The sequence below is a fragment of the Campylobacter concisus genome (assembly GCF_003049705.1).
GTDB lineage: Bacteria > Campylobacterota > Campylobacteria > Campylobacterales > Campylobacteraceae > Campylobacter_A > Campylobacter_A concisus_AR.
Genome location: NZ_PIRF01000004.1, coordinates 173,015 through 230,685, shown reverse-complemented (window position 1 = coordinate 230,685; position 57,671 = coordinate 173,015). Strand labels below are relative to the sequence as shown.

The following is a 57,671-nucleotide window of genomic DNA, read 5'->3' as shown; positions in this document are numbered from 1 at the left end:
ATCTCCGGCTGCGACGTAGACCGTGCCAACTAGCTTGCTGGCTGTGCCACCACCTGGTCCAGCGATACCGCTAATCGCAAGCACAAAGTCCGCATTTGTCGTGCTTAGCGTGCCTTTTACCATCGCTTTTACGCAAGGCTCGCTCACAGCTCCGTAAGTATCTAAAATTTCATCCTCGATGCCCAGCCACTCGTGCTTTATGTAATTTGCATAAGTTACTAACGAGCCATCAAAGCTAGCTGAGATGCCGCCATATCTTGCAAATTTAGCCGCTGCAAGCCCAGCCGTGCAAGACTCAGCAAATGAAATTTTAAGACCCTTTTGCATGAGCTTTTTTGCTACAAATTTGATCACATCTTTTTGCGGGATAAATTTTTGCGAAAATAGCGTTTTCACCCCTTGTAAAAAGCTCTCGATCTGGCCAAATTTATTGCTTTTTGCCCTTACTAGTATCAAATTTGGCAGGATCTGCGCAAGGGTTATATCGACCTCGTAAGTTTTAGCAAGTGGCAGCATAAGGATCTTCGCGCTATCTGCGTCGATGTCTATTAGATGAAAGTAACTAAAATCAGGCTCATAGTCGGTTAGAAACTCGCCTAGCTCTTCATTTGGATTAGCTTTTATGAGATTTATCTGGGCGTTATTTAGGCTGGCTAAAAAGCTATTTTTTGAGTAGTCTAAGCTATCTTTAAGCGCAAGTGTCGTGCTATCTTTTAGCTCAAGTGAGCCCCCAGTTAGCGTCGCTACGATCTTTGCGGCGATGGCAAAATTTTCATCCGAGCCAAAAATGCTTACAAAGTCGTAATCTTTTGATAAATTTTCGATGATAAAAGGCAGCTCTTTGCTATTTTTTGGAGCAAAACTGACCACTCCAAGCTCGCCAAAATGATCCTCGTAACTTTGAAAAATGTAGTTTAGAAATTCTCTATTTATCTCAAGATCTTCGCCTATTATCAAGATACTTTGTCTCATTTTTAAGCTCCTTTTTTTGCCTCATTATACTATTTTTCAGTGTGATTTAACCAGCACAGGTGTAAAATTAGCAAATTTTTAAAATCAAGGTAAAAAATGGACTACAAAGAGACACTTTTACTCCCAGAGACAAATTTCCCGATGCGCGGAAATCTCCCACAAAATGAACCACAAAGACTAAAATCATGGTACGAAGAGCGCAAGGTTTATGAAAAAATGAAGAAAAATCGCCAAAAAGCGGTTAAAAACTTCAACATCCACGACGGCCCTCCGTATGCAAACGGCCACCTACACATCGGCCACGCGTTAAATAAAATTTTAAAAGATATCATTACAAAAACGCACTATTTTTATGGCGAAAACGTCCGCTATGTGCCAGGCTGGGACTGTCATGGCTTGCCTATCGAGCAGCAAGTCGAAGTAAAGCTTGGCGATAAGAAAAAAGAGCTTAGCAAGGTCGAGATTAGGGAGCTTTGCAGGCAGCACGCGAGAGAATTTATAGACATTCAAAGAAATGAATTTAAAAGCCTTGGCATCATCGGCGACTTTGAAAATCCATATATGACGATGAAATTTGAGTTTGAGGCTGACATCTACAAAGCGCTTTGCGAGATCGCTAAAAAGGGGCTTTTGGTTGAAAGAAGTAAGCCAGTTTATTGGAGTTGGGCGGCTAGATCGGCGCTAGCTGAAGCCGAGGTCGAGTACGAGGAGAAAGAGGACTACTCTATTTACGTAGCCTTTGACCTTGACGGCGATGCGCTAGAAAAGCTTGGCGTAAAAGAGGCAAGCGCTGTCATCTGGACGACCACGCCTTGGACACTTCCAGCAAACCAAGCTATAAGTCTAAATCCAGATGAAATTTACGTGCTAACAGCTGAAAATTTGATCTTTGCAAAGCCACTACTTGAAAGCGTTATACAAAACGGCCTAAGCAAGGGCGAGATCAAAAAAGAGTTTAAATCAAACCTGCTTGAAAACACTCACGCTATAAATCCGCTAAATGGCAGAAAGTCGCTATTTTTACTAGGCGATCACGTTATGATGGATGGGGGTACAGGACTTGTTCATACAGCTCCAGGACACGGCGAGGACGACTACTACGTCTGTTTGAAGTATGGCTTTAGCGAAATTTTGATGCCAGTTGATGATGGTGGCTGCTACGATGAGAGCCTAAAGCATCACGGACTATTTAGAAGCGACGTGGTAGACGAGTTTGTCGGCATGCATATCTTTAAAGCAAATGAGAAAATTTTAGAGCTACTTGGCAAAAGCTTGCTTAGCGTCTCTAAATTTAGACACTCTTATCCATTTTGCTGGAGAACGCATAAGCCTGTTATTTATAGAGCCACAAAGCAGTGGTTTATAGCTATGGATGAGGCAAAACTAGGCGGAAAAACGCTTAGACAAACAGCGCTAAAAGAGCTTGAAAAGGTTAAATTCTACCCAAGTGTGGGCATAAAAAGAATAGGCTCTATGATAGAAAATCGCCCAGACTGGTGTATCTCTCGTCAGCGTGACTGGGGCGTGCCGATCGCGTTTTTCAGAGATAAAGCGACAAAAGAAGTTATATTTGATAGTGAAATTTTAGACCACATCGTGGCTATCTTTAAAGAAAAAGGCGCTGATGCGTGGTGGGCGCTAAGTATAGACGAGCTTTTACCAAAAGGCTCAAAATACAAAGCTGAAAATTTAGAAAAGGTGATGGACATCCTTGATGTTTGGTTTGATAGTGGCTCGACGTGGCATGCGGTCTTGCAAAGTGACAACTACGACGCTGGCAAATACCCTGCAAGCATGTATCTAGAGGGCTCAGACCAGCACCGCGGCTGGTTTCAAAGCTCGCTTCTAGTAAGCACAGCTATAAATTCTCACGCACCTTACGAGAGTATCCTAACTCACGGCTTTACAGTCGATGCTAAGGGCGAGAAGATGAGTAAGAGCAAGGGCAACGTCATCGCTCCACAAGACGTAGCCAAAACTCACGGCGTAGAAATTTTACGCCTTTGGGTTGGCATGAGTGATTACTCAAGTGACCTAAAAATAAGCGAAGATATATTAAAGCAAATAAGCGAGCAATACCGCAAAATTCGTAACACGATCCGCTTTTTACTAGCAAACGTAAATGATCTTGAGAGCCTAAATACAGAGTTTAATATCCTTGATAAGTGGATCTTAGCACGTGCTAAAAAGGTCTTTGACGATGCGAGCGCTTGCTTTAAAAATTACGACTTTTCAAAGGGCTTTAACATCCTTTTAAATTTCCTATCAGCCGATCTTAGTGGCGTATATCTTGACGTTTGCAAAGATAGACTTTACTGCGACGCAAAAGACGCCCCAAGAAGAAGATCAGCTCAAAGCGCGATGGCGATCATTACAAAGGCACTTTTACCACTCATTGCTCCAACGCTTACTTACACCGTCGATGAGGTGATGGATTATGCTCCAAAGATCATCAAAGGCGACGCAAAAGACGCGTTTGACTTAGTCTATGAGCCAATCATTTTTGATCTTAGCTTTGAAGATGAGCTACTTTTTGCCAGTAGGGAGAAATTTAACGAGATCGTGGACGTTCTTAAGAAGGACAAAAAGATAAAATCAACCCTAGAGCTAAGTCTAGAGACCACAAACCACAACACCACAAGCTACGACGAGCGCGAAGTGGCCGATCTTTACATGGTAAGCTCGGTTAGAGCTTATGATGATAGCGAGCCACTAGCCGAGTTTGAGCTTGAGGGTGATAAATTTAAGATCATAGCAAGCAACCTTCACAAATGCCCAAGATGCTGGAAATTTAACGCTAGCAAAGAAGATGCGCTATGCCCAAGATGTGAAGAGGTCATAAGTGCTAAGTGAGCCAGTAAGCGCAACTATCATAGTCACAACGATCGCTGCGGTGGTCGTTGTTAGCTTGTTTGGCATATTTTTGGTTAATAAATTTAAAGGATAAAAATAGTGGTAATTTTAAAAGAAGCTTTGAAATTTTCAGCTGAGGAGATAAAAAATTTAAGAGCCGAGCTTGAGGCAAAGATCATAAAAGAAAAAGAGCTTGGCGCTTATGTCGAGCAGCTAGCAAATTTAGAGATCGCAAAACTAGGCGAGGGCGTGCCCATCGCTATAAAAGACAACATCCAGGTAAAAGGCTGGAATGTAACAAGTGCCTCAAAAATTTTACAAGGCTACGTAGCACCATATAACGCAACTGTCATTGAGAAGCTACTTAGCAAAAATTTAGCTCCATTTGGCCGCACAAATATGGACGAATTTGCGATGGGAAGCACGACTGAGAGCTCATTTTACGGCAAAACACTAAACCCACTAAATCACGCTCACGTCCCAGGTGGCAGTAGCGGTGGCTCGGCAGCAGCAGTTGCAGCTGGCCTTGCAGTAGCCGCACTTGGTAGCGACACTGGTGGCTCGATCCGCCAGCCAGCGGCATTTTGCGGATGTGTGGGACTTAAGCCAACTTATGGCAGAGTGAGCAGATATGGCCTTGGCGCCTACTCAAGCAGCCTTGATCAGATAGGACCTATCGCTCAAAACGTAGAAGACGCTGCCATTTTATATGACGCTATCGCTGGACACGATCCAAAAGATAGCACGAGCGCAGATGTGCCATTTGTGAGCGTTAGCGACAAGATAGATGGCAATAAAAAGCTAAAAATTTGCGTCATCAAAAACTACGTCGAAAACGCAAGCGAGCAGACAAAAGCTGCTTTAAATTTAGCCATCGAGAAGCTAAAATCACACGGACACAGCGTAACTTACACAAATTTTGAAGACTCAAAATATGACGTCGCTGCCTACTACATCATCGCAACCGCAGAAGCAAGCGCAAATTTAAGCCGCTACGATGGCGTGAGATACGGCAGACGCGCAGATGCTAAAAATTTAAAAGAGCTATATGTAAATTCACGCTCAGAGGGCTTTGGCGAAGAGGTAAAAAGAAGAATCTTACTTGGTACATTTGTGCTAAGTAGCGGATACTACGATGCTTATTACATCAAAGCTCAAAAAGCAAGAGCGCATATAAAAGCTCAGTACGAGAGAATTTTAGAAGAAAACGACCTTATTTTTATGCCAGTTGCTCCAAGTACAGCTTATAAATTTGGAGCACACAGCGATCCGCTTCAAGCCTATCTAAGCGATATCTACACGATCAGCGTAAATTTAGCAGGCCTACCAGCTATCTCTGTGCCAGTTGGCAAAGATGATCAAAATTTAAACGTGAGCGCCCAGCTCATCGCAAAAGCGTGGGACGAACAGACCTTGATAAATGGTGCTAAGAGCCTAGAAAATTTAATAAAAGGATAAAAATATGAAGATAGTAAAGAGAGCTTTAACATTTGAGGATGTGCTTCTTGTGCCGCAATACTCTGAAATTTTGCCAAAGCAAGTTGATGTAAAAACCAGGATCAGCAAAAACGTCACGCTAAATATCCCGATCGTCTCTGCTGCGATGGATACGGTGACTGAGCATAGAACTGCTATCATGATGGCAAGGCTCGGCGGTATCGGCGTCATCCACAAAAATATGGATGTCGAAAGCCAAGCAAAAGAGGTCAAACGCGTCAAAAAAAGCGAAAGTGGCGTCATCATCGATCCTATATTTATAAATCCAGAAGCGACCGTGGCTGAAGCTCTAAGCCTTATGTCAGATCTTCATATTTCAGGCGTTCCAGTCATCGACAAAGACCGCAAACTAATAGGAATTTTAACAAACCGCGACTTGAGATTTGAGACAAATATGAGCACTTTGGTAAAAGACCGCATGACAAAAGCACCGCTTATCACTGCACCAAAGGGCTGCACGCTTGATGATGCGGAGAAAATTTTCTCTCAAAATAGGGTTGAAAAGCTACCTATCGTCGATAAAGACGGCAGACTTGACGGCCTTATCACCATAAAAGATCTAAAAAAACGCAAAGAGTATCCAAATGCAAATAAAGACAGCTACGGCAGACTTCGCGTGGCTGCGGCTATTGGCGTGGGTCAGATAGAGCGTGCCAAGGCACTAGTTGATGCTGGCGTAGATGTCATCGTCATCGACTCAGCTCACGGCCACTCAAAGGGCATCATCGACACTTTAAAAGAGGTAAAAGCAAATTTCAAAGTCGATGTCGTAGCTGGCAATATCGCAAACCCAGCAGCTGTAAAAGACCTAGCAGAAGCAGGAGCTGACGGCATAAAAGTAGGCATCGGACCAGGATCTATTTGTACCACAAGGATCGTTGCTGGCGTTGGCGTGCCTCAAATTTCAGCTATCGATGACTGCGCAAGCGAAGCAGCGAAATACGGTATCCCAGTTATCGCAGATGGTGGTTTAAAATACTCAGGCGACGTGGCAAAAGCTCTTGCTGCAGGTGCAGCTTGCGTTATGGCTGGTAGCTTGCTTGCAGGTTGCGAGGAGAGCCCAGGCGAGCTTATAACATTCCAAGGTCGTCAGTATAAAGTATATCGCGGCATGGGATCGATCGGTGCTATGACAAAGGGTAGTTCTGACCGCTACTTCCAAGAGGGCACCGCTCAAGACAAGCTTGTGCCTGAAGGCATCGAAGGCCGTGTGCCATTTGCTGGCAGCATAAAAGATGTGATACATCAGCTAATAGGCGGCCTAAGAAGCGCTATGGGTTATGTCGGCGCAAAAGATATCCCAACTCTTCAAGAAAGAGCTGAATTTGTCGAGATAACAAGCGCTGGACTAAAAGAGAGCCACGTCCACGACGTAGTTATCACTCACGAGGCACCAAACTACAAAGTTAATTAGTGTTAGACCTGCAAACTAGAACTATTAAATTTAACGAGCCACTCTATCTTGAGAGTGGCCGTATGCTATCAAATTTCAAGCTTATTTACGAGACTTACGGCACGCTAAATGCTGATAAAAGCAACGTTATCGTAATCTGTCACGCTCTAACTGGCTCACACCACGCTGCTGGCACCTACGCAGGCGATGAGAAAGCTGGCTGGTGGGACGGGCTAATAGGCAGCAAAAAGGCGGTCGATACGGATAAATTTTACGTCATCTGCGTAAATATCTTAGGCTCGTGCTTTGGCTCGACCTCGCCGCTAAGTGTTGATAGAAGTAGCGGCAAAGAGTATAGGCTAAATTTCCCAGTCCTTGCCATAAGCGACGTGGTAAAGGCGCAGATGAGGCTATTTAGCGAGCTTGGCATCACAAATGCAAGAGCCGTGATAGGCGGCAGTCTTGGCGGTATGCAAGCACTTTGCTACGCTATCGAGTTTCCAGAGTTTGCGCAAGATATCATAATGCTAGCAAGCACCTATCAGACGAAGCCTTGGGCGATAGCGTTTAATAAAATCGCCATCGAAGCCATTTTAAACGATGAAAATTTCAAAAACGGCGAATACGACGCAGAATTTATAAGAAAAAATGGTCTAAAAGGCATGGCTTACGGCAGGATGGCAGGTCATATCAGCTTTTTAAGCCCTGATAGCATGGATGAGAAATTCGGGCGAAACTATGTTGAGACAGACGGCCTTTATGAGCTTTCTGGGCGCTTTCAGGTGGATCGCTACATGGAGTACAACGGCTACAACTTTCCAAAGAGGTTTGATCCGCTAAGCTACCTATATATCGTAAAAATGATGAATATCTTTGACTGTACAAGGCACTATGACAATCTAAAAGACGCCCTTGCGCCGATAAAAGCAAACTTACATCTAATCGCTTTCAAAGGCGATCTACTCTTTCCGCCGTGCTGTATGAGAGAAATTTATGACACACTTTGCGAGATGGGGCGAGGAGAGAATACAAATTTCGTAGAGATAGATAGCAACTACGGCCACGACGCATTTTTGGTCGAAATAGAAAAATTTGATGGATATATAAAAAATATATTAAAAGGATAGAAAATGGAGCAAAAAGAGCAAAGCTTTGAAGAAAAATTAGCCCTAGCAGATAAAATTTTAAACGATCTAAACAAAGATGATGTGAGCTTAGAAAATAGCATAAAGCTGCACGAACAAGGCAAAAAGCTCTTAAATGAAGCAAGAGAAATTTTAGAAAATGCAAAACTTAGCATAAAGCAGGTGGACGATGAGTAGAATTTGTGCTCTTCAGCTACCAACTCAGCCTTTAAGTGAGGCAAGGCTTGATTATTATCTAAAAATTTGTGCGGACGAAAATGCAAGGCTGGTTGTGCTTGGCGAATATGTGCTAAATAGTTTTTTTAAAGAGCTCATTAGCATGCCAAAAAGCCTTATAAAAGAGCAAAGCGAGCGCAAAAAAGAGGCTCTTTTTGCAATGGCAAAAAAGTATGATCTAAATATCGTTGCACCCATTGTAAATCTAAAAGGTAAGGAAATTTTTAAAAGTCTAGCCAAATTTACCCCAACACAAGTAAAGCTATATGATCAGCAAATTCTCATGCCTTACGCTCACTGGAATGAGGCTAAATTCTTTAATAACACAAGCGATGAGCTAAATTTACCTATCTTTACATATGATAAATTTAAAGTAGGCGTTATGTTTGGCTATGAGGCACATTTTGACATTTGCTGGGCTTATATGAGCGCTAAAAAGGTAGATATTGTTCTAGTGCCAACGGCTTGCACATTTTTTTCTCAGGCGCGCTGGGAGGAGCTTTTAAAGGTTAGAGCCTTTACAAACAACGTCTATGTTCTCCGCGTAAACCGCGTAGGAAGCCACAAGAGCGATGATGCGCAGTGGAGTTTTTACGGCGATTCGATGCTTATTAATCCATTTGGTGAAGTTAAAAATAGGCTTGGTAAAAATGAAGAGATGATGATAGATGAGCTTAGCAAAAAGGAGCTTAGCGAGGCTAGAAGCACTTGGGGCTTTATGCAGATAGAGGCGAAATTTAAAAGATGAAGTGCTGTGCCTAGGTAGAAAAGAGCAAATTTAGCAAAAGTTATCACGATTGTGAGTTGAGTAATGTGCCATCACAACTATGATAATGATCGCTCTTTAAAGGAATTTTGGAGTGAAATTTGAAACGAAGTGACGTTGAGGGATATATAAAAGAGAAATTTGACGTTTTAGGTGAGCAAATTTTCCCAAAATATCCAAAATTTAGTGCCTTTCGTCACAAGAAAAATGAGAAGTGGTTTGCACTGCTTATGGAGATAAACGCTAGCAAGCTTGGGTTTAAAAGTGACGAGATTATAGAGGTTTTAAATCTAAAATGCAGCCCAGATCTAGCGATGATACTAGTTGATGAGCAGCAAATTTTTAAGGCATATCACATGAATAAAAAGAACTGGATAAGTGTAAATTTAAACTCCAAAATCTCACAAAAAACCGTTTTTGACCTGATAGATGAAAGCTTTGAGCTAAGCAAATAAAAGCCATTTTTCAGCCTTAAATTTAGTAGTTTTTGTTAAAATCACGAAAAACTTAAGGATAAAATTTGCAAGAGCTAAACAACGAGATCAAAAAAGTCCATTTCATAGGCATCGGCGGCATCGGTATCTCAGCCATCGCTAGATTTTTACACGAAAAAGGCCACAAGATAAGCGGCAGCGACATCAAAGAGAGTAAGACGACGCTAGAGCTAAAAGATGAAGGCATCGAAGTCATCACGCCGCACTGCAAAGAGGCGATAAAAGACCAAGACTTTGTGGTCTACTCGGCCGCGATAAAAGAGGATAACATCGAGCTAGTGGAGGCCAGGAGAAAGGGCATAAAGTGCTTTTCTAGAAAAGAAATTTTGCCTTATGTGCTTGAGGATAAGTGCGTCTTTGCAGTAGCTGGCGCGCACGGTAAGAGCACGACTTCAGCGATGCTAGCAAGCCTAATCGAGGGCTCAGTGATCATTGGCGCCATATCAAAGCAGTTTGGTTCAAATATGCGCTACGCCAAAAGCGATAACGTCGTATTTGAGGCTGATGAGAGCGATTCGAGCTTTCTAAACTCAAACCCATATCTAGCCATCGTCACAAACGCAGAGCCAGAGCACATGGAGCACTACGATTATGATCTAGCTAAATTTTACGCAGCCTACAAGGGTTTTTTGGAGCGTGCGAAAGTTAGGGTGATAAATGCTGAGGATGAGTTTTTAAGCACGCTTAAGCTTGATGCGATCAGGCTTTACCCAAGCACCGACATCACGGAGCTTACAATGGTTGTAAGAGACTATCAGCCATACACCAGCTTTAATCTTAAAAATTTAGGCAAATTTGAAGCCTTTGGCATGGGTGAGCACATCGCCATAGACGCATCTTTAGCCATCCTTGCTGCGATGCATGAGACACCGCTTAAAGACATCAGAGAAAATTTACTAAATTTTAAAGGCATCAAAAAGCGTTTTGACATACTTAGCGCAAACAAAAATTTCGTCCTAATCGACGACTACGCGCACCATCCAACCGAGATAAAAGCAACGCTAAAATCAGTCTTTGAATACGCCAAAATTTTAGGTATAAACAGCGTCACAGCGATATTTCAGCCACACCGCTACACAAGACTTAGCACAAATTTACCTGGCTTTAAAGAGTGCTTTAAAGGCGTTGATGAGCTTGTCATTTTGCCAGTTTATGCAGCTGGAGAAAATCCGATTGAAGTTGATATGAAGAGTGAGTTTAGCGAGTATAACCCGATCTTTACAGACAAGGTCGAGAGGGTTGAAGAGGGCATAGAATTTACAGATGAATTTGGCGTGAAAAACCGCCTAAGTGATGGCATCGTAGTTGGCTTTGGAGCGGGCGATATCAGCGTGCAGCTAAGGGGCGGATATTAATGGATCTAAGCACTTTCAAGCTTCAAGATGAAAATGAAATTTTAAAAGAGATAAAAGAAAAAGAGCTTAGTGAAGAAGAAATTTCAAGCCTTATAAATTTAGGTAAAAAAGATATCTTGATCGCGCTTGCAAGGGAGCAAAAGCTAAGTAGCACTCAGATAAAAGAGATGCTGCCAAATGCCCCGTATATGGCTGTTTGCTTGCTGGTTGAAAAGCAAGATATCAGCGAGGTTAGGGCTGAAATTTTAGAAAAGATCAAGCCTCATGCTGAGCTTTACAAAGAGCTCATCGCAAAGTATAAAGGCGTGAAATGGTAAGAAATTTGATAATAATCGCCGGCGTGATGCTGCTTTTTGGAGCGATCTGGGCGATAAAAGATGAAAAGATCAGCAAAGGCGTAAAAGCGCTTGTTAGCGCGGTGCTTGTAGCGATCCTTGTTTGCGTCTATTTTTACGAGCAAAATTTATCAAAAAATGAGGACGCCATCTCAAAGCTAGTTAGCGATTTTAAACAGGGCAAAGTGCTAAAATGCGGCGAATACAACGTTAGCGCTGAGAAATTTAACTATGAATTTGGCACGGCTTCATTTTTAGCTAAAAGAGAATTTAGCGATCTTTCAGGCGTCATCGTGCCTATAAAAAGTTGTGAGCAATGACTGAAGAGATATTTTTAAAGCTAGATCTTGGCGAGTATCTGGATAAATTTAACTCCTTTTTAGCAAGGCAAAAACCGCTATTTTTACAAGGCGACAGCAAAATCCACTTTGAAAACATTAGCGAGCTTTCAAAGTATGATTTCAAGGCACCTGACGAGATAAAAGAGCTTGATGACGCGCTTATGAGACTTAGCAAGCAAGCAGTGCTTCACATCAGCGAAATTTACGAGTTTGCAAAGATCATTAAGTATTTTTCATATCTAAAAAAGCAAAAATTTGAAGGTAGGCTTGGCGAGTGGATCGCTAAAGTTGAAATCCCTGAAGCGATGAGCCATATGGCAAACAGCTTTGATGAAAATGGCGAGTTTAGCGACAGCGTTGATGAGAGATTTGCTGCGATAAAGCAGGCATTTAGCGAGAAAAAGCGCCAGATCGACGCTGAGCTTAAAAAGCTCATCTACTCAAAACACATCACGCCCTATCTAGTCGATACCCAGACGCACTACATCAACTCGCAAGAGGCACTTTTAGTGCGTGGTGGTTTTAATCACGCCCTAAAAGGCACCGTGATCGCTAGAAGCTCAGGCGGCTACTTCTACGTCGCACCTGCAAGCACTGAGCGCCTAAAAAAGGAGCAAAGCGAGCTGCTTGATAGAAAAGAGGAGATCATTTTTGAGCACTGCAAGAAATTTAGCTTGCAGATGAGCAAGAGCCTGCTTTTTTTGAAATTTATAAATAACGCTTTTGATCAGTTTGACGCATATCAGGCTCGTGTAAATTTGGCTAGGTCACGTGACTATGAGTTTGTTTTGCCAAATAGCTCGCATGTTATCAAGCTTGAGAAATTTGCCCATCCAGCGCTAAAAAACCCAAAGAGCGTGAGTGTGGATTTTAGTAAAAAAGTGCTTTTAATAACCGGCGTAAATGCTGGTGGTAAGTCGATGCTTTTAAAATCGATCATCTCAGCCACGCTTCTTGCAAAGTATCTGCTGCCTATGCGTATCGACGCAAACCGCTCAAGTATCGGCTCTTTTAAAGAATTTGACGCGATCATAGAAGATCCGCAAAGCGTGAAAAACGACATCTCGACCTTTGCTGGCAGGATGGTGCATTTTGCAAGGCTTTTTACTAAAAAATCTATCATCATAGGCATCGACGAGATCGAGCTTGGCACCGACTTTGAGGAGGCTGCGAGCTTGTATGGCGTCATGATAGAGCGCCTCATCACTCAAGATATCAAAATGATCATCACGACCCACCACAAGCGCCTTGCGATGTTGCTAGCTAAGAATCCAGAGGTTGAGCTAGTGGCGGCACTTTACGACGGGGTGGCTCAAAGGCCTAAATTTGAGTTTTTAAAAGGCACGATCGGCAAGTCTTACGCCTTTGAAACAGCGGCAAGATACGGCATATCTCAAAATCTAGTGGCTCAGGCAAAGAAAATTTACGGCGAAGATAAAGAGAATTTAAACGAGATCATCACAAAGACGCTAAATTTACAAACTAAGCTTAATGAGGGCATAAAAGAGGTCACGGCAAAAGAGGAGCGGCTGGAGCGCTTGCTTGAGGAGCAAAAAGAGCTAAAAGAGAAAAATGAGATTAAGCTAAATGCGACTATTTCGCGCCTAGAAAAAGAGTATTATGAAGCAATAAATGCGGCAAAAGCTGTTATAAATTTCAAAGACATTAAAGACAAGCAAAGAGCGCTAAACGTGGCAAATGAGAAAAAAGCTGCCATCGTTAAGCCTAAGAAAACTGAGCGCGAGAGCCTAAAAGTAGGCGATAGAGTGAAGTATGAAAATATAAAAGGCACGGTTTTAAGCATCTCTAAAAATGACGCTATGATCGAGTCAAATGGCATAAATTTACGTGTGCCACTTGAGCTTTTAAGAAAAAATGGCAACGAGGTAGTCTTACCTAAAAAAGGCGGCGTAAATTTAAGTGTCGATAAGCCAAAAACAGCCTCGCTCTCGCTTGATCTGCACGGCATGAGAGCTGACGAGGCGATAGCTAAGCTTGATAAATTTATCTCAGATAGTCTTGTTATGGGATTTGACGAGGTTAGCGTATTTCACGGTATCGGCACTGGCAAGCTTGCCTTTGCTGTCAAAAATTTCTTAAAAGAGCATCCAAGCGTGAAAGAATTTCACGATGCACCGGCAAATCAAGGCGGATATGGAGCTAAAATAGTCAGGCTTTAACTTCTTCCTAAAAGTTAAAATTTATTTTAAGGTTGATATAATCAGGGCAAGTACACAAAATAAGGGAAGTAACTTTTGAGTAACAAGGATGAGCAAACGGGCAAAAATCTACACATCACTAAAACGATTATAGGTTTAGTGTTTGTTTTGGGAAGTATTTTTTTAGTCGAAAACCTGGCAGTTTTTTATTTTAAATTTAATAATGCTTCTGCTGAAAATGGTTTTAATCTTCGAAAGAAAGTTGATTATTTGACATATCAATATGTTGATTATTTCAAAAATGTCAGCAAATATGATGTCGCAAATTTTCAATCTTACATTAACGATAGTGCTATGGGCGATGTCCTTTTATTAAAGGATGATAATAAAAATGGATACAAGGTCGTAGCGTCTTCAGATAAAAGAATAATAAATCAAGAATTTAACGACAAAAGCTGTGGAAATATCTTTGCTCATAATTTCCAAAAAGATTATTTTTGGGCAAAAATTTTGCCAGAAAATGCCGCTCAAGTTTGTATGTTTGTGCCAGTTGGAGAGTATATATTAGGCTTTAAAGGAAAGGTCGATCAACGTATTACTGGTACGCATGATGAGTACTTTTTTGAGTGGCTTTTAAATAATATGACTTTAACATTCATCTTAAGCCTCATTGGTGCAATAGTTGCTTTGTCTACTTGTATATGGTATGCGGTTAAATATATAAAAGAAAAAAATAACTATAACGCATTAAAAACAGATGCTAAAAAACAGATAGAAGAGCTTGGAGAAAAGCTTTATATCGATCCGATGACTGGACTTTTAAATAAAACAGCATTGGTGCGTGATATTAATAGCTATGAAAATCCTAAAGTAGTGCTTATAGATATTGATGATTTTGGTAAGATGAATGACTTTTACGGTAAATTTGCATGTGATCAGATTTTGGTAAAGATGGCTGATTTGATCAGTGAATTTGCCAAAAATGAGAATATGAAAGCTTACTGCATAGAAGCAGATAGGTTTGCTCTGGTAGAAGATAGTGATAGCTTTATCGATAGATATGAAGATATGGTTGAAGATTTGATAGAAATTTTTAAAGGTCGTATGCTAAGTATAGTCGATGAAGATGGTAGAGAGATAGAAGGTATCGAGATACATAGTACAATAGGCTTTGCTCTTGATAGTGACCAAACACTAAGAAAAGCAACAATAGCATTAAAAACAGCAAAAGAGCAAGATAAAGACTATGTTTGTTATTTCAAAGGGCTAAATCAAAAAGAGGAATATGCAACTCAAATAGAACGCTCTAAACTGATACAATACGCCACTATAAATAACAATATTGTTCCTTATTTTCAGCCGATAGTTAATGATCAAAAGGTACCTGTAAAATATGAATGTTTGATAAGACTTTTAGATAGAGGCGACGTTATATCACCAAATGTCTTTTTAGATATCTCAAAGCGCATTAAGCGTTATGCTGATCTTGAGAAACAACTCATTAAAAAGTGTTTTAAGCAGCTTGTAGAGGATAAGAATTTAGTACTTTCTATAAATTTAAGCAGTAGAGATATGATTGATGGTGATGTTAGCTCACTTGTTTTAAATTTATTGAACAAGCACAATGTTGCTGGTAGAGTAGTATTTGAGATCGTTGAAGATGAAGAGCTTAAAAATTTAGAGAGAGTTTCAAATTTTATCGAGCGTGTAAAAAGCATGGGCGCAAAGATCGCTATCGATGATTTTGGCTCAGGATATTCAAATTTTTCTTACATCATAAAGATCAAGCCTGACTACGTGAAGATCGATGGCTCTATTATAAAAGATATAGACATAAATAAAGATTCACACTCTATCGCAAGTGCGATTGTGGCATTTGCAAAAGACCTTGGTATAAAAACTATTGCTGAATATGTGCATTCAAAAGAGATATTTGAAATCTGTAAAGAGATCGGCGTAGATGAGTTCCAGGGCTTTTATTTTGGTGCACCAGAGCGTGCTGGCTCATAAGGTACTTAGTGGTAATTAGCTTTTTAAAAGAGCTTTTAAGTTTTCGCTCTATCACGCCTAATGATGCTGGAAGCTTAGAATTTATCGCTAGATTTTTGCCTGATTTTGAGGCTAAATTTATAGAAAAAAATGGCACAAAAAATCTCATACTTTCTAAAATTTATGGAGACGGTGAGCATCTAGCTTTTGCTGGACACGTTGATGTCGTGCCTCCAGGTGAGGGCTGGGATAGCGAGCCATTTACACCATATGAAAAAGATGACTACATCTACGCAAGAGGCGCACAGGATATGAAAAGTGGCGTGGCTGCTTTTGTTTGCGCTGCTAAAGATGCGAAATTTGATGGCAAACTAAGCCTTATTTTAACAAGCGACGAAGAGGGTGATGGCACATATGGCACGCCTTTAGCACTTGAATATTTACGCGAGATAAATAATTTGCCAAAATTTTGCGTAGTGGCTGAGCCAACTTGTGATAAAGAATTTGGTGATAGCATAAAAGTTGGCAGGCGCGGCTCGATAAATGGCAAGATCGTGATAAAGGGCGTTCAAGGGCACGTGGCGTATCCTGAAAAGTGCATAAATCCGGTAAATTTAATAGCTCCACTTCTAAATAAAATAGCTGATCACGATATGGACGCTGGGAGCGAGTTTTTTAGTCCAAGCAAGATTGTGATAACTGATATTAGAGGCGGCATGCAAGTTTGTAACGTCACGCCAAGCGAGCTTAGCATAATGTTTAATGTGAGAAACTCAAATTTAACTGACGTAAATGATGTTGAGAGCTATCTTAGAGAGGTTTTAAAAGGGCTTGATTACGAGCTTAGTATAAAGCAAAGCTCAAAGAGATTTTTAACAAATAAAGATAGCAAAATCGTAAAAAATTTAATAGCTTCTGTCACAAAGATCACCGGAGTCACACCAGTTCTAAATACAAAGGGCGGCACGAGCGATGCAAGGCACTTTGCCGAATTTGGTGTAGATGCGATAGAATTTGGTGTCATAAACGACCGCATACACGCCAAAAACGAGCGAGTTAGCGCCCACGAAGTAAATAAACTTTATGAAATTTTTAAAGATTTGATAGAAAATTTCAAAGAATAATATTCGCAAATTTCACTACTTCAAAACAAAAATGCATATCTTTTTATAAGATGACTTTTTAGCCGGTTATGTTAAATTTCTATTGGAATTTTTTAAAAATAAAATCTGTAAAGGTTTGCTATGAATAACTCAAAAGTAGATATTGAAAAAAGACTAGAAGAAATACTAAAACGTAAAGTTGGCACATGCATTGTTTTAGACGGTGAATGGGGCGTAGGGAAAACAACTTTTTGGAAAAATTTTTCTGATTCAAAATTTAATAAAAAATCTGTTTATGTCTCCTTGTTTGGCAAGGAAAGTATTCAAGAAATAAAGCAAGAGATAAGTTTAAAATTTTATAGAAAGAATAAAGTTGTATCAAAGATATCAGAAAAATTTATTCCTACAGGTATTTTTAGTTTCTTTACAAAAAGATTCGCAGATAATAAAATTGCAGAATTTGGTTTAATTATGCTGGACTCCTTGTATACGGATAAGTACAAAGATGCAATAATCTGCTTTGATGACTTTGAAAGAATCTCTGATAAATTAAATTTAAAAGATATTCTAGGGCTGATTTCCGAATATAAAGAGCAGCAAAATTGTCATATAGTTATGATTTTAAATCGCTCAAAGATGACGGATTATGCTAAAGAAATACAAAAAGAAGATGAGGAAAATTTAAAAGATAAAGAGCTTAAAAATGATAGCCAAATAAAAGAGGATAAAACAGAACCAGAAAAAATTTTATCGGAATACAAAGATAAAATTATGGACTACGAATTTTATTATAATCCGACTCCGCAGGAATCTTTTAGCATTATTTCAGGTGAGTTAGTTGGAGATTATCAAGAAGTGGCACGACAATATTTTAAAAAACATGAGATAAGTAATATTAGGGTAATTAGACGAGCTATAAATGCTTTAAATGATTATCATAAATATTTAGAGAATGTAGAAGAAAATCATAAAAAAACAAGGGATTGTATTTTGAAGTTTATATTAGGAATATCTGTTATAAACTCTATGAATTCCCTAAGTAAAGTTGAACAATTTTTTGGTGTAAGAAATTTTTATGGCAAATTGCAGGATATATATGGTTTGTTTAAAAATATGAGTAATGTAGACGCACTAATATTTTCTAGAGATGTAGATTATCATCAATTAAGTTTAAATATATTTTCTTATGTAAAAAGATCGATTATAGATGTTGATGAATTTAAGAAGATAGTTGGGAGGCTAATAGAGAGGGAGCAATTTGAAGAAGCGAAAAATAGCATTATAAATGAATACTTTAATGGTATATATGATTTGCAATACAAAAATTCTGACTTTACAAATAAACTTTTTGGTTATTTAGAAGAAAATAAGGAAAGAATATTAGAGATAGTAGAATTTGATTCTTTTTTATTATATATAGAAAAACTAGGAGAATTTGACGAAAAGCATAAAGAAAAATATCGTAAATTTGCCATCGAAGTATTGTTAAAACATTTAAAATCTATATTTGATAATAAACAATATGAATATTTTGATACAGAGATTATCAATAAAATGAATGGTTTTGATGACCAAATTAAAGATTTATACAATAAGCTTATGCATGAAAAAGAGTTTTTTAAAATATCTACTGCAGAAGGTATAATAGAAAATATTTTCATGAGTAAGAGCCCAATACCAGAAGTATTGTCATCTGAAATAAAGAGTGAAGACTTAGAAAAATATTGCTATGCAAATAAAGATTTTGTATATAGTGCAGTGAAATTTTTACACACTGATAGAAATCCTAAAGCCGATGAGCTTAAAGATAAAATACTAGGTGTATTTAAAGACATATCGAAAAATGGCAATGAAAGCCAAAAACTACAAATGACTTTATTACTTGAGTTCTTAGAAAAAGAAAAGGGTAATCCAAGCATGGAGTTATTTTAGCTCGCCCCAGTTTTTGGCGATATTTAGCGATGTTTTAAGTGGCACATTTAAGGTGTAAATTTCCTCCATCGTCTTTTGCGTTGCCTTGCCAAATTCCTGCGCAAATTCGTCTTTTACTTCAAAGATCAGCTCGTCGTGGATTTGAAGCAACATTTTTGCATTTTCATCTAAATTTGCTCTAACTTTTACCATCGCCATCTTGACTAGATCTGCCGCAGAGCCTTGAAAGACCGTATTTACCGCCTCGCGCTCAAACATAGCTATTTGCATAGGTGTAGCGCTTTTAAAGTCAAAGTAGCGCCTTCTGCCAAGTAGTGTCTGCACAAAGCCGTCGTTTTTAGCTGAAATTTTTATCCCCTCTAAAAAGTCTTTAATCGTCGCAAATGCCTTAAAATAGCGCTCTATATACTCTTTCGCCTCGGCTCTTGTGATATTTACTTGATTTGCCAGCTTGCTTGAGCCCATGCCGTAAATAAGGCCAAAATTTATACTCTTTGCTACGGCTCTATTTTGCCCATCGCTGCTACCAAATATGCTAATAGCCGTCCTTGCGTGGATATCCTCGTCATTTTTAAACGCCGTAAGCAGCGCAGGATCACGGCTAAAGTGAGCTAGCAGCCTAAGCTCGATCTGGCTGTAGTCAAGCCCCACAAAGCTATATCCCTCGCGCGCCTCGAAACACTCTCTAACATCCTTTGCGAGGCTGCCACGAGCTGGGATATTTTGTAAATTTGGATTTTTGCTTGAAAGCCTGCCGGTGCTCGTGCCAGTTTGCAAAAAGCTCGTGTAAATTCGCGAGCCCTCATCCTTTTTCGCAAGCGCTAAAAGTGGCTCGCAGTAAGTGCTTTGTAGTTTATATAGCTCGCGATAAGCTAAAATTTTTTCTATCACTGGATGAGCGTCTATGAGCTCAGCTAACACGCTCTCATCGGTGCTATAGCCAGTTTTTGTCTTCTTTTTCGTTGGAAGCTTTAAATGCTCAAAAAGTATTACGCCAAGCTGTTTTACTGAGTTTATGTTGAAATTTTCGCCGCTTAGCTCGTAGATTTCACTTGTTAGTGCCTTTAGCTTGGTGTCATTTTCAAGGATGAGCTTTTGCATTTTGGCTTCATTTATCTTGATGCCGTTTTGCTCCATTTCAAAGAGCGTTAGGATAAAAGGAAACTCGTGCGTATCGGCAAGGGCTAGTAAATTTTTATCAAGCGTGTTTAAAAAAGTTTTATAAAATTTAAGCGTTATCCAAGCATCCTCGCTCGCGTATTTAGCGGCATTTTCTAGTGGCACATCGCCAAAAGTCTGCCCTTTTTTGACCACATCTTCAAATTTTATCGTATCGTAGTCATATAGCCTCTTTGCCAGTGCGTCCATGCCGACACTCGAGTTTGGATCGCTAAGCCACGCAAGTATCATCGTGTCTTTAAAATTTGCTGGGGGATTAAGGCCAAGGTTGTTTTTCACGATCTCAAAGTCATATTTTAAATTTTGTCCGATCACGCAGCCTTTATAAATTTGCCCTATCGCCCAAGTGGCAAATTTTAGGCTGATTTGCTGCGGCACACCAAGGTAGTTGTGAGCTACCGGCACGTAGTAGGCGTCCTCATCGTTAAAGCAAAAGCTAAATCCAACGATCTTTGCGCTCCTGCTATCAACGCCCGTGGTCTCAGTGTCAAAGGCGACGATGGTTTCTGGCGTGACGTTAGAGAGTAGCTTTTCAATGCTAGCCTCATCAAGGAGTAAATTTGCTCTAAAGCCAAGTTTAAATTCAGCATTTTCCTCTTTTTGCAAGCTCTTAAGAAGTCTGTTTAGATCGTACTCTTTTAAAATTTCTGAGATATTTATCAGAGGATTTTGCTCTGGAAATTTAGAATGCTCAAGATCAAACGAACTAACTGCGTCATCAAATAAAGTGGCTAGCTTTTTGCTCAAAAATGCTTCGTCTTTTGCAGCTGCTAGCATATTTTTAGTGCGTTCGTTTCTAAGAAGGGCTAAATTTTCATAAATCCCCTCTAAGCTGCCATACTCAGCCAAAAGCTTTTTAGCTCCCACTGCGCCAATACCTTTGACGCCTGGAATGTTGTCTGAACTATCGCCTGCGATCGCTAGAAAGTCCCTTACCTGAGCTGGATAGACGCCATATTTTTCAAAGCAGCTTGCGCTATCATGATCGATCTTGCTTTGCGGGCTGTAGATGCTCACTTTGCCGTCCTCTATGAGTTGGTAAAGGTCTTTATCGTGGGTGACTATTCGCACAAATATATCTTTATCCTTGCAAAATTTAACCGCACTTGCGATGATATCATCGGCCTCGTAGCCCTCGCGGCTAAGGCTGTAAAGTCCCATTTTTTCTATCATATCTATGCAAACTGGAAGTTGCTCTTTTAGCTGAGCCGGTGGCTCGTTTCTGTTTGCTTTGTAATCACCTAAAATTTCGTGACGTAAGGTCTTGCCTTTGCTATCAAGTGCGAAGATGAGATAGTCGCTTTGGTATTCATCTTTGAGGCTTGCTATAAAATTTGCAAAGCCACTAATCATACCGCTTGGCTTGCCCTCGCGGTTTTTAAGTCCGCTCATGGCGTAGTAGAGCCTAAAAAAGAAACCAAAAGTGTCAATAATTGTAAGTGTTTTCATTTTTATCCTTTGTGTAATTTTATGAAATTTAGGCAAAAAATAGGCTGATTTATAAAAATTTTTGATATTATGGCGGACATTACAAATAAAAAATCACAAAAACAAAAAGCTTTGAGGTCATGAAAAAAATAGTTTTTTTACGTATCAATCCAAATGCAGTCGGTGGTGCCGAACGCTATTTAAGAAGGCTTGCCAAAGCCCTAAAAGACGTAGGTATAGACACATCTATACGCTCATATCTAGGAGAGACTAGGATCTCGTCATGGAAAAAGGCTTTGAGATTTAACGCACAGGTAAAGCGCCAGAAACAAAGTGATGAGGTATATTTTAGCTTGGAGCGAGTGAGTTGTGCAGATATTTATAGAGCAGGGGACGGTGTGCATAAAATTTATCGTGCTACAAAGCCATTTTGGTGGGTTAATCCTCTAAATTTTGTCTATCCATATCTAGAAAAGCGTTGCTTTAAAAATTCTGAAAAGATAATCGCAAATTCAAACTACATAAAAGAGCAAATCATCTCAGCTTACGGTATTGATGAGTCAAAAATCGTTACCATTTACAACGGTATAAATTTGCCACAAAAGGTAGAAAAAGGAGAAGCAAAACTTAGCGTATGTGAAGAATTTGGACTTGATTACAATTTACCAATTGTGCTTTTTGTCGGAAATGGCTTTAAAAGAAAAGGAGCAAAGGACTTTTTGCTTCTTGTCTCAAAGCTAAAAACGCCAGTAAATGCACTAATAGTAGGCAAAGATAAAAATTTAAATTCATATAAGAAGCTAGCAAAAAAGCTAAAGATAAAGGCATTTTTTATAGGTGAGCAAAAAATGACTGCAAAATTTTATGAAGCAAGCGATATTTTTATATTTCCAACACACTATGAGCCATTTTCAAATGTCGTTCTAGAGGCACTTAGCTTTAAAAACATTGTCTTTACAACGGCTCAAAATGGGGCAGCTGAAATTTTAGAAAATCGTTTTATCATGCGTGAACCAAATGATGAAAGTATACTGGAGCTAGTGGAGCAGGTGCTTAATGATAATGACATGATGAGAGAGCTGCAAGAGAAGTCATTTTTACTTTCACAAAAATTTAGTATAGAAGAAAATGCAAGCAAAACTCTTAAAATCATAAACGAAGTGCTAAATTTGGAGCAAAAGTGAGAGTATTTATAGAGCTTCCAACTTGGCTTGGAGATGCTGTGATGGCGAGTGCGGCGATAGAAAATCTAAGTAAAAATGCTAAAAATATTGTATTTTTTGGCTCTTATGTGGCCTGTGAGCTTTATAAATCACATCCAAAGTGCGAAAAAGTAGTAATTGATGATAGTAAAAAGCAAAGCTCAAGATATCTAAGCCTTATAAAAACAGCTAGAAAGCTTGGAAAATTTGATATCGCTATTAGTTTTAGAAGCTCGTTTGCTAGTAAATTTTTGCTATTTTTTCTAAAAGCAACGCAAAAATTTTGCTTTAAAAAGAGTAGCGAGAGCTTGCATCAGGTGCAAAAATATCTAAATTTCATAAAGCAAGGCCTAAATTTAAAAGAAATTTCAAACGAACTAAAAATTTATTATGAAGCCAAAAAAAGCGAGCAAAAACTCCTCGTGCTAAATCCAGGTGCTAGCTACGGAAGTGCCAAGAGATGGTATCCGCACTATTTTGCGGAGGTTGCACTTCATTTTAAAGATGAATTTGATGTAAAGATCACTGGCTCAAAAGCTGAGCTTGAAATTTGCAATGAAATCGAGCAAATACTCTTACAAAATGGTATGAAATGTGAAAATTTGGCTGGAAAAACGAGTATAAAAGAGCTTTGTGAACTAATAGGCTCTATAAAAAATGGTATCTTTTTGACAAATGATAGTGGTCCTATGCATATCGCAGCTGCCTATAAAGTGCCACTTGTGGCTCTTTTTGGACCGACTAAATTTAAAGAGACTAGCCCATGGCAAGATGAAAGCGCAAAGATAGTGCATTTAAATTTAGAGTGTATGCCATGCATGAAGCGAGTGTGTCCCATAAAAACACATGCCTGTATGAAGGAGCTCATGCCAAAAATAGTTATCACTGAAATAGAGCTATTAAGAAAGAAATTAAATTTTTGAAATTCTAAAAATATTAAATATATACATACAAAATTAAAAATTTTAGTTTTTATTTGACTACATTTTTACTAAATATTTGACATTGGTTATCAATATAGCTATAATCACGCAAAAATTTTTACTAAGAAGGTATTATGGAGCTAATTAAACATCACATTGATCATGTAATTATTGCGATTTTAGGCATTATGAGTTTTTTTGTGCTTTGGTATACGATTGAGCGTATTATTTTTTATTCACGCGTTGATATAAAAGGCTACAAAAGTATCGAATCGCTTGAAGAGGCACTAACCAAAAATTTAACCACACTTTACATTATCTACTCAAATGCACCATATATAGGACTTCTTGGTACAGTTGCTGGAATTATGATCACATTTTATGATATGGGTATAGCAGGCGGAATCGATACTAAAAGCATAATGGTCGGACTCTCTCTTGCGCTAAAAGCAACTGCTTTTGGACTACTTGTGGCGATACCAACTTTGATGATTTACAATGGTTTTGTCAGAAAAGTAGATGTAATGCTAAATAGATACAAGGCTGAAAATGCGTCTAAATAAAAAAGATGGGTTAAATATTGTCCCATTTATTGATATTATGCTTGTTTTGCTTGCTATCGTGCTTAGCATTTCGACTTTTATTGCTCAAGGCAAGATAGCTATTGATCTTCCAAGTGCAAACAGTGCTGAGCAAAGTAAAGAGGACGATAAAAAGGTAAACGTAGTAATTGATAAGGATAATAAATTTTTTATAGATGATGTAGAAATTTCTGAGAAAGAACTTAAAGATAAGTTAAATGCAGTTGATATAAAGACATTGATCGAACTAAAAAGCGATAAAAATTCGAAATTTGATAGCTTTGTCAAAGTAATTGATATATTAAAAGAGAAGGGCCACGAAAATTTTGCAATCCAAACAATCTCTGAATAAAATTTCAAATTACAGCGGCTTAGCTGTTTCGCTTATAGTGCATGGAGCAGCAGTATATTTTTTGCTTTCACATAATTTTGATGAGATAAAAATAGGAGAGCAAAAACCGATAAAAATAGCTCTTAATTCATTTACTCCAGTGCCACAAGTCTCAGCACCTCAAATAGCGGAGCAAATGCTTATCCCAGAGCCAACTCCACCAGCTCCACCGCCACCACCAGAGCCACCAAAACCTGAGCCAAAGCCAGAACCAAAACCTGAACCTAAAAAGGTGGAAAAACCAAAGCGTGAAATAAAAAAGGTAGAGCCTAAAAAAGAGAAAAAAATAGAGCCCAAGCCTGAACCGGTAATTGCTCAGCCAGTGCAGCCTATTGTACCGCCAGCCAGTGTAAATACAAATTTGCCAGCCAATAACAAGTCTATCGCTGCAGCTCCAGTTCAAAATATAACACCTGAGCTAAATTTATCAAATTCACAAGGCGATGAAGATTTTACGAAAGTTATAATCGCAGTTAAGAGGCATAAAAGTTACCCAAATAACGCTAGGCGTATGAAGCATCAAGGCGTTGTAGAAGTTAGGTTTTTACTTAAGCAAGACGGTAGTATAGATGAACTTAAAGTTAGTAAAAGCTCTGGTTTTGAGTCGCTTGATAATGGTGCTTTAGAAAATATTCAAAGAGCAAGTTCTGAGTTTCCAAAGCCTAAGCAAGATCGTTACCTTCGTTTCCCTATTTCGTATACACTAAAATAAATTACAAGCTTATTTAAGCTCGTAATTTATTAGAATTTCTTTTTATATTTTAAATCAAAATAGAAAAACATAACTTATTTTATTTAAAAAGCATGTATTTTAAACTTGCTTTAAATATTAAACATGTATAATCTGACTTTCTTTAACGGGTGGTTGGATAGCTCAGTCGGTAGAGCAGCAGACTGAAAATCTGCGTGTCGGCAGTTCGATTCTGCCTCTAACCACCATTAACCTTTCCTTAAACATCAATCATTTTTCTCTTGGTTCTATTAAATTTCGTATTTACAAGACTTCTAGGTTATTTATAAAATTTAAATAAATTTTTGTTATTAATAAATTTAAAATATAACAATGCTATTTTCATTTTATATATTCTAAGACAAATAAAATCTTCAAGATCAAATAAAAAATTTGTAAGAGATAATCTTATAAATTTTATCCTAAATAAGCCTTATTAATCAAAATGTTATATTTGTATCAAATTATCCTTAAAATATAAGTTTAATCTAAATCCATAAGAGATATAATCTTGATTAAATTTATATTAACTTAGGAGGTTTCATGGATTTTCTCATGAATTTAAGTGAAGGCATGCAGTTTGCTATACAGCTTCTCATCGTCCTTATCTGTTTGTTCTACGGAGCTAAAAAAGGCGGTATCGCACTTGGTATGCTAGGCGGTATCGGTCTTATAGTTCTTGTTTTTGGATTTAACATCGAGCCTGGTAAGCCAGCTATTGATGTTATGCTAACTATCCTTGCTGTTGTTGTGGCAAGTGCTACGCTTCAAGCCAGTGGTGGCCTTGATGTTATGCTTCAAATAGCAGAAACTATACTTAGAAAAAATCCAAAATATGTAAGTATCTTGGCTCCTTTTGTAACATGTACGCTTACTATTTTATGCGGCACTGGACACGTTGTTTATACCGTGCTTCCTATCGTTTATGATATTGCTATCAAAAATGGTATCCGCCCAGAGCGACCAATGGCAGCAAGCTCGATAGCTTCACAAATGGGTATCATCGCTAGCCCAGTTTCAGTTGCTGTTGTAACTCTTACAAGCTTTCTTATTAATGCTAAAACTCACCTAGCTGGCTTTGATGGGTATTTAGATCTTTTAAAGATTACAATTCCATCAACATTTTGTGGCGTTTTGGTGGTAGGAATTTTTAGCTGGTTTAGAGGCAAAGATCTTGATAAAGACGAAGTATTTCAAGCAAAGCTTCAAGATCCTGAGTTTAAAAAATATGTTTATGGCGATAGTGCGACACTTTTAGGCAAAAAGCTTCCTGGCTATCAATGGGCTGCGATGTGGATATTTTTAGGCTCTATCCTTGTAGTTGCGCTTCTTGGATATTTTAAAGATCTTCGTCCAAGCTGGACTACTTACAAAGACGCAACGGTCGTTCAAGTAATAGCTAACCTCCCAACTGAGCAAAAAGTCTTAAAAACCTTAAAAATAAAAGATGCTAGCATCCAAACAGAGGCGGCTGAGTTAAAAGTAGCAAACGATAAGCTAAATGCTAACCAAAAAGCTCAATCGGTCAAAATCATCGGCAAAGATGCAAATCAAACTCTTACTCGCACAGCTGATGGTGCAGTAACATATATAAATGAAAAAGGCGCAAAAGAAGAATTTCAAGGTGCTTACATCAATATAAGTAACAAACAAGCATCTTCAAAGAGCTTAAGCATGGTTCATGTCATCCAAATTTTCATGCTTTTAACTGGCGCTATCATTTTAATCTTTACACCAACAGATGCTAGCAAGATCGGTAAAAACGAGATATTTAGATCAGGCATGATCGCTCTTGTTGCAGTATTTGGTATCTCTTGGATGGCTGAGACTATGTTTGCAGTGCATACTCCGATGATGAAAGAGGCGCTAGGAAGCATCGTAAAAGAGCACCCTTGGACTTATGCGGTTATGCTCTTGATTATCTCAAAATTTGTAAATTCTCAAGCTGCAGCCTTGGTTGCATTTGTGCCATTAGCATTAAATATTGATGTTAATCCTGCTATCATTCTAGCCTTTGCGCCAGCTTGCTACGGATACTACATCCTACCAACATATCCAAGCGACCTTGCGGCTATTCAGTTTGATAGAAGCGGTACGACACATATAGGTAAATTCGTTATCAATCACAGCTTTATCATTCCGGGTCTTATTGGCGTTATATCCTCTTGTATATTTGGCTATATTTTTGCAACTGCTTTTGGATATCTATAATAGATAAATTCTCTTGCTGCTAGTAACTTCTAGCAGCAAGAGTAGAATTTATCAAAGCTTATCTTTAAATTTTTGTTTATTGCTCATATAAACGAAGCTTAGCACCTCGGCTACGGCTCTAAAAAGATGTGCTGGTATCGTATCATCGACTTCACAAATTTTATAAAGCTCTCTTGCGAGTGGCGGGTTTTCATAAATTTGCACACCATTTTCAACGGCTATTTTTTTGATTTGTAGCGCTAAAAAATCAACACCTTTGGCAAGTATTATCGGTGCTTCGTCGCGACTTTTATCATATCTTATCGCCACGGCGTAGTGAGTAGGGTTTGTGATGACTACGTCAGCTTGTGGGATATTTTGCATCATTCTACGCTTGGCTGCACGCATTTGTGCTTGACGAATTCTGCCTTTTACCTGCGGATCTCCTTCCATTTGCTTATACTCATCTTTTATCTCTTGCTTGCTCATACGAAGGTCTTTAAAGTATTGAAAACGCACAATGAGAAGGTCGATAAGTCCGATCACGAAAAGTATAAAAAGCATAACGCTAACTAGGATAATGAGCTTTTCTTTTAGCCAAGCAAGCTGATCAAACATAGAAAAAAAGAGCGTGTGTGGCAACTCCTTTATAAACTGCAAGAAAAAATAAAATCCAACTCCAAAGACGATGCTAACTTTTAGCACGATTTTAATGCTATCTATCACTTTTTTCATCGAAAATAAATTTTTTAGCCCTTTTAGCGGGTTTATCTTGCCAAAATTTGGCATTATAGGTTTTGTGGTAAAGATAAATCCAAACTGCATTACATTTGCGATGACACCAGCGATCGCCACACAGGTACAAACCGGAAGTATCATAAGAAGCGACCTTGCAAAGGTATTTACGACGATCATTTTTACAGTTGGCAAGGTAAGTGGCTGACCGATAAATTTTGAGTAATAGATATAAAGTGAGATGATCTGTTCTTTAATAAAATTTAGCATTGCAAGTATTACGCCAATAGCGATGACAAGGGTCACGAACCCAGCCAGGTCCTGACTTTTGGGAACGTTGCCGTCTTTTTTGGCATCTTCTATCTTTTTGGGGGTCGCTTCTTCGGTTTTTTCCTGATCTTCGCCTGCCATCTTTATCCCATACTTGCTTAAATTTGGGGCGATTATAGCCAAAATGCGGTTAAAATATCCGCTAAAGCCACCTTTCGCACGTGGAAAATTAGGCGTTTTTGGCTAAAATTAGCAAAAATAAGGGGTAAACAAGATATTGTTTTTAGAGCCAAAAAGCGTAAAAAATTTAGGTGAGTATGCAAAAATTTATGCTGAGCTAAAGGAGAGAAAATCAAGTGATTACGACTTTTTGTGTGAGCCTATACATGCGCTTTTTTCAAAAACCGAATATTATGACTCTTTACTTGAAAAGTACCTAGAAGACGGCGATGTTGAGGCACTGAATGATCTCATCTTTTAGTAAGCTACCCCCCCCCCATGATGTAGTGGCAGATATGATCAGTGTGAGAGACTCTTTCAAGGCAAAATTCCTAAGCCAAAACCCTATTTTACTTTACCGCCTGAGCTAGAACCGATAAATGTGATCTTAAGCGCACCAGTAGCTAAAACTCTGATATATCAGCCACATTTACCAAATGACAAAACATTTTTTCTGGATCATAGCTCTATGATAAGAAATTTAGCCGACGAGATCATAAAATCAGGGTCATTAAAGTAGAATTTATAAACTTTTGGCTAACATTCACACCTTACAACCAATAAAGCTCCATAAATCTTTTGCAAAAAAGTGCTTTTTGGTCTTACCAAATTTTAGAAAGGTAGAGTATGTCAAAATACGCTATATTTAAGCATGGCGGTAAGCAATATCGTGTTAGCGAGGGCGAGTACCTTAAGCTAGACCACTTTAGTGCTGAAGCTAAATCAACCGTTGAGATTACAGAAGTTTTGGCTGTAAATGACGGCGAAGTAAAGGTAGGTGCGCCATTTGTAAAGGGTGCAAAAGTTGTTCTTGAGGTCGTTAATGAAGGCAAAGACAAAAAAGTAGTTATCTACAAAAAACGCAGACGTAAAGACTCAAAACTAAAACGCGGCTTTAGAAGACAATTTACACGTGTAAAAGTCGTAAGTATCGCAGCTTAAGGAGATAAGATATGGCACACAAAAAAGGTCAGGGTTCAACCCAAAATAACCGTGATAGTATCGGACGCCGATTAGGTGTTAAGAAATTTGGTGGTGAGTTCGTTCGTGCTGGAAATATAATCATCCGCCAAAGAGGAACAGCAACTCACGCTGGAAATAACGTAGGTCTTGGCAAAGATCACACAATTTTTGCGTTAGTCGATGGCTTTGTAAAATTTGAAAGACTTGATAAAAACAGAAAAAAAGTATCTGTTTATCCAGCTGCATAATCTCAGGGGCAATTGCCCCTTTCTTTCTTAAAACTATTCAAAAATTAAAATTTTTATTTAGTGTTTAGAATTTTTCAAATAGCTGTTTGAGAGAAATTTTAAATCAACCATAGCTTTATATTTTAGGCTTTATACTGATTGTCTTTGCTTTATTCTAGACAAGATATCACGATTTAATTTCAGTAAAGTTAGATATAATCCAAATAAAAATTTAAGGTAAAAAATGTTTATAGATAGTGCAAAATTGACTCTAAGTTCGGGGCATGGTGGAGCTGGAGCTGTGAGTTTTCGCCGTGAAAAACACGTCATTTTAGGTGGTCCTGATGGCGGAGATGGCGGAGATGGCGGAGATGTTTATTTTGTTTGTGACAACAATACCCATACTTTAGCAAATTATAAGGGTAAAAGAGCCATGAAGGCTGGCAATGGTGAAGCTGGCATGGGCAAGCGAATGACTGGCAAAAAGGGCGAAAATTTAGAACTCATAGTCCCTCCTGGTACAGCTGTTTATGATGCACAGACAAATGAACTACTCTGTGATATAGTTAGTGAGGGTCAAAAGACGCTATTTTTAAAGGGCGGTAAAGGTGGACTCGGAAATTTTCACTTTAAAAGCTCTATCAACCAAGCTCCAGAATACGCACAAAAAGGTATGCCTGAAGAGAGTATTGAAGTAAGGCTCGAGTTAAAGCTCATTGCTGATGTTGGTTTGGTGGGCTTTCCAAATGTTGGTAAATCAACGCTTATTTCAACAGTATCAAACGCCAAACCACAGATCGCAAACTACGAATTTACAACGCTTACGCCAAAGCTTGGCCTTGTTGAGGTCGATGAGTTTAGTGGCTTTGTCATGGCTGACATTCCTGGTATTATCGAGGGGGCGAGCGATGGACGCGGTTTGGGCGTTAAATTTCTAAAACATATCGAGCGAAATAAAATTTTACTTTTCATGATAGACGGAGCAAATTATAGAAGTATGAGCGAGCAGTTTAGTGTGCTAAAAGAAGAAGTTGCTAAATTTTCAAGCGTGCTTGCCAGCAGGGACTATGCTATCGCGATCACCAGAGTCGATGCGGCGGAAAATTTAGATGAAAATATAAAAGAATTTATAAAATTTTTAAAGCTAAAGCCAGAGCAAAACGGTAAATTTATCTACAAACAAGATTTACTCAGCTTTGATCATTCAAAACCATATTTTATTTTGCCGATCTCATCAGCGACAAATGAGAACATCGACGAGCTTAAATTTGCACTTCTTGAGCTACTTAAAAATGAGCTTTGAGTTGCGACTTTTTAGCGCTTTGAACATAGAAATTTAAGAACATAAAATGAAGAAAATTTTTTGCATTATGCTATTTTACTTTAGCGCATATAGCTGTGATCCGGCGGATCCGGCGTATATGTTTTTGGATTACAATGACATAGATCGTGACGGCATGCTAAATTTAGATGAATGGACGGCTTGCAAGGTGCCACCAGGACTAAAAATAGCACCAGATCTATGCACTAGTGAGGAATTTAAAAGGCTGGATCTTGATCGTAGTGGCAAAGTTAACATTAATGAGCTAGGAAATTTGACATTTCAAAAGATTAACTGGCAAGAAGATCCATGCGCCTCTTGGTTGACTGGCAGTAAAAACGTAGATCAAAATAAAAGTCGTTGAAATTTAAAGGAAAAGTGATGAATGTAGTTTTTATGGGGACGCCTGATTATGCTGTTAGGATACTTAGGCATCTAAAAGAGGCTGGCTTTAACATAAAAGCAGTCTTTACCCAGCCTGATAAACCAGTTGGTAGAAAGCAGATTTTAACCCCAAGCGAGGTTAAAATTTACGCGCAAAACGAGCTAGCTGGAGTGCCAGTCCTTATGCCAAATACGCTAAAAGATGAGGCGGTAGTTGCCGAGCTAAAGGCATTTGAACCCAAATTTATCGTAGTGGCAGCTTATGGCAAAATTTTGCCGCAAAGCGTGCTTGACGTGGCGACTTGTATAAATTTACACGCCTCGATCTTGCCAAAATATAGAGGCGCAAGCCCCATTCAAAGCGCGATCCTAGCAGGCGAGAAGCAAACTGGCGTCACAGCTATGCTAATGGATGCTGGCCTTGATACTGGCGATATGCTAGACTTCATCTACACGCCTTGCGAGAGCAAGATGTCAAGCGGGCTTTTTAGTGAGCTAGGCGAGCTTGGCGGCGAGCTAATCGTAAAAGTGCTTAAAAATTTTGAAAATTTAAAGCCACAAAAACAAGACGACGCGCAGGCCTCGCACTGCAAAAAGATAAGCAAGAGCGACGGGCTTTTTAGCTTTGATGAAGAGGCGGGGCAAATTTATAATAAATTTCGCGCGCTCACACCTTGGCCAGGGCTTTATCTGGCAAGTGGGCTAAAAATTTTATCGCTTGAGCTAAGCGAAAAAAGTGGCAAAAGCGGAGAAATTTTAAGCATAGAAAAAGATCACGTTGTGGTAGCTTGCAAGGGTGGAGCGGTCAAAATTTACGAGCTTCAAGAGCCAAGCAAAAAGCCAACAAACGCAAAAGCCTATATAAATGGTAAGCGCCTTAGCGTTGGCGATGAATTAAAATAAATTTAAAGGAGCGGTTATGAAAAATGCACTTAGTATAGCAGGTGTTGATCCAAGTGGCGGAGCTGGAGTTTTAGCTGATATAAAGGTCTTTATAGCACACGGTGTATATGCGATGGGAGCGATTACGGCGGTCACTGCTCAAAATACAAAGGGTATATTTGGCATGCAACTAGTTGATACTAAGCTCATCGAGGATCAGATAAGAGCGATATTTGATGATATAAGAGTTGATGTGATAAAAATAGGCGTTGTCCCAAGCGTTGAGATAATCAAAAGCGTCGCAAAAACGCTAAGAGAGATCAAAAATTTACCGCCAGTCGTGCTTGATCCTGTAATGAGCTGTAAAAATGGCGACATCTGGCTAGAGGGAGCTGCAAAAGATGCGATCGTGGAGGAGATATTTCCACTTGCGAGCGTGATCACGCCAAATATCTTTGAAGCGCATGAAATTTTAAAGCATGAGCTAAAGGGCGAGAGTGAGCTAAAAGAGGCTTGTAAGGATCTTTTGAAATTTGGTACAAAAAGCGTCTATCTAAAATGTGGCGAACTTAATGGCAAGTCGCTTGATATATTTTATGATGGCAGTGAATATGAAATTTTTAGTGATGAGCGCATAAAAACGACTGCTACTCACGGTTCAGGCTGCTCGCTATCAAGCGCTATAGCTTCAAATTTAGCAAATGGCCAAAGCCTAAAAGAGAGCGTAAAAAATGCGCATGATTATATCTTTAACGCTATCAAAAACGCGGTTATCATCGGTGGCGGACAAAATCCGGTAAATCACTTCTATAAATTTAAGGTGTGATTTGAAAGTAGAGTTTTTTCAAAGTCTACCCTCGACACAGGAATTTTTGATAGAAGCCCTAAAAAACGGCGAGATAAAAGCTCCGTATATGGTTGTGACGTATAATCAAACCAAAGGCATCGGCAGCCGCGGCAACAGCTGGGAGGGACTTGGCGGAAATTTATTTATGTCATTTTGCATAAGCGAAGATGAGCTGCCAAGCGATATACCTCCGCCCTCGATCTCGATATATTTTTCTATGTTGATGCGTGAAGTCTTGAGCGAACTTGGCTCAAAGTGTTGGCTAAAATGGCCAAATGACTTTTATGTGGACGAGCGCAAAATAGGCGGCACTTTGACAAATAAAGTGGATGAAATTTACATTTGTGGTATGGGGATAAATTTAGCTAGCGCGCCCGAAAATGCGGGCATTTTAGACATAAAAACTAGCGTAGATGAGCTAGTTTGGGGCTTTGTTAGCATGCTTGATAAAAAGATTTTATGGAAGCCAATTTTTAGCAAATTTAGGATAGACTTTTGCAAGTCAAAAAGTTTTATTACGCATATTGCAAATAGAGCTGTTTCGCTTCAGGATGCTGAAATTTGCGAGGATGGAGCGATATTATTAAACGGGGAAAAGGTATATTCGTTAAGATGAGCGAGATAATAACAATAGCTAATCAAAAAGGCGGCGTTGGCAAGACCACAACAGCCGTAAATTTAGCCGCGTCACTGGCAGTTGCTGAGAAAAAAGTATTATTAATAGACATCGATCCGCAGGCAAATGCGACAACCGGACTTGGCTTTAGTAGAAGTGACTATGAGTTTAATATCTATCACGTCTTAACAGATAGGAAAAAGCTCTCGCAAATAGTGCTAAAAACTGAGATCCCAACTCTTTTTCTAGCTCCATCAAACATCGGACTTGTTGGCATCGAGCAAGAATTTAACGACCAGAGCAAGGACTATAAACTAATCCTTAAAAACAAAATTTCAGAAGTTATAAACGATTATGATTTTATCATCATCGATAGTCCTCCGGCACTTGGCAGCATAACGATAAATGCTCTTAGTGCAAGCGATAGTGTGATCATTCCTATTCAGTGCGAATTTTACGCGCTTGAGGGCTTAGCACAGATCCTAAACACTGTAAAGATCATCAAAAAAACGATAAATCCAAAGTTAAATATAAAGGGCTTTTTACCGACCATGTTTAGCTCGCAAAACAATCTCTCCAAAGAGACCATTGCTAATTTAAAGCAGCATTTTGAAAATAAGCTATTTAAGAGCAAAGACGGCAAAGAGGAATTTGTGGTAGTTCCAAGAAATGTTAAACTTGCTGAAAGCCCAAGTTTTGGTAAGCCAGTGATACTTTATGATATAAAATCACCAGGCTCTATCGCATATCAAAATTTGGCATATTGTATTTTAAACTAAAAAATAAGGAAAAAAATGGCTAAAAAAGGTGGATTAGGGCGTGGACTTAGCGCGATACTTGAAGATGTAGAGCAAGCCTACAGCAAAGAGATCGCAAATTTAAACGACTCTGAAATAGTCGAAGAGATAAATATAGATGAAATTTTACCAAACCCATATCAGCCAAGAATACATTTTGACGAAGAGGCCTTAAAAGAGCTAAGTGCTAGCATCAAAAGGCATGGACTGATCCAGCCAATAATCGTCATTAAAAAAGATGATGGCTATATGCTAATAGCCGGTGAGCGAAGATACCGCGCCACAAAGATGCTTGGAGCAAGTAAGATAAAGGCGATTGTTGCTGATATCAAGTCTCAAAATTTAAGAGAACTTGCGCTTATTGAAAATATTCAGCGTGAAAATTTAAATCCAATCGAACTCGCAAAGTCATACAAAGAGCTCATAAATGAGTACAAGATCACACAAGATGGCCTAGCAAACATCATCCATAAGAGCAGAACTCAGATAACAAATACGATGAGGCTTTTGCTTCTTAGCGACTATACACAAAAACTTCTACAAGAAGACAAGCTTACACAAGGCCACGCCAAAGTCATCGTAGGACTTAACAGCGAAGAAGAAAGGATGGTTGTTGATACGATCATCGGACAAAAACTAAGCGTTAGAGATACAGAGATTTTAGTAAAAAAGATAAAAAATAAGGAAGAGATAAAAGACAAAAAGCCAAAAATTTCTGAGGAAATGAGTAAAAAACTATCAAATTTACAAGAAATTTTTAAAAATTTAAAGATAAAAGCAAAAGTAAAATCTAGCAATTTAGTTTTAGAATTTAATAATATTTCACAGGTAGAAGAATTTATTGCTAGGCTAAAATAGAATTACAAATTTATTTTTATTTTTAGTAATTTATTGTAAAATCAGACTTTAATTTGAATATTAAATAAAACTTAATGATAAAATAAGGAGAGTGGATGTTAGAAATAGATGTGCCATTGATGCTTTTAACGGCTATCGTTTTCTTGGTATTGATCGTTATTTTGAATTCCTTGCTTTATAAGCCAATGCTCAAATTCATAGATGACAGAAATGCCTCTATAAAAAATGATGAAGAGAGTACTAGTAAAAATGCAAGTGATCTAAGTGTTCATGAAAAAGAGATTGAAGAGATTATATTAAACGCAAGGACTGAGGCCAATAAAATAAGGCAAGAAGCCTTAAATTTGGCAAAAGAAGAGTCTTTAAAAGAAGTAAATGCCGTAAAAACTAGTTTAGAGGCTGATTACAATGAATTTTTAAATGCTCTAAGCTCTCAAAAAGATAACCTAAAGGCAGATCTATCAGCTAAACTACCTGAACTTAGAGCGGCTTTAAATGCCAAGCTCTCTAAAATTTAAAGGAATTTTATGAAGATAAAAATTTTATTTTTTCTAGCACTTCCATTTCTAGCATACTCTAGCGAGCATGGTGGAACAAACTACGACATAGTCGAGAGAACGCTAAACTTCTTACTTTTCTTTGCTATTTTGGTCTATTTTGCTGCTAAGCCACTAAAAGCTCTTTATCAAAGCAGGATCGATAGGATCGCAAATAAGCTTGAGAGTATCCAAGAGAAGCTTCGTGAGTCAAAAGCTAAAAAAGATGACGTTTTAAAGCGTGTAGAAGAGGCTAAGCAAAATGCAAATGCTCTAATCGAAACCGCAAAAAAAGAGGCTGTAAATTTAGCTGCTAAAGTTAAAAAAGAGGCTCAAAACGATATCGCAAATATCGAAAAAGGCTATAAAGAGCAAAAAGAATTTGAAGAGCGCAAGATGATAAAAGGCGTTGTAAATGAAATTTTGAGCGACATTTTCTCAAGCGATAGCCTAAAAGTCGATCAAAAAGAGCTTGTAAATATCATACTTAAAAAGGTTAGCTAATGAATGAAGTAGTAGCTAAAAAATACGTAAAAGCGATCTTAAGCGACGTAAAGTCCAATGAACTTAATGCATTTGTTGAAAATTTATCAGAGCTAGCTGCTGCTTTTGCTAGCGATAAATTTAAAAGCATTATAAGTTTGCCGACACTAAAGGCTTCACAAAAGGTTGAATTTGTACTATCTTTGGTTAAAAATCAAGATATTAAATTTGCAAATTTTATAAAGCTTCTTGGTGCAAACAAAAGGCTAGAGCTTATACCTGCGATACTAGATGAGATGAAGATAGAGCAATCTTTGCTTGAAAATACATATCGCGGCGAGGTTGTTGGAAATTTTGATCTAAGCGCTGAGCAGCTAAAAGCTTTGGAAGAGAATTTCTCTAAGAAATTTAACTCTAAGATTAAGCTTGATGGCTCAAAGAGCGATTACAACGGTGTAAAAGTTGAGTTAGATGATTTAGGTGTCGAGGTAAATTTCTCTATCGACAGACTAAAAAGTCAAATGAGTGAATATATATTAAAAGCAATTTAAAAAGGAGTGAAAGCGTGAGTGCAAAAATTAAAGCTGACGAAATTAGCACGATAATCAAAGAGCGTATTGAAAATTTTGATTTAAGTGTTGATGTGGAAGAGACCGGTAAAGTCATCTCAGTCGCTGATGGCGTTGCTAACGTTTATGGTTTGAAAAACGTTATGGCTGGTGAGATGGTTGAATTTGAAAGCGGCGAAAAGGGTATGGCTCTTAACCTTGAAGAGAGCAGTGTTGGTATAGTTATCCTTGGAAAAACTAGTGGTATCACAGAAGGAAGCTCTGTAAAAAGACTAAAAAAACTTCTACGTGTGCCAGTTGGCGACGCATTGATCGGCCGTGTTGTAAATTCACTAGGTGAGCCAATCGACGCAAAAGGCCCAATTGAAGCTACCGAATCTCGCTTCGTCGAAGAAAAAGCAAAAGGTATTATGGCTAGAAAGAGCGTTCATGAGCCACTTCAAACAGGTATCAAAGCGATTGACGCACTTGTGCCAATCGGTAGAGGTCAAAGAGAGCTAATCATTGGCGACCGCCAAACTGGTAAAACAACAGTTGCTATCGATACTATCATAAACCAAAAAGGTCAAGATGTTATTTGTATCTATGTAGCTATCGGCCAAAAACAATCAACCGTTGCTCAAGTCGTTAAAAAACTTGAAGAATACGGCGCTATGGACTATACGATAGTTGTAAATGCTGGTGCTAGTGACGCAGCCGCGCTTCAATACCTTGCTCCATATGCTGGCGTAACAATGGGTGAATATTTTAGAGATAACTCTCGCCACGCATTAATCATCTATGATGACTTGTCAAAACACGCGGTTGCTTATCGCGAGATGTCTTTGATCTTAAGAAGACCACCAGGCCGTGAAGCTTATCCAGGTGATGTTTTCTATCTTCACTCAAGACTTCTAGAAAGAGCAAGTAAGCTAAATGATGCACTAGGTGCGGGATCTTTAACGGCTCTACCTATTATCGAGACTCAAGCGGGCGACGTTTCAGCTTATATCCCAACAAATGTTATTTCTATTACAGATGGTCAAATTTTCCTTGAGAGTGACCTATTTAACTCAGGTATCCGTCCAGCGATCAACGTTGGTCTTTCTGTATCTCGTGTTGGTGGTGCGGCTCAAATAAAAGCTATTAAACAAGTTTCTGGTACACTAAGACTAGACCTTGCTCAATACCGCGAACTACAAGCGTTTGCTCAATTTGCAAGCGACCTTGACGAGAGTTCGAGAAAACAACTAGAGCGTGGTCAAAAGATGGTTGAAGTACTAAAACAACCTCCATATTCTCCACTTCCAGTTGAGAATCAAGTAGTTATCATATTTGCTGGTGCTAAGGGTTATTTAGATGATGTTGCAACTGCAAATGTAACAAAATTTGAGGCTGAGCTATATCCATATATTGAGGCAAAATACCCTGAAATTTTTGAGCAAATCAGAACTAAAAAGGTTCTTGATAAAGAAGTAGAAGAAATTTTACATAAAGCGTTGAAAGATTTTAAAGCGACTTTTGCTGCTAACTAGGGCTAAGATATGTCAAATTTAAAAGATATAAAACGAAAGATTAAGAGCGTCCAGAATACTCAAAAGACGACACGTGCGATGAAGCTTGTTTCTACAGCAAAGCTTCGCAAAGCTGAAGAGGCTGCTCGCTACTCTAGAGTTTACGCTCTTAAGATCAATGAGGTTTTATCAGAGATAGCTTATAAGATCAATCAATATGCTTCAGTTATGACTGAGAGTAAATTTTTTAACACAACAAAGAGTGTAGAAAAGGTTGATATTATATTTGTTACCGCTGATAAAGGGCTTTGCGGTGGCTTTAATGTCCAAACTATAAAGACAGTTAGGCGCATGATTGATGAGCTAAAAGCAAAAAAGGTCAAAGTCAGACTAAGAGCTGTTGGTAAAAAAGGTATAGAATTTTTCAATTTCCAAGGCGTTGAACTACTTGAGACTTATGTCGGAGCTAGCTCTTCTCCTACATATGAAAAAGCTCAAAATATCATAAAAGACGCCATTGATGACTTTACAAATGGCATAACTGATAAAGTCGTGCTAATACACAATGGCTATAAAAATATGATTTCTCAAGAGATTAGGGTAAATGATATTGTGCCTATTGAGCCGTCTAAGATAGTTGCTGTTGAGACAAATTCTTTGATGGAATTTGAGCCAGAAGACAATTATACTAAGATCATGGATGAATTGCTCAATAAATATTTTGAGTATAGTATGTATTATGCTTTAGTTGACTCTTTGGCGGCTGAGCACAGTGCTAGAATGCAAGCTATGGATAATGCAACAAACAATGCTAAACAACGCGTTAAACAGTTAAATCTTGCTTACAATAAAGCAAGACAAGAGTCTATTACCACTGAGCTTATTGAGATCATCAGTGGTGTTGAATCAATGAAATAAAAGGAGTATGAATGAAGGGTGTTATTAGTCAAGTTATGGGCCCTGTGGTCGATGTTGACTTTAATGACTACTTGCCAAAGATCAATGAAGCTATCGAAGTTTTCTTTGAGGTTGAGGGCAAGAAACATAAACTAATATTAGAAGTTGCTGCTCACCTAGGCGATAATAGAGTCAGAACGATCGCTATGGATATGAGTGAGGGCTTGACTCGTGGCTTAGAGGCTAAAGCACTTGGTGCACCTATTAGTGTGCCAGTTGGTGAAAAAGTTCTAGGTAGAATTTTTAACGTAGTTGGTGATTTGATCGACGAGGGCGAGGGTATAAATTTTGATAAGCATTGGTCTATCCACCGCGATCCTCCTCCATTTGAAGAGCAAAGTACGAAAAGTGAAATTTTTGAAACTGGTATCAAAGTAGTTGACCTTCTAGCTCCTTACGCAAAGGGTGGTAAAGTAGGCCTATTTGGTGGTGCTGGTGTTGGTAAAACGGTTATTATTATGGAGCTTATCCACAACGTTGCGTTTAAACACAGCGGTTATTCTGTATTTGCTGGTGTTGGAGAGAGAACTCGTGAAGGAAACGACCTTTATCATGAAATGAAAGAAAGTAATGTTTTGGATAAAGTTGCCTTGTGCTATGGTCAAATGAATGAGCCACCAGGAGCAAGAAACCGTATCGCACTAACTGGTCTTACAATGGCTGAGTACTTCCGTGATGAGATGGGACTTGACGTTTTGATGTTTATCGATAACATATTCCGTTTCTCTCAATCAGGTGCAGAGATGTCAGCTCTACTTGGACGTATCCCATCAGCTGTTGGTTATCAACCAACTCTTGCAAGTGAGATGGGTAAATTCCAAGAGAGAATCACATCAACTAAAAAAGGTTCGATTACATCTGTTCAAGCTGTTTACGTTCCAGCTGACGACCTTACGGATCCAGCTCCTGCTACTGTTTTTGCTCACCTTGATGCTACGACAGTTCTTAACAGATCGATCGCAGAGAAAGGTATCTATCCAGCTGTTGATCCGCTTGATTCTACTTCAAGAATGCTCGATCCTCAAATTTTAGGAGCAGATCACTATAAGGTAGCTCGTGGCGTTCAAGCTGTGCTTCAAAAATATAAAGATCTTCAAGATATCATCGCTATCCTTGGTATGGACGAGCTTAGCGAAGAAGATAAGCTAACAGTTGATAGAGCAAGAAAGATAGAGAGATTTTTATCTCAGCCTTTCTTCGTTGCTGAAGTATTTACAGGTAGCCCTGGCAAATATGTAAGTCTTGACGAAAATATAGCTGGCTTTAAGGGAATTTTAGAGGGTAAATATGATCATTTACCAGAAGCAGCATTTTATATGGTTGGAAATATAGATGAGGCTTTAGCTAAAGCTGAGAAACTTAAGGCTTAAATTTAAAAAGGAAGCGTAATGGATAAATTACATTTAGAGATCGTAACTCCTCAAGGTCAGATATTTAATGATGACGTGAGTAGTGTAGTGCTTCCAGGTAGCGAGGGTGAGTTTGGTGTTTTACCAAACCATGCCTCATTAATATCTCTTTTAAAAGCAGGTATTATAGATATAGAACATAAAAATAAAAAACATGATGTTGTTGCGATTAACTGGGGCTATGCAAAGATTGACGAAGGTAAGGTAGTAATACTTGCTGACGGCGCGATTTACGTCTCTGGCGATAGTGAAAGTGAACTTGCAAATTCATTGGAAGCTGCTAGAAATTTGATAGAGAGTATGAGCAGTGACACAAATGCTTTTGCAGCAACTATATCTAAAATGGAAAATGTAGTGAGAACTAGATAAGTGGGCGGTATAGATTTATTTTTAAATTACATTCAAAGAAGTAGTTTTATTACAATTATTGTTTTAACTTGGCTGTCAATATATTTTATAGTTAGTTTCACAATTCTTTTTTCAAGAATGGCTGGTATTGGAGCTTGGCAAAAACGTGAGCAAAATGCACTTGAAGCACTGCTTATGGGTGCTAAAAATATTCCAAATGATTCGTCTTTGAGAAAATGTGCAAATGGAAGAATCTCAAGAGAAAAGCTAAATGTATGTATAAGCATAGCCGAGAAAAATGCTACAAGTGGACTAACGTGGCTAAGTGTAATAGCATCTACTTCGCCTTTTATCGGTCTTTTTGGAACCGTTGTTTCTATTTTAGAGACATTTTCACAGCTTGGAAATGGTGGAGGTTCATCACTTGGTATTATCGCTCCAGCTATTTCAGAGGCACTTGTTGCAACTGGTTGCGGAATTTTTGTTGCCATCCCAGCATATACATTTAATTTACTCATAAAAAGAAAAGCTTATGAATTAATGAGTGTTATTGAGCGTCAGGCTGATGTTATGATAGCACTTAAAAAAGATGATGAGATACTATAAATGGCCGTTAAATTTACCGATGAGACACCAGAGCTAAATATAACTCCTCTTGTTGATATTATGCTTGTTTTACTAGCCATTTTAATGGTTACTATGCCAACTATAACATATCAAGAGGATATTACTCTTCCAGATGGTTCAAAGGCGAAAACTTCAACATCTAAGCAAAAAGACCTTATAGTATCTATAAATTCGCAAGGACAAGTTAGAATTGATCAGAGTACTATGAGCCTTGCTGAGTTTCCTGATAATATTGCATTAATGAGTACAAAATACGATAAAACCTCGCCTATCTATATAAAAGCTGACAAAAATTTAAAATACGATGATGTTATGTTTGTATTAAAGACTTTGAAAGGTGCTGGTTTTAATAAAGTAGCTTTAGAGACAAACGGTTAAGATGTCAAATAAAGTTAAATTTCCAACGCTTAGTTCGTTTCTTGTAGCGTTTTGTATTTACGTTACTATTATACTTATTTTATTTATAAAGCTTACATTTTTTGTAGAGCCTCCTAAAAAATATACCGATGATAAAGATGCTATTATGGATGTGGTTATGGTTGATAGGGAGGTTGATCAAACCATTAAAGCTCCAAAACAAGCAGATGAAGTAGTTAAAGAGACAAAGCCTGAACCAAAAAAGGAGTCAGAAGAAGATAAACAAGAGACTACAAATAAGCCTGTTGTACCAGATGAACCATTACCTACCCCAAGCTTACCAACTCCTCCAAAAGAGGAACCAAAACCTGAGCCTAAAAAACCAGAACCAAAACCAGAAATTTTAAAACCAAGTGAAGAGTCTAAAGAAGATGTTAAACCAGAGCCAAAACCTGAGCCTAAGCCTACACCAAAGCCAGTTGAAAAGCCAAAACCCAAAGAGCCAAATATAAAAGATCTCTTTAGTGACATAGACCCTACAAAACTCAAAAAAGATGATGGTATAAAAAAGGTTGAAAATAAAGTGCAAAGCCGTAAAAAGAGCGAGGCTTCTAGCTCAAAGGCTGCAAAAGAGGCTAGTGATATTATAAAAAGCCTAAAGATAGATCAAAATCCAACCGCTCCGAAATCACAATCTACCGGTACTTACGATCCACTAATGGGTGCGATAACAAAACAAATTCAAAGAAGATGGCAAAGCTATAAGGCTGATTCTGCAAATTTGGCTAAAGTTAAAGTTATGATAGATCAAAGTGGAAATTTCAACTATGAAATTTTAGAGCTATCATACAATGAAGAGTTTAATGCAAAGGTAAAAGAGTGTCTGGAAAAGCTTACTGCAGAGAAATTTCCATTTAATCCAGACAAAAGTACTACTTTTAATTTAAATTTAGAAGATAAAATAAACTAAAATTTATAAATTTACGGAGTAGAGATGAAGAAAATTTTTCTTTTTTTGTGTGTTGCTCTAGGGCTTTATGCTGCTGACGCGACCATATCTGTTATTAACCAAGGTGTTGCTTTGCCAAAGATAGCTTTGCAAGATGCAACTACAGTTGTTAGTGATGCGGGCTTTAAAGATAAATTCTTTAAGATCATGCTAGGTGACTTGAAAGTTAGCTCTGACTTTGAGGTTATCGAAGATCACGTGCCTTCAACCTATGAGGGAACAGCAGCTACAAATACAATGAGCGACAAAGGTGTTGAGCTTATCTTTAGATATGCTCTTGAAGGTTCTATGGGCTCACCTCTTACTTTAAGAGTAAAACTCATCGATGCTAAAACAGCAACTACAAGGTATGAGAGAGTCTATAATATGCCTGATGGTGCAAAGTATCCGTTTTTAGCGCATAAAAGTATAGTTGAGCTTACTAATGAACTAAATTTACCACCAGTTGGCTGGATGGAAAAATTTATTATTCTTTCAAAATATACTTCAGCTCGCCAAAGTTCTATCATAGTTGCTGATTATACACTTACATATCAAAAGACCATAGTAAGTGGTGGACTAAATATTTTCCCTAAATGGGCTGGAGCTGATCAAAGTAAATTTTACTATACATCTTATGTAAGCAATAAGCCAACTTTATTTAGATATGATCTAAATTCTGGTACAAAAACAAAGATAATTGATAGCATTGGCATGCTTATAGCCTCAGATGTTAGTAAAGATGGAAGTAAAATTTTATTAACTATGGCACCAAAAGATCAACCAGATATATTTATCTATAATACAAATAGCAAAAATTTGACGCAGATTACTAATTATCCAGGCATAGATGTAAATGGAAATTTTGTAGATAATGATAGTAAGATAGTTTTTGTATCAGATAGGCTTGGTTATCCTAATGTTTTTGCAACTCCTGCGATTTCTGGCGGAAGCGTTGAACAAATGGTATTTCATGGTAAGAATAATAACTCTGTAAGCACATTTGAAAATTATGTTGTTTATTCAAGCAGGGAAGCAAGCGGTAGTTTTAATATATATCTAATTTCAACTCAAACGGATTTTATACGACAGCTTACAGCAAATGGCAAAAATAACTATCCAAGATTCTCAAGCGATGGGCAAAGCGTTGTCTTTATAAAAGAGCTTGGCGGTCAAAGTTCACTAGGTGTTGTTAGGCTAAATGAAAACAGAAGTTTTCAGTTTCCTTTAAAAGTAGGAAAAATTCAATCTATAGATTGGTAATATTCTGATAAAATTTAAGATTTTTGTGATATAATTCGACCAAATTTCTAAAAAAGGATAAGGAATGAAAAAAGTAGTTCTAGCAAGTGTTGCAGTTGCAACTTTATTGTTGAGCGGTTGTAGCTCAAAAAACCCTGAAGTTGATATGAATTCAAATTCAAATCAATCTGCAGACAATTCAGGTAGCATGAGCGATGCTGATAGATTAGCAGCTCTTATTGCTAACATCGAGAGTCAAGTTAAAAGTGTATACTTTGACTTTGATAAATTTAATATCAAAGCTGATCAACAAGGTGTTGTTAGCTCAAATGCATCAGTATTCAACCAAGCTGACGCTCAAGCTCTTTCTATAAAAGTAGAAGGTAACTGCGATGAGTGGGGTACAGATGAGTATAACTATGCTCTTGGTTTAAAACGTGCTAAAAGTGCTAAAGATGCTCTTGTAAGAAATGGCGTTAGTGCTGATAGAATCGCTGTAGTTAGCTTCGGCGAAAGTAATCCAGTTTGTACAGACAAAACAAAAGCTTGCGATGCTCAAAATAGACGTGCAGATTTCAAAGTACTTCCGTAATTTGTAATTAAATAATAATGAATAAAAAAATAATTGTAGTGGCTCTGATTGGAGCCACTATCTCTATTACCTCCGGCCAAGAGATTTCAGCTTTTGATGCAGGCAATATGGATAGTGCGAATCCATATGGTCTAACCGACAATGAAAAAGTTACCCTAAATAATAAGCGAAGTGTTCAAAATATTGAAGAGAATATGAATAGTGTTTTAGAACAACTTCAAGGTTTGCAAAGCTTGTTTGAGAGCATGAGTGCCAGGATGAACAAGCTTGAGCAAAGAATGAACGATATCGAAACCAAAGTCAATGGCGGTATAAGCGATTCTGGTGTAAGTTTGACATCATTAAAAGCTTATGTTGATGAGACTAGAGAAATACAAGATAAAAACTATAAAAACATTACTGCTGCCTTAAATAAATTAGGTGCGATAATGGATAAAAATGCTGCTCAACCAAAGCAAAATGCAAATCCAAAACAACAAAGTAAGCCAACTTCAAATTTTAGTGGAAAAAGCGATAAAGATATTTTGGCTGATGGCATTAAACTTCTAAATTCTGGCAATAGCACAGAAGCAGCTGAATATTTTGAATATTTAAATAAAAAAGGCTATAAAACTGGTGCAACAAATTATTATTTAGGTGAAGTTGCTTACAGTCAAAAATCATACAGTACAGCTATACAATACTACAAAAAAAGCATACAGAACGAAGATAAGGCTGACTATACACCAAAACTTCTATATCACACAGCTATAAGCTTTGATAAGATAGGTGATACGCAAAGTGCAAATAGATTTTATAAGGCTTTAAAAGTCGGTTATCCAGATAGTATAGAAGCCAAAGCCTCTCCTAATAGAAACTAAATTTTAATCTTTTTTAGATATAATCCCACATTAATCAAAAAACCAAATCTAAGGAGATTATTGTGAGTAAAGATCAAGTTATAACTATGTTTTACGAACTAAAAGATGCTAATACTGGTGAAATTTTAGAGTCAAACATGCAAGAAGGTGGCCAAATTTCGTTTATAACAGGGCATGGCCATATTATAGAAAAGCTTGAAGAAGAAGTAAGCAAATTAAAATCAGGCGAAAGAGCAACTATAAGCGTAAAGGCAGCAGAGGGTTGTGGTGAATATAATAACGAAGCCATTCAGTCGTTACCAAAAGAGCAGTTTGCTGGTATAGATTTACATGAAGGAATGGAACTTTTTGGTCAAAATGAGGATGGCTCAAGCGTTCGTGTTATTGTTAAAGAGATCAAAGATGACGAAGTAACAGTTGATTTTAATCACCCATATGCTGGTAAAGATTTACTATTTAATGTTGAAGTTTTAGAAGTTAGAGATGCGACAGAAGATGAAAAAGCAACAGGCATGGTAGCTGGGGCTCATACTTGCGGTTGCGGTGGTCACGATCATGAGCATGAACATGAGTGCTGCGGAGGTCATGGACACGGACATGAGGATGGCGGTTGCGGTTGCGGTGGGCACGGACATCACCATCACTAAGAAGCTAAAATGAAAAAATTTGCTTTTGTTTTTGCGGGCCAAGGCTCGCAAAGTATTGGTATGGGAAAAGACTTTTACGAAAATTTTTCTACTGCTAAATTACTTTTAAATGATGCTTGTAATGACACTGGCATTGATTACAAAGAGCTTTTATTTACACAAAACGATAAGTTGGATAAAACAGAATTTACTCAGCCAGCTATCGTTTTAAACTCACTAATGACTTATTTGGCTTTTTCAAATTTTATTAAAGATAAACCAGAATTTAGCCTTGGGCACTCACTTGGAGAATTTACTGCTCTTGCAGTTAGTGGAGCATTTAATTTTATTGATGCGATTAGGCTTGTAAATTTGCGTGGTAAATTTATGCAAGAAGCCTGCGTTGGCAAAGATGCTGGCATGATGGTAGTTCTTGGACTTAGTGATGAAGTGGTTGAAGAAATTTGTAAAAAAGCAAGAGAAGAAGGTTTACAAATTTATGCTGCAAACTACAACTGCGATGGACAAATCGTTGTCGCTGGCGTAAGAGCCGATCTTGCTAGTTATGAAGCAAAATTTAAAGAAGCTGGCGCAAAAAGAGTAATGCTTTTAAATATGTCAGTAGCAAGCCATTGTCCGATACTTGAGCCAGCTAGTGTTAGACTAGCAAGTGAGCTTGAGAGTACTTTGGCTACCAATTTTTCTCCAGTTGTCTCAAATGTAAATGCTAAAATTTATACTGATAAAAGCGAAGCACTAGTCCTACTAAAAGAGCAGCTAATAAAACCAGTTTGCTATAAACAGAGCATTAAAAACTATGAAAATGATGTTGATTGTTTTATCGAGCTTGGTGCTGCGACGTTAAAGGGCATCAATAAAAAAATTACTGAAAAGCCAACTTATAGTATTACTGATATGGCAAGTCTTGAAGAAGTTGTGAAAATTTTGGAGGAGAGATGATAGCGATACTTGGAGCTATGCAAGAGGAGATAATACCGATCCTTGAAATGGTTGGTGAATATAAAACTGTTCAATATGCAAATAATAAATTTTACTTAGCAAACTATAAGGGAAAAGAGCTAGTCATTGCCTATTCAAAGATAGGTAAAGTAAATGCAGCCATAACGGCAACTTTAATGGTAGAAAAATTTAAGGCCTCAAAATTGCTCTTTACTGGCGTAGCTGGCTCACTTGATGAGAGTTTAAAAATAGGTGATATGCTTTATGCTACTAGCTTGGTGCAACATGATCTTGATATCACGGCTTTTGGCCATCCTTATGGCTATGTGCCAGGCACAAGTATCTTTGTCAAAAGTAATGTAGGGCTAAATGAACTGGCAAAAAAGATAGCTGATAAAAAAGATATGGGCTTAAGCGCTGGTATTATTGCGACTGGAGATCAGTTTATCTGCGATAATGAAAAGAAAGCTTGGATTAAAAAGATATTTAATGCGAGCGCTACCGAGATGGAAGGTGCTAGCGTTGCACTAGTTTGCGAAACACTTGGTGTGCCATTTTTTATACTAAGAGCTATCAGCGATGGGGCTGGTGATGCAGCAGAGTTTGACTTTGATAAATTTTTGCAAGATTCAGCAAATGTTAGTGCAAAATTTATACTTGAAATGGTAGAAAATTTATGATAGAGCTTAGCAAAAGGCTTCTTAGGCAAGTTGGTCAGACAAATGCCAGATACAAGATGATAGAGGGCGGAGATAAGATCTTGCTTGGTCTTAGCGGTGGTAAAGATAGCCTCGCACTAGCTCACGTACTAAAGCATATCCAAAACGTTACACCTGAGAAATTTGAGTTTAAAGCAGTAACACTAAGCTACGGCATGGGTGAGGACTACGCTTATCTTACGAAGCATTGCAATGAGCACGGAATAGAGCATGAAGTGATAGATAGCTCAATTTTTGAAATTTCAAAAGAGAAAATCCGTAAGAATTCCAGTTTTTGTAGTTTCTTTTCTCGTATGAGAAGAGGTTATCTTTATACTTACGCCTTAAAGCATGGTTTTAATAAGCTCGCGATTGCTCATCATTTAGATGATGCAGCGGAGAGCTTTTTTATGAATTTTACCTATAATGGTGCACTAAGGACGCTTGCTCCAAAATATACTGCAAAAAATGGCATCACAGTTATTAGACCGTTTATCTTCGTTCGCGAGAGACAGCTTCGCGAAAATGCTATCAAAAATGAATTAAGAGTCATTGGCGATGAAGCATGCCCTGCAATGAGATTTGACGTAAAGATGCCGCATGCTAGATATGAAACCAAAAAGCTTTTAGCAACTTTAGAAAAAGAAAATCCAAAGCTTTTTACTTCGCTAAAAGCAGCATTTGAAAATATCCATACTGATACTTTTTTTGCTCTCAATAGCAGTAGTGAAGAGTAAAATTTTACTTGCTTTTTGGGACTAATCCCAAGAAGCAAGCTATAAATATCTCTATTTTAATTAGCTCGTATCAAAATAAATAAAAAACAGCAATTTTTAATCTTCTTTTTAAAAATTTTTTACTCTTTGGTTGTAATTTTATAATTTGGAAATTTGAAGTTAAAAAATAGTCATATACTTTAAAGAATAAGATGATAGATATTTAAGATAGCAAGTATAGCTTAAAGTCCGTCAAGTAAAATTTTATAAAGGCGGTTTATCTCATCGTCATTTAGCTCGATCGTGCTTTTTGTATCAAACAAATTTTTGATCTTGCTAGCGTCAAATTCGCTCCTATCTAGGCAGTGCTTGTGAGAGGGCAAAAAGCCACGAGTTAGGCAAAGCTCGCTCTCTATCTCCTCATCACAGATAAAGCACTCAAGCTCGCTGTGAAGCCTACCTTCATACTCTAAAATTTTAACGTAGCTTTCGATGATAAGGCGTTTTGGATTTTGTAGCTGCATCTGCTTGGCGCAGCGATCAAGCTCGTTAAAGTAAATTTCATCGAGCTGCTCGACCTCTTTTAGATGATCATAAAGTAGGCGCATGAACTGCTGCCAAATGATGAGCTTATCGCGCTCTAGTAGCCACTTAAAGCCAAGGTGAAGTATGCTTCTAAGCTTTGGTAGAAATTTCGCCTCTTGCTCTAGCTCAAAGTCGATCTTATAGCCAGTCATGATATTTGAGTGGCGTGCGCCAAAAAATCTATACGACTTTACGAGCAAATTTGTCGTTAGCACAAAGACTAAAAGGTCCTCGTCTCTGACCTTTTGCACACGCAGGATGTAGCCTTGCATCTAGGCAAAAAACTCCCTTATGCGCTCTCTCATCGCTGTCGTGTCTTTGATGAAATTTATATCGTTTCTAAAGGTTGTTGCACCGTCGATGCCCCTGCTGTACTGATGCAAATGCTTTCTAAATATGCAAAGCCCATGCTCGCCGTAATGCTCGATCATCGCATCAAAGTGGGCTAGTATGATCTTTTGCTTTAACGCCTTATCTACGCTAGTTTTGGCCTTTATCTCGTGAAATATCCAAGGGCTACCTATGCTTGCTCTGCCGATCATTAGGGCGTCACACTTTGTAAGGTTTAAAATTTCATCTGCATTTTGTGCATTTATATCGCCATTTGCGACGACTGGAATTTTTACACTAGCCTTTACTCTAGCGATCGCTTCGTAATCAACCTTTGCACTGTATCCGCCAGCTCTTGTACGCCCATGCACTGCGATGTAGTCTGCGCCGGCTTCTTCGCAGGCTTTTGCTATCTTTTCTTCATTTTTATCGTTAAAGCCAAGTCTAAATTTAACACTTAGGCTCTCTTTGTTTGAGACGCTTTTTATGGCTGAGATTATATTTTGAAGTTTGTTAAGATCGTTTAGTAAAGCAGAACCCGCTCCTTGTCTAACGACCTTTGGTACGGGGCAGCCGCAGTTTAGATCGAGCCCATAAATTCCATCAAATTTATTGATGATTTGCACAGCTTTTTTTATATTTTCTGTGTCATTACCAGCTATTTGAACGATATAAGGCTCTTCGTTTGAGGATTTTTTAATCATTTCAAACGTTTTTTCACTGCTCTCATAGACCAAGGCGTTTGCGCTGATCATTTCGCTAACAGTGACATCACAGCCAAATTTTTTAACTACGCTTCTTAGTGGCAAGTCAGAAAAGCCAGCAAGAGGTGCTAAGAAAAGTGGCTTTTTGCTAAAGTCTATCATTTAAAAAATAGTGAGCTAGGCACCATTTTGCCGTTATCTCGTAAAAACAGCAAGACCTTTATCTCTTTAAACTCATCTGGGTCGCTACCTTCGATAGCCTCTCTTACTTTATCAAGCATCTGAAGCTCAAATAGCGCATATACGTAAGCCTCATCAGCGTCAGCATGGATGCTTTTTAGCTTCTCAAAGATGCCGATAAATGCATCTGGTTTTAGCTTATTTTTAAGCATTATAGCTACTTTGTCGTATTGTGCTTTTGTCACTTTTGCGTTGTTTAAAAGATCAAAAATTTCATCACTGCTTAGATCGATCTCGTCATTTACAAAGCGGGTAATAATAAGCATTATATCTTCACTCGCTAGTTCAAAATTTAATCTTTTGATCTCGCTAAAAGAAGCTACTTTTATGAGTTTATCAAATGCGGCTTTTTTAAGGCTCTCGTTTTGATCTTGATTTTTAAGTATGTCAAGATAGTAAGTAGGTAGTTGCTCGATTTTATTTAGCTCATTTAGGATATTTAACTTGCTATCTTTTGCTAGTCTAAATTTCTTTAGATCGACAATCTCTTTATTTTTTATACTTTTTATAGTTTGTAAGATATTGTTTATCTCGGCATCATCTACACCGACATCTTTAAGCTCGCCTACTGGTGAGATAGAACGAGTAAGCTGTGAGGCGATCTTGTAAGTATCGGTTTTAAAGTCTTTGTTGCTCTCAAAGCCAAGAAGTGTCTCTTTGGCTAAATCTTTATAAAGCTGGCTATCTTTTTTGATCCATTTTTTATATCTATAAAAAGCATATCCATGATAAGCGATATGAAGTAGAGCAAGAAGTGCTAAAACAGCTACTGGAAGAGCGACCCAAATAGCAATTGGCAAAGTTATAGTTTGGCCTAAAAGCTCAAATGTGTAATCAGAACTATTAAGAGAATAAGCAAGTCCTGCAACAACTACTATATAGATTATGCAATAGACGAGAAATTTTCTAGTTTTCATATTTTCTCCTTAGTTTTTTGCTGTTTTTTCGATTATTTCACGGCAAGTTATGCAGTATTTTGCATGCGGTTTTACCTTTAGTCGCGGTATACTGATCTCCTCTTCACACATATCACAAATTCCATAAGTTTTGTTTGCTATCTTCTCTAGTGCTTCATCTATTTCTGATAGCTCCGCTCTTTGTTGCGTCGAGATGGAATGCTCTATTAGCTGGTCTGTATTTACCGAGGCTATATCAAACTCATCGCTTACACCACTATCTCTTAAGCCATTTACTTCAACAGATGAATCATAGATATTTTTTTTGATCTGTAATTTTCTTTCTTCAAGTAATTTTTTAAAAAAATTTAGCTCAGTTTGTGTCATTTATATTCCTTTATTTGTGATATGGGTGGTTTGCATTTATGCAAAGTGCTCTAAAAATTTGCTCAAAAAGTACAAGCTTGGCAACCTTATGTGCCATCGTCATCTTGCTTAAGCTTACAATTTTTTGCGCTTTATTCTTTAAATTTTGGCTAAGGCCATAAGCTCCACCTATGAAAAAGTTAATTTGTGAATTTGAGTTTAAAATTTGTGCGAATTCTTGGCTGTCAAGTTGCAAGCCATTTTCATCAAGCATTACGCAAAAGCCTTTTAAATTTGGCTCATAAATTTCATCATAAGCTCTTAATGCTTCGCTTTTTCCAGTACTTTGAGCTTTTGCTATTTTTTCATTGAAAAAGACTTTATCGTTTATCTTGGCAAATTTTGCACTCATTTTTATATATTCTTGTATCTCGTTTTCAAAGTTGTCACGTGATGATTTTTGAATGCTAAAAACTGAAATTTCCAAATTTAGCCTTTGGTTTTTAGCTTTAGTTCAAAGTTGTTTCCACTCTCATCTTGGTTATCTTTTTGATGTATTGTCTTATTATTTGTGAGAAATTTAACCATATCGCTTATATATTTTTTATGTTCGCTTCTTGGCACAATAGCATCGATTAAGCCATGTTCTAATAAAAACTCGGCTCTTTGAAATCCCTCTGGAAGGTCAGCACCAATGGTTTGTTTGATGACCCTTTGACCGGCAAAGCCTATTAAAGCGCCAGGTTCAGCGATTATTAGATCTCCAAGCGAAGCAAAAGAGGCGCTAACACCACCCATTGTCGGATCAGTAAGTATTGAGATGTAAGGTAGTTTCGCTTCATCAAGTAGTTTTAAAGCAGCTGATGTCTTTGACATTTGCATCAAAGAGAATGTGCTCTCTTGCATTCTAGCTCCACCTGAAGCACTCACTATGACTAAAGCTTGGCGTTTTTCTATTGCTCGTTTTATCGCTCTTACGATCTTTTCACCCTCAACTGAAGCTAGCGAACCACCCATGAAGCCAAAGTCAAAAACAACTAGCTGGATCTCTTGTCCGTCGCATTTACCTTCGCCACATATCACTGAGCTTGTGTGTCCTGTTTTTTCTTTATTTTCTGTGATTCTTTTTTTGTATGATTTTTTATCAACAAAATTTAATGGATCTACCGGTTTTAAATTTGCGTCAAATTCTACAAAGCTATCTTCATCACAGATCAAATTTATGCGATCAGTAGCTTTTAGTCTCATATGATAACCGCATTTAGGGCATACATTAAAACAAGCTTCAACTTCTTTGTAGTACATCAGTGAGTGACAGTTGTCGCATTTTACCCAGTGTGTAGGTGCTTCTTCTGGACGAGGTTGAGCTTTTCTTATCTTTGAAAAAATGTCTGAGAAATTCATCTTTTTACCCACTTATATTAAAAATTGTGGGATTATATCTAATGTTAGCCTTGCTTTTTCTTATATGACTTAAAGTTTGTTTATTTGTGGAGGTTTAAAGGGGCAAGCTAGCCCCTTAAAAGTATTTTATTAGAAGCGTCTTCCGATAGTAAATTCAAATGTATTTGTATCATCGCCCTCTTTAGGTTTAAGAGCTTTTGCGAAGATTAGTTGAAGTGGTCCGATAGGTGTTATCCACTCGATACCTGTACCAACTGATGATCTTTTTATCTCGTTTAGACTATTTTCACCGATCATACCATAGTCGTAAAATACAACACCACGCATTTTGACACGATCTATTATAGGGAAGCTTATTTCAGCTGAATTATTAAACGAAGTTTCGCCGCCATATTCGTAGTAGTCGCCATTATATTTTACCTTTGGAGATACGGTTCTGCTCTCGTAACCACGTAAACTTCTTATACCACCAAGGTAAAGTCTTTCGTTGATCGGAGTATATCCTCTTTCCCAAATTTTGCCAAAGCTTGCTTTGTATCTTAAGATAAGATCGTAGTCGATGTACTCTCTAAGACCTAGGTAGTAGTTAAAATTTGTGCGATTTTTGATAAAGTCTATATCGCCACCAAGTCCAGCTATCTCAAATGATGTACTAGCTATGATGCCACGTCTTGGCAAGTAATAATCATCGGTGCTATTATATGTTAAAGCCGGAGTTATAGCGCTTTTTATAGCTTTACCTTCTCTATAAATTTCTTTTTTAGTTTTTGTGTTGATATCTCTTAGTTCATCATCTTTTAAAGTAATTTTGCTTTGCTCAATGTTGTAAGTAAGTGATGCACTTAAATTTCTAGTTAGTTTTCTACCTAGTGTTGTGCTAAAGCCATAGCTTCTCTCTTTATATGTTCTCCAGTCATAGTCATTTGCGTAAAGTGTTCCACCAAGGCTATACTCTGAGTCAAAAATTCTTGGGTTTGTAAGACTTATCTGGCCTGAAAGCTCTCTGTCGCTCTTATCTACGCTTACTTGTCCTTGAAGGCCAGAGCCAAAGATATTTGTGTCAGAAAGTGCTGCATTTAATAATAGTCCGTCACTACTGCCGTATCCGATACCGCCGCTTATTGAGCCAGTCGAAGCCTCTTTTACTTTTACTTTTAGATCGACAGTATTTTTATCAACTGGATCTTCTTCTATCTCAACATCGTCAAAGTAGCTTGTTCTTTTTAATGCATCTTTTGAGTCTTGAAGGTCGGTTCTGCTATATAAATTTCCTTCAGTTAGATAAAGTTCGCGTCTTACAACGCGGTCAACAGTCCTATCGTTTCCTGAAATTTGAACATTTCTTATATATACTTTTTCGCCAGGATCTACTTCATAATCAATATCGACAGTTTTATTTTCATCAAATTTATCAGTTTTTGGATAGACTTTTACAAATGCATAACCTTTATCAGCAACCATATCATCGAGCTTTTTCATATCTTGGCGAAGTCTTGCTGAGTTCATCGTATCGCCAGCCTCAAGCCTAAAGTCATCTATGATCTTTTCAGTATCAAGCTCTAGCTCTTCAGGTGCCGTAATGCTTACATTTGAAACCTTATAAGGCTCACCTTCATGAACATAATAAGTGAGATCAGCCGTGTAATTATCAAACGATGAATTTAAATAAGGTGACGAAATAGTCGCGTCTAAATAGCCTTTTTGGAAATATTTGTCTTGTATTCTTGCCGGATCATTTTCAAGCTCAAAAAGTTTAACTTTACCATCATTTCTGCCCCAAAGCCAGCCCATAAATTCTCTACTTTTATTTGCAACTACTGGCTCAATGTCGTCATAATCAAACTCTTTTGCACCGACTAAATTTACATTTTTGATTATCATATTTTCGCCACGGTTTATGTTAAGTGTTATAAAAAGTGAGCTGTCGTTATCTGCAACTGGTTGTTTTTCTACGTCTACAACGGTATCAAAATAACCCTTTGACTCATAATACTGACGAATTCTCTCTTTAGTTTTTTCTATTGTAAGCTCATCATACATATTGCCTGGTTTGATGTTGATTAGCGACTCGATCGCAGTTTTATCATTTGTTACGACGCCTTTTAGATCGACTCTCGCAACACTTGGCTTCTCTTTTACAGCTACTAAAAGATTGCCATTGCCTGTATCTTCTATGTAGATATCGTCGAAATAATTTTGTTTGTATAAATTTGTGATCGCCTTATCGCTAAGCTTTGGAGTCAAATCCTGACCGACTTTTAGGCCCATTATTTGGCTTGCTACTTCAGGCGAAAGGTGAATTAGGCCTTTAAAATTTATTGACTGGATTGTTTGTGCGCTTAGTCCACTGAAAGCTAATGCTAATAAAAATAATTTCTTTTTCATTAAATTTAACCTAGAGTTTTAGTATAAGTGCGTATAATATCATATTTTATTTTTAATAAATTTAAATTTTATAATTTTGAAGGTTTTTTTATGAAAATAGGTATCATCGGACTTGGTCTTATGGGCGGCTCACTTGGGCTAGCATTAAAAGATGAAAAATTAATCTCTTGTGTTAGCGGATACGACAAAGATGAAAATCATAGCAAAAAGGCCTTAGAGCTTGGCTTGGTGCATGAAATTTTAAGCATTGACGAGATGAAAAAGAAGTGTGACATCATCTTTTTGGCTGTACCAGTCGAGGCTATCGTGAGCATCGTGCAAAATTTAACTGATATCAGCGAAGATACAACTATTATTGATTTTGGCTCAACTAAACAAAAGATCATCGAGGCAGTACCAGAAAAAATTCGTAAAAATTTCATCCCAGCTCACCCGATGGCAGGTACTGAGTATTCTGGTCCAGAGGCTGCCTTTAAATCACTTTACACAGGAGCAACTGTTATCGTTTGTGACTTTGCAGAAAGCGCAGAAAAACATGTAAAAAGAAGCGTGGAGTTATTTTCTTGCCTTGGCATGAAGATTATTTTTATGAGTGCGAAAGAACATGATCATCACGTGGGTCTTATTTCGCATTTGCCTCATGCGATTGCATTTTCGCTTGCTAGTGGGATATTAAAAGAAGAGGATAAAAGGCATATTGTAGCACTAGGTGGACCTACATTTAAGGGCATGATACGTGTTGCAAAGAGTTCGCCTTTTATGTGGAGCGATATCTTTAAGCAGAATAAAAATAATGTTGTTGAAGCTATAAATATGTTTGAAAAAGAGCTAAATTTGTGCAAAGATCTCATCAAAGATGAACGCTGGGACGAACTTTTTGCCTGGATGAGCGACGCTAGGGCTGTAAGAGAAATTTTGTAATTAACTAAAAATTTATTGATTTACGTGTAAAATTTTGCAAATTAAATTTAAGGTAAAAATATATGTATAGACGTGGAATTGGTGGTTTTGGTATTGTTGTGCTTTTGCTAATTTTAATTTTAGCCGGTGGTTTTGGCTATGCTTTGATGTCAAAAGATTTTGAGCGAAATGAACCAATAATCGGTGTTGCTGATAAGGTTTATTGGAATCTTAGAACCCCAATGAATATCAAATTTAAAGACGATAGCGGTATAAAATTTGTACGAATTAGTATGAATGATGGGAAAAATGATCTAAATTTATTAAATCAAATCATACAAAATCCAAGTACCGAGCTTGATGTAAATTTAACCTTTCCAAAGACTGGCTTTTTTGCTCAAAAAGATACTTATGAGATGAATATTGAAGCTGTAGATACTAGTAAATGGAGCTTTTTTACTGGCAACAAAGCTAGTAAAAAGGTTGAAGTGGTGCTTGATACTTCAAAGCCTGATCTTTACGTGCTTTCGCAGTCTTATTCTATCTCAAAAGGTGGTAGTGCGGTTGTGGTCTTTAGAGCGACTGATAACCAGCTAAAAGAGGTCTATGTGCAGACAAATTTTGGTAAGAAATTTAAGGCTGTCCCATTTTATAAAGAGGGCTTTTATGCAGCACTCGTTGCTTGGCCAGTTCAGGTTGAAAATTTTAGTGCTGAGGTCATTGCAAGAGACTTTGCAGGCAACGAAAGCAAGTCACATGTTAGATATTTTTACGAAAATGTAAAGTATAAAACTTCAACTATTGCATTAAATGATAGATTTTTAGATGGTAAGATAGTTGATTTAACTGATCAATATGCAAAAGATCCAAGCGCACTTTCAAGACTTGAAAAGATGAGATTTGTCAATGAAACGCTTAGAAATTCAAACGAAGAAAAAATAACAGCACTTACTACAAATCCTGGTGATGAGATGTTAACTAGCTTTAGTGTGACACCATTTTACCCACTAAGAAATGGTAAAAAAGTGGCTGACTTCGCCGATCACCGATACTATACATATAATAACGAGCAAGTAAGCGAATCTTGGCATATGGGAATAGACTTTG

The 57,671-nt window shown here is 37.9% G+C and carries 59 protein-coding genes and 1 tRNA gene (2 of these 60 running past the window's edge); 50 read left to right on the top strand and 10 right to left on the bottom strand.

The annotated features are described in order from the left end of the window. Positions 1 to 972, bottom strand: partial view of a CinA family protein gene (locus tag CVT05_RS06110; protein WP_107698168.1) — the 5' portion only. 126 nt of this gene lie to the left of the window's left edge; 972 of the gene's 1,098 nt are visible here — the first part of the coding sequence; the start codon lies at positions 970 to 972; its stop codon lies off the left edge, out of view. A 96-nt stretch (positions 973 to 1,068) separates the two neighbouring features. Here CVT05_RS06110 and ileS point away from each other — a divergent pair, with 96 nt between their 5' ends. The 14 genes from ileS to CVT05_RS06040 all read left to right on the top strand — a co-directional run bounded on the left by ileS (position 1,069) and on the right by CVT05_RS06040 (position 18,550). After that, complete coding sequence (gene ileS, locus CVT05_RS06105; protein WP_107698167.1) at positions 1,069 to 3,825, top strand: isoleucine--tRNA ligase; 2,757 nt, start codon at positions 1,069 to 1,071, stop codon at positions 3,823 to 3,825. A gap of 99 nt (positions 3,826 to 3,924) precedes the next feature. Further along, positions 3,925 to 5,283 (top strand): Asp-tRNA(Asn)/Glu-tRNA(Gln) amidotransferase subunit GatA, encoded by a 1,359-nt coding sequence (gene gatA, locus CVT05_RS06100; RefSeq protein ID WP_107698166.1) that lies wholly within the window; start codon positions 3,925 to 3,927, stop codon positions 5,281 to 5,283. Between the two features lie 4 nt (positions 5,284 to 5,287). Further along, entirely contained in the window at positions 5,288 to 6,736 is a 1,449-nt protein-coding gene (gene guaB / locus CVT05_RS06095; RefSeq protein ID WP_103571696.1) for an IMP dehydrogenase, read from the top strand. Then, on the top strand, positions 6,736 to 7,842 hold the full coding sequence (gene metX / locus CVT05_RS06090; protein WP_107698165.1) for a homoserine O-acetyltransferase MetX: 1,107 nt from the start codon (positions 6,736 to 6,738) through the stop codon (positions 7,840 to 7,842). Before guaB ends, metX begins: the two co-directional genes overlap by 1 nt. Positions 7,843 to 7,845: 3 nt before the next feature. Next, a complete protein-coding gene (xseB, locus tag CVT05_RS06085) occupies positions 7,846 to 8,037 on the top strand; it encodes an exodeoxyribonuclease VII small subunit (protein WP_004317712.1) in 192 nt (63 codons plus the stop codon). Continuing rightward, the gene (locus CVT05_RS06080; RefSeq protein ID WP_107698164.1) at positions 8,030 to 8,824 is read left to right on the top strand and encodes a carbon-nitrogen hydrolase family protein; all 795 of its coding nucleotides are present in this window, start codon (positions 8,030 to 8,032) and stop codon (positions 8,822 to 8,824) included. The genes xseB and CVT05_RS06080 overlap by 8 nt, the downstream gene beginning before the upstream one ends. A 119-nt stretch (positions 8,825 to 8,943) precedes the next feature. Next, positions 8,944 to 9,297 carry an MmcQ/YjbR family DNA-binding protein gene (locus CVT05_RS06075; RefSeq protein WP_107698163.1) on the top strand — a complete coding sequence of 118 codons (354 nt, stop codon included), beginning with the start codon at positions 8,944 to 8,946 and terminating at the stop codon, positions 9,295 to 9,297. Between the two features lie 86 nt (positions 9,298 to 9,383). Continuing rightward, on the top strand, positions 9,384 to 10,691 hold the full coding sequence (gene murC, locus CVT05_RS06070) for a UDP-N-acetylmuramate--L-alanine ligase (protein ID WP_103621072.1): 1,308 nt from the start codon (positions 9,384 to 9,386) through the stop codon (positions 10,689 to 10,691). Beyond that, on the top strand, positions 10,691 to 11,008 hold the full coding sequence (locus CVT05_RS06065) for a hypothetical protein (RefSeq protein ID WP_107698162.1): 318 nt from the start codon (positions 10,691 to 10,693) through the stop codon (positions 11,006 to 11,008). Before murC ends, CVT05_RS06065 begins: the two co-directional genes overlap by 1 nt. After that, positions 11,002 to 11,346 (top strand): hypothetical protein, encoded by a 345-nt coding sequence (locus CVT05_RS06060; protein WP_107698161.1) that lies wholly within the window; start codon positions 11,002 to 11,004, stop codon positions 11,344 to 11,346. Before CVT05_RS06065 ends, CVT05_RS06060 begins: the two co-directional genes overlap by 7 nt. Beyond that, positions 11,343 to 13,547, top strand: coding sequence for an endonuclease MutS2 (locus CVT05_RS06055; RefSeq protein WP_107698160.1), 2,205 nt, complete (start codon positions 11,343 to 11,345; stop codon positions 13,545 to 13,547). The genes CVT05_RS06060 and CVT05_RS06055 overlap by 4 nt, the downstream gene beginning before the upstream one ends. Before the next feature lie 75 nt (positions 13,548 to 13,622). Continuing rightward, complete coding sequence (locus CVT05_RS06050) at positions 13,623 to 15,536, top strand: EAL domain-containing protein (protein ID WP_107698159.1); 1,914 nt, start codon at positions 13,623 to 13,625, stop codon at positions 15,534 to 15,536. 8 nt (positions 15,537 to 15,544) lie between these two features. Further along, positions 15,545 to 16,639 carry a succinyl-diaminopimelate desuccinylase gene (gene dapE / locus CVT05_RS06045; protein ID WP_107698158.1) on the top strand — a complete coding sequence of 365 codons (1,095 nt, stop codon included), beginning with the start codon at positions 15,545 to 15,547 and terminating at the stop codon, positions 16,637 to 16,639. Between the two features lie 120 nt (positions 16,640 to 16,759). Further along, positions 16,760 to 18,550, top strand: a complete 1,791-nt coding sequence (locus CVT05_RS06040; RefSeq protein ID WP_107698157.1) for a P-loop NTPase fold protein — start codon at positions 16,760 to 16,762, stop codon at positions 18,548 to 18,550. Here the strand turns inward: CVT05_RS06040 and polA are convergent. After that, on the bottom strand, positions 18,542 to 21,178 hold the full coding sequence (polA, locus tag CVT05_RS06035; RefSeq protein WP_107698156.1) for a DNA polymerase I: 2,637 nt from the start codon (positions 21,176 to 21,178) through the stop codon (positions 18,542 to 18,544). The genes CVT05_RS06040 and polA overlap by 9 nt on opposite strands. Before the next feature lie 119 nt (positions 21,179 to 21,297). Here polA and CVT05_RS06030 point away from each other — a divergent pair, with 119 nt between their 5' ends. The 7 genes from CVT05_RS06030 to CVT05_RS06000 all read left to right on the top strand — a co-directional run bounded on the left by CVT05_RS06030 (position 21,298) and on the right by CVT05_RS06000 (position 27,195). Further along, positions 21,298 to 22,341: a glycosyltransferase family 4 protein gene (locus CVT05_RS06030; protein ID WP_107698155.1), complete on the top strand. Its 1,044-nt coding sequence runs from the start codon at positions 21,298 to 21,300 to the stop codon at positions 22,339 to 22,341. After that, the gene (gene waaF / locus CVT05_RS06025; RefSeq protein ID WP_107698154.1) at positions 22,338 to 23,282 is read left to right on the top strand and encodes a lipopolysaccharide heptosyltransferase II; all 945 of its coding nucleotides are present in this window, start codon (positions 22,338 to 22,340) and stop codon (positions 23,280 to 23,282) included. The genes CVT05_RS06030 and waaF overlap by 4 nt, the downstream gene beginning before the upstream one ends. Positions 23,283 to 23,416: 134 nt before the next feature. Beyond that, complete coding sequence (exbB, locus tag CVT05_RS06020) at positions 23,417 to 23,845, top strand: TonB-system energizer ExbB (protein WP_107698153.1); 429 nt, start codon at positions 23,417 to 23,419, stop codon at positions 23,843 to 23,845. Next, positions 23,832 to 24,215, top strand: coding sequence for a TonB system transport protein ExbD (gene exbD / locus CVT05_RS06015; protein WP_107698152.1), 384 nt, complete (start codon positions 23,832 to 23,834; stop codon positions 24,213 to 24,215). Before exbB ends, exbD begins: the two co-directional genes overlap by 14 nt. Further along, positions 24,190 to 24,966: an energy transducer TonB gene (locus CVT05_RS06010; protein WP_107695491.1), complete on the top strand. Its 777-nt coding sequence runs from the start codon at positions 24,190 to 24,192 to the stop codon at positions 24,964 to 24,966. The genes exbD and CVT05_RS06010 overlap by 26 nt, the downstream gene beginning before the upstream one ends. 151 nt (positions 24,967 to 25,117) lie before the next feature. Then, positions 25,118 to 25,193: transfer RNA gene (locus tag CVT05_RS06005), tRNA-Phe, on the top strand. A 334-nt stretch (positions 25,194 to 25,527) separates the two neighbouring features. Further along, complete coding sequence (locus CVT05_RS06000; protein WP_054196208.1) at positions 25,528 to 27,195, top strand: anaerobic C4-dicarboxylate transporter; 1,668 nt, start codon at positions 25,528 to 25,530, stop codon at positions 27,193 to 27,195. A 51-nt stretch (positions 27,196 to 27,246) separates the two neighbouring features. On the opposite strand, the gene flhB is transcribed toward CVT05_RS06000, so the two are convergent. Next, positions 27,247 to 28,320: a flagellar biosynthesis protein FlhB gene (gene flhB / locus CVT05_RS05995; protein ID WP_107698187.1), complete on the bottom strand. Its 1,074-nt coding sequence runs from the start codon at positions 28,318 to 28,320 to the stop codon at positions 27,247 to 27,249. 136 nt (positions 28,321 to 28,456) lie between these two features. Here flhB and CVT05_RS09520 point away from each other — a divergent pair, with 136 nt between their 5' ends. The 27 genes from CVT05_RS09520 (at position 28,457) to CVT05_RS05860 (ending at position 48,775) form a co-directional block, all read left to right on the top strand. Beyond that, entirely contained in the window at positions 28,457 to 28,660 is a 204-nt protein-coding gene (locus tag CVT05_RS09520; protein ID WP_234400563.1) for a hypothetical protein, read from the top strand. A 365-nt stretch (positions 28,661 to 29,025) separates the two neighbouring features. Next, entirely contained in the window at positions 29,026 to 29,340 is a 315-nt protein-coding gene (gene rplU / locus CVT05_RS05985) for a 50S ribosomal protein L21 (RefSeq protein ID WP_021090648.1), read from the top strand. An 11-nt stretch (positions 29,341 to 29,351) separates the two neighbouring features. Next, positions 29,352 to 29,609 (top strand): 50S ribosomal protein L27, encoded by a 258-nt coding sequence (gene rpmA, locus CVT05_RS05980; protein ID WP_002942569.1) that lies wholly within the window; start codon positions 29,352 to 29,354, stop codon positions 29,607 to 29,609. 223 nt (positions 29,610 to 29,832) lie between these two features. Continuing rightward, positions 29,833 to 30,891, top strand: a complete 1,059-nt coding sequence (obgE, locus tag CVT05_RS05975) for a GTPase ObgE (RefSeq protein WP_107698151.1) — start codon at positions 29,833 to 29,835, stop codon at positions 30,889 to 30,891. Between the two features lie 46 nt (positions 30,892 to 30,937). Beyond that, on the top strand, positions 30,938 to 31,273 hold the full coding sequence (locus CVT05_RS05970) for a GDP-mannose dehydrogenase (protein WP_107698150.1): 336 nt from the start codon (positions 30,938 to 30,940) through the stop codon (positions 31,271 to 31,273). A 17-nt stretch (positions 31,274 to 31,290) separates the two neighbouring features. After that, the gene (gene fmt, locus CVT05_RS05965) at positions 31,291 to 32,196 is read left to right on the top strand and encodes a methionyl-tRNA formyltransferase (protein ID WP_103649120.1); all 906 of its coding nucleotides are present in this window, start codon (positions 31,291 to 31,293) and stop codon (positions 32,194 to 32,196) included. Between the two features lie 16 nt (positions 32,197 to 32,212). Then, the gene (gene thiD, locus CVT05_RS05960; protein WP_107698149.1) at positions 32,213 to 33,001 is read left to right on the top strand and encodes a bifunctional hydroxymethylpyrimidine kinase/phosphomethylpyrimidine kinase; all 789 of its coding nucleotides are present in this window, start codon (positions 32,213 to 32,215) and stop codon (positions 32,999 to 33,001) included. A gap of 1 nt (position 33,002) precedes the next feature. Then, positions 33,003 to 33,638 (top strand): biotin--[acetyl-CoA-carboxylase] ligase, encoded by a 636-nt coding sequence (locus tag CVT05_RS05955; protein ID WP_103649118.1) that lies wholly within the window; start codon positions 33,003 to 33,005, stop codon positions 33,636 to 33,638. Continuing rightward, on the top strand, positions 33,635 to 34,417 hold the full coding sequence (locus CVT05_RS05950; RefSeq protein ID WP_103648162.1) for a ParA family protein: 783 nt from the start codon (positions 33,635 to 33,637) through the stop codon (positions 34,415 to 34,417). The genes CVT05_RS05955 and CVT05_RS05950 overlap by 4 nt, the downstream gene beginning before the upstream one ends. 15 nt (positions 34,418 to 34,432) lie before the next feature. Then, entirely contained in the window at positions 34,433 to 35,293 is an 861-nt protein-coding gene (locus CVT05_RS05945) for a ParB/RepB/Spo0J family partition protein (RefSeq protein WP_103649117.1), read from the top strand. A gap of 95 nt (positions 35,294 to 35,388) precedes the next feature. Continuing rightward, complete coding sequence (locus tag CVT05_RS05940) at positions 35,389 to 35,811, top strand: FoF1 ATP synthase subunit B' (RefSeq protein WP_107698148.1); 423 nt, start codon at positions 35,389 to 35,391, stop codon at positions 35,809 to 35,811. Positions 35,812 to 35,820: 9 nt separating this feature from the next. Next, complete coding sequence (locus tag CVT05_RS05935) at positions 35,821 to 36,333, top strand: F0F1 ATP synthase subunit B (RefSeq protein WP_107698147.1); 513 nt, start codon at positions 35,821 to 35,823, stop codon at positions 36,331 to 36,333. After that, positions 36,333 to 36,863 carry a F0F1 ATP synthase subunit delta gene (locus CVT05_RS05930; RefSeq protein ID WP_087582694.1) on the top strand — a complete coding sequence of 177 codons (531 nt, stop codon included), beginning with the start codon at positions 36,333 to 36,335 and terminating at the stop codon, positions 36,861 to 36,863. Before CVT05_RS05935 ends, CVT05_RS05930 begins: the two co-directional genes overlap by 1 nt. Positions 36,864 to 36,877: 14 nt before the next feature. Beyond that, positions 36,878 to 38,395 (top strand): F0F1 ATP synthase subunit alpha, encoded by a 1,518-nt coding sequence (atpA, locus tag CVT05_RS05925; RefSeq protein ID WP_009294343.1) that lies wholly within the window; start codon positions 36,878 to 36,880, stop codon positions 38,393 to 38,395. Between the two features lie 9 nt (positions 38,396 to 38,404). Further along, positions 38,405 to 39,292 carry an ATP synthase F1 subunit gamma gene (gene atpG, locus CVT05_RS05920; protein ID WP_103588936.1) on the top strand — a complete coding sequence of 296 codons (888 nt, stop codon included), beginning with the start codon at positions 38,405 to 38,407 and terminating at the stop codon, positions 39,290 to 39,292. A gap of 11 nt (positions 39,293 to 39,303) precedes the next feature. Continuing rightward, positions 39,304 to 40,701: a F0F1 ATP synthase subunit beta gene (atpD, locus tag CVT05_RS05915; protein ID WP_002939420.1), complete on the top strand. Its 1,398-nt coding sequence runs from the start codon at positions 39,304 to 39,306 to the stop codon at positions 40,699 to 40,701. Between the two features lie 18 nt (positions 40,702 to 40,719). After that, positions 40,720 to 41,109 carry an ATP synthase F1 subunit epsilon gene (atpC, locus tag CVT05_RS05910; RefSeq protein WP_084041261.1) on the top strand — a complete coding sequence of 130 codons (390 nt, stop codon included), beginning with the start codon at positions 40,720 to 40,722 and terminating at the stop codon, positions 41,107 to 41,109. Then, positions 41,110 to 41,694, top strand: coding sequence for a MotA/TolQ/ExbB proton channel family protein (locus CVT05_RS05905; protein WP_051288435.1), 585 nt, complete (start codon positions 41,110 to 41,112; stop codon positions 41,692 to 41,694). Beyond that, positions 41,695 to 42,093 (top strand): biopolymer transporter ExbD, encoded by a 399-nt coding sequence (locus CVT05_RS05900; RefSeq protein WP_072593819.1) that lies wholly within the window; start codon positions 41,695 to 41,697, stop codon positions 42,091 to 42,093. It begins immediately after the preceding gene. A 1-nt stretch (position 42,094) separates the two neighbouring features. Further along, positions 42,095 to 43,042: a TonB C-terminal domain-containing protein gene (locus CVT05_RS05895; RefSeq protein ID WP_103588937.1), complete on the top strand. Its 948-nt coding sequence runs from the start codon at positions 42,095 to 42,097 to the stop codon at positions 43,040 to 43,042. A gap of 24 nt (positions 43,043 to 43,066) precedes the next feature. Then, complete coding sequence (tolB, locus tag CVT05_RS05890; protein WP_107698146.1) at positions 43,067 to 44,323, top strand: Tol-Pal system protein TolB; 1,257 nt, start codon at positions 43,067 to 43,069, stop codon at positions 44,321 to 44,323. A 64-nt stretch (positions 44,324 to 44,387) separates the two neighbouring features. Continuing rightward, positions 44,388 to 44,894 (top strand): OmpA family protein, encoded by a 507-nt coding sequence (locus CVT05_RS05885; protein WP_021090913.1) that lies wholly within the window; start codon positions 44,388 to 44,390, stop codon positions 44,892 to 44,894. A 17-nt stretch (positions 44,895 to 44,911) separates the two neighbouring features. Beyond that, positions 44,912 to 45,754 (top strand): tetratricopeptide repeat protein, encoded by an 843-nt coding sequence (locus CVT05_RS05880; protein WP_107698145.1) that lies wholly within the window; start codon positions 44,912 to 44,914, stop codon positions 45,752 to 45,754. Positions 45,755 to 45,810: 56 nt separating this feature from the next. Next, the gene (locus CVT05_RS05875) at positions 45,811 to 46,401 is read left to right on the top strand and encodes an FKBP-type peptidyl-prolyl cis-trans isomerase (RefSeq protein WP_223155480.1); all 591 of its coding nucleotides are present in this window, start codon (positions 45,811 to 45,813) and stop codon (positions 46,399 to 46,401) included. 9 nt (positions 46,402 to 46,410) lie between these two features. Next, entirely contained in the window at positions 46,411 to 47,340 is a 930-nt protein-coding gene (gene fabD, locus CVT05_RS05870) for an ACP S-malonyltransferase (protein ID WP_107698144.1), read from the top strand. After that, a complete protein-coding gene (locus CVT05_RS05865) occupies positions 47,337 to 48,020 on the top strand; it encodes a 5'-methylthioadenosine/adenosylhomocysteine nucleosidase (RefSeq protein WP_107698143.1) in 684 nt (227 codons plus the stop codon). The genes fabD and CVT05_RS05865 overlap by 4 nt, the downstream gene beginning before the upstream one ends. Further along, positions 48,017 to 48,775: a tRNA 2-thiocytidine biosynthesis TtcA family protein gene (locus CVT05_RS05860; protein WP_085657709.1), complete on the top strand. Its 759-nt coding sequence runs from the start codon at positions 48,017 to 48,019 to the stop codon at positions 48,773 to 48,775. The genes CVT05_RS05865 and CVT05_RS05860 overlap by 4 nt, the downstream gene beginning before the upstream one ends. 221 nt (positions 48,776 to 48,996) lie before the next feature. On the opposite strand, the gene recO is transcribed toward CVT05_RS05860, so the two are convergent. From recO to bamA, 7 genes are all read right to left on the bottom strand, one after another. Next, the gene (gene recO / locus CVT05_RS05855; protein WP_107698142.1) at positions 48,997 to 49,611 is read right to left on the bottom strand and encodes a recombination protein RecO; all 615 of its coding nucleotides are present in this window, start codon (positions 49,609 to 49,611) and stop codon (positions 48,997 to 48,999) included. After that, on the bottom strand, positions 49,612 to 50,535 hold the full coding sequence (locus CVT05_RS05850) for a tRNA dihydrouridine synthase (RefSeq protein WP_107698141.1): 924 nt from the start codon (positions 50,533 to 50,535) through the stop codon (positions 49,612 to 49,614). Then, positions 50,532 to 51,530, bottom strand: a complete 999-nt coding sequence (locus CVT05_RS05845) for a uroporphyrinogen III synthase HEM4 (RefSeq protein ID WP_103576900.1) — start codon at positions 51,528 to 51,530, stop codon at positions 50,532 to 50,534. Before CVT05_RS05845 ends, CVT05_RS05850 begins: the two co-directional genes overlap by 4 nt. Before the next feature lie 9 nt (positions 51,531 to 51,539). Continuing rightward, on the bottom strand, positions 51,540 to 51,896 hold the full coding sequence (gene dksA, locus CVT05_RS05840; protein ID WP_035167251.1) for an RNA polymerase-binding protein DksA: 357 nt from the start codon (positions 51,894 to 51,896) through the stop codon (positions 51,540 to 51,542). A 10-nt stretch (positions 51,897 to 51,906) separates the two neighbouring features. Beyond that, positions 51,907 to 52,362, bottom strand: a complete 456-nt coding sequence (locus CVT05_RS05835; RefSeq protein WP_084041273.1) for a 23S rRNA (pseudouridine(1915)-N(3))-methyltransferase RlmH — start codon at positions 52,360 to 52,362, stop codon at positions 51,907 to 51,909. A 2-nt stretch (positions 52,363 to 52,364) separates the two neighbouring features. Then, positions 52,365 to 53,279 (bottom strand): acetyl-CoA carboxylase, carboxyltransferase subunit beta, encoded by a 915-nt coding sequence (gene accD, locus CVT05_RS05830; protein WP_107698186.1) that lies wholly within the window; start codon positions 53,277 to 53,279, stop codon positions 52,365 to 52,367. Between the two features lie 129 nt (positions 53,280 to 53,408). After that, a complete protein-coding gene (gene bamA / locus CVT05_RS05825; protein ID WP_107698140.1) occupies positions 53,409 to 55,664 on the bottom strand; it encodes an outer membrane protein assembly factor BamA in 2,256 nt (751 codons plus the stop codon). A gap of 90 nt (positions 55,665 to 55,754) precedes the next feature. Here bamA and CVT05_RS05820 point away from each other — a divergent pair, with 90 nt between their 5' ends. Then, on the top strand, positions 55,755 to 56,585 hold the full coding sequence (locus tag CVT05_RS05820) for a prephenate dehydrogenase (RefSeq protein WP_084108777.1): 831 nt from the start codon (positions 55,755 to 55,757) through the stop codon (positions 56,583 to 56,585). A 62-nt stretch (positions 56,586 to 56,647) separates the two neighbouring features. Continuing rightward, positions 56,648 to 57,671: the 5' portion of a M23 family metallopeptidase gene (locus CVT05_RS05815; RefSeq protein ID WP_107698139.1), read on the top strand. 347 nt of this gene lie beyond the right edge of the window; only the first 1,024 of its 1,371 coding nucleotides appear in the window; it begins with the start codon at positions 56,648 to 56,650; its stop codon lies off the right edge, out of view.

What these genes read in the sequence shown, in the direction of transcription:
- ileS (WP_107698167.1), top strand. Translation starts at nt 1,069, where the DNA reads ATGGACTACAAAGAGACACTTTTACTCCCAGAGACAAATTTCCCGATG.
- guaB (WP_103571696.1), top strand. Translation starts at nt 5,288, where the DNA reads ATGAAGATAGTAAAGAGAGCTTTAACATTTGAGGATGTGCTTCTTGTG.
- xseB (WP_004317712.1), top strand. Translation starts at nt 7,846, where the DNA reads ATGGAGCAAAAAGAGCAAAGCTTTGAAGAAAAATTAGCCCTAGCAGAT.
- CVT05_RS06080 (WP_107698164.1), top strand. Translation starts at nt 8,030, where the DNA reads ATGAGTAGAATTTGTGCTCTTCAGCTACCAACTCAGCCTTTAAGTGAG.
- CVT05_RS06065 (WP_107698162.1), top strand. Translation starts at nt 10,691, where the DNA reads ATGGATCTAAGCACTTTCAAGCTTCAAGATGAAAATGAAATTTTAAAA.
- CVT05_RS06060 (WP_107698161.1), top strand. Translation starts at nt 11,002, where the DNA reads ATGGTAAGAAATTTGATAATAATCGCCGGCGTGATGCTGCTTTTTGGA.
- CVT05_RS06055 (WP_107698160.1), top strand. Translation starts at nt 11,343, where the DNA reads ATGACTGAAGAGATATTTTTAAAGCTAGATCTTGGCGAGTATCTGGAT.
- CVT05_RS06040 (WP_107698157.1), top strand. Translation starts at nt 16,760, where the DNA reads ATGAATAACTCAAAAGTAGATATTGAAAAAAGACTAGAAGAAATACTA.
- polA (WP_107698156.1), bottom strand. Translation starts at nt 21,178, where the DNA reads ATGAAAACACTTACAATTATTGACACTTTTGGTTTCTTTTTTAGGCTC.
- CVT05_RS06030 (WP_107698155.1), top strand. Translation starts at nt 21,298, where the DNA reads ATGAAAAAAATAGTTTTTTTACGTATCAATCCAAATGCAGTCGGTGGT.
- exbB (WP_107698153.1), top strand. Translation starts at nt 23,417, where the DNA reads ATGGAGCTAATTAAACATCACATTGATCATGTAATTATTGCGATTTTA.
- exbD (WP_107698152.1), top strand. Translation starts at nt 23,832, where the DNA reads ATGCGTCTAAATAAAAAAGATGGGTTAAATATTGTCCCATTTATTGAT.
- CVT05_RS06000 (WP_054196208.1), top strand. Translation starts at nt 25,528, where the DNA reads ATGGATTTTCTCATGAATTTAAGTGAAGGCATGCAGTTTGCTATACAG.
- flhB (WP_107698187.1), bottom strand. Translation starts at nt 28,320, where the DNA reads ATGGCAGGCGAAGATCAGGAAAAAACCGAAGAAGCGACCCCCAAAAAG.
- rplU (WP_021090648.1), top strand. Translation starts at nt 29,026, where the DNA reads ATGTCAAAATACGCTATATTTAAGCATGGCGGTAAGCAATATCGTGTT.
- rpmA (WP_002942569.1), top strand. Translation starts at nt 29,352, where the DNA reads ATGGCACACAAAAAAGGTCAGGGTTCAACCCAAAATAACCGTGATAGT.
- obgE (WP_107698151.1), top strand. Translation starts at nt 29,833, where the DNA reads ATGTTTATAGATAGTGCAAAATTGACTCTAAGTTCGGGGCATGGTGGA.
- CVT05_RS05970 (WP_107698150.1), top strand. Translation starts at nt 30,938, where the DNA reads ATGAAGAAAATTTTTTGCATTATGCTATTTTACTTTAGCGCATATAGC.
- fmt (WP_103649120.1), top strand. Translation starts at nt 31,291, where the DNA reads ATGAATGTAGTTTTTATGGGGACGCCTGATTATGCTGTTAGGATACTT.
- thiD (WP_107698149.1), top strand. Translation starts at nt 32,213, where the DNA reads ATGAAAAATGCACTTAGTATAGCAGGTGTTGATCCAAGTGGCGGAGCT.
- CVT05_RS05950 (WP_103648162.1), top strand. Translation starts at nt 33,635, where the DNA reads ATGAGCGAGATAATAACAATAGCTAATCAAAAAGGCGGCGTTGGCAAG.
- CVT05_RS05945 (WP_103649117.1), top strand. Translation starts at nt 34,433, where the DNA reads ATGGCTAAAAAAGGTGGATTAGGGCGTGGACTTAGCGCGATACTTGAA.
- CVT05_RS05940 (WP_107698148.1), top strand. Translation starts at nt 35,389, where the DNA reads ATGTTAGAAATAGATGTGCCATTGATGCTTTTAACGGCTATCGTTTTC.
- CVT05_RS05935 (WP_107698147.1), top strand. Translation starts at nt 35,821, where the DNA reads ATGAAGATAAAAATTTTATTTTTTCTAGCACTTCCATTTCTAGCATAC.
- CVT05_RS05930 (WP_087582694.1), top strand. Translation starts at nt 36,333, where the DNA reads ATGAATGAAGTAGTAGCTAAAAAATACGTAAAAGCGATCTTAAGCGAC.
- atpG (WP_103588936.1), top strand. Translation starts at nt 38,405, where the DNA reads ATGTCAAATTTAAAAGATATAAAACGAAAGATTAAGAGCGTCCAGAAT.
- atpD (WP_002939420.1), top strand. Translation starts at nt 39,304, where the DNA reads ATGAAGGGTGTTATTAGTCAAGTTATGGGCCCTGTGGTCGATGTTGAC.
- atpC (WP_084041261.1), top strand. Translation starts at nt 40,720, where the DNA reads ATGGATAAATTACATTTAGAGATCGTAACTCCTCAAGGTCAGATATTT.
- CVT05_RS05900 (WP_072593819.1), top strand. Translation starts at nt 41,695, where the DNA reads ATGGCCGTTAAATTTACCGATGAGACACCAGAGCTAAATATAACTCCT.
- CVT05_RS05895 (WP_103588937.1), top strand. Translation starts at nt 42,095, where the DNA reads ATGTCAAATAAAGTTAAATTTCCAACGCTTAGTTCGTTTCTTGTAGCG.
- tolB (WP_107698146.1), top strand. Translation starts at nt 43,067, where the DNA reads ATGAAGAAAATTTTTCTTTTTTTGTGTGTTGCTCTAGGGCTTTATGCT.
- CVT05_RS05885 (WP_021090913.1), top strand. Translation starts at nt 44,388, where the DNA reads ATGAAAAAAGTAGTTCTAGCAAGTGTTGCAGTTGCAACTTTATTGTTG.
- CVT05_RS05880 (WP_107698145.1), top strand. Translation starts at nt 44,912, where the DNA reads ATGAATAAAAAAATAATTGTAGTGGCTCTGATTGGAGCCACTATCTCT.
- fabD (WP_107698144.1), top strand. Translation starts at nt 46,411, where the DNA reads ATGAAAAAATTTGCTTTTGTTTTTGCGGGCCAAGGCTCGCAAAGTATT.
- CVT05_RS05865 (WP_107698143.1), top strand. Translation starts at nt 47,337, where the DNA reads ATGATAGCGATACTTGGAGCTATGCAAGAGGAGATAATACCGATCCTT.
- CVT05_RS05860 (WP_085657709.1), top strand. Translation starts at nt 48,017, where the DNA reads ATGATAGAGCTTAGCAAAAGGCTTCTTAGGCAAGTTGGTCAGACAAAT.
- recO (WP_107698142.1), bottom strand. Translation starts at nt 49,611, where the DNA reads ATGCAAGGCTACATCCTGCGTGTGCAAAAGGTCAGAGACGAGGACCTT.
- CVT05_RS05850 (WP_107698141.1), bottom strand. Translation starts at nt 50,535, where the DNA reads ATGATAGACTTTAGCAAAAAGCCACTTTTCTTAGCACCTCTTGCTGGC.
- CVT05_RS05845 (WP_103576900.1), bottom strand. Translation starts at nt 51,530, where the DNA reads ATGAAAACTAGAAAATTTCTCGTCTATTGCATAATCTATATAGTAGTT.
- dksA (WP_035167251.1), bottom strand. Translation starts at nt 51,896, where the DNA reads ATGACACAAACTGAGCTAAATTTTTTTAAAAAATTACTTGAAGAAAGA.
- accD (WP_107698186.1), bottom strand. Translation starts at nt 53,279, where the DNA reads ATGAATTTCTCAGACATTTTTTCAAAGATAAGAAAAGCTCAACCTCGT.
- bamA (WP_107698140.1), bottom strand. Translation starts at nt 55,664, where the DNA reads ATGAAAAAGAAATTATTTTTATTAGCATTAGCTTTCAGTGGACTAAGC.
- CVT05_RS05820 (WP_084108777.1), top strand. Translation starts at nt 55,755, where the DNA reads ATGAAAATAGGTATCATCGGACTTGGTCTTATGGGCGGCTCACTTGGG.